This is a genomic window from Salinarimonas sp. (assembly GCF_046292825.1).
Lineage (GTDB): Bacteria > Pseudomonadota > Alphaproteobacteria > Rhizobiales > Beijerinckiaceae > Salinarimonas.
Genome location: NZ_JBKBQG010000025.1, coordinates 1 through 56221 on the forward strand (window position 1 = coordinate 1; position 56221 = coordinate 56221).

Consider the following 56221-nt stretch of genomic DNA (forward strand, 5'->3'; position numbering starts at 1 on the left):
TCGTCCAGATCAACGCCGTCCTCGCCAGGGGCACCCCATGGGTCGAAAATGCCGCGTGAATATTAGTTGCTTCCCCTGCGCACGCTACGCGTGCTCCGGCCGGGGATGACACCGGTGGAGCACTGACCTGCCGGCGCGACTCCCGAGTCCGCTTCGCGGCTCGGGATGACAGCAATCCATCGACTTGTGCATTTCGAGAGCGCCCTGCGCCGCCGCGTGAAACCCGCACCGGGATCGGCGCGCCTTCGACTTCGCGCGCGCGGAAGGCGGTGCTAGAGGATCGACGACCCGCGCGCGGTCGCTCTCGGAGCCGGCCGCGCCATCGCGAAACCTTCAGGAGACGTGTCATGGATCTCGGATTGTCGGGCAAGCGCGCCCTCGTCCTCTCCTCGAGCCGCGGGCTCGGCCTCGCGAGCGCCAAGGCGCTCGCCGCCGAGGGCGCGGAAGTGTTCATGACCGCGCGCAGCGGCGACAAGCTCGACGCCGCCGTCGCCGAGATCGTCGCGGCGGGCGGCCGCGCCCACGCGTTCGCCGCCAATCTGACGAAGGACGCCGACCGGATCTTCGCCGAGGCGGAGCGCACGATGGGCGGCGTCGACATCCTGATCGCCAATACCGGCGGCCCGCCGGCGCGGATGGCGGCGGAGGTGCCGGACGAGGACTGGATGCCCCAGTTCGAGGCGATGGTGCTGCCCGTCTTCCGCCTCGCGCGCCTTTGCCTGCCGGGCATGCGCGCGCGCGGATTCGGGCGGATCGTCACCATCGCCTCCTCCGGCGTGATCCAGCCGATCCCGAACCTCGCGATGTCGAACGCCCTGCGGGCGTCGATCCTCGGCTATTCGAAGACGCTGGCCGCCGAGGTCGCGAAGGACGGCATCACCGTCAATCTCGTGCTGCCCGGCCGCATCCGCACCGACCGCACGGCCGAACTCGACGCCGCCAACGCGAAGCGTCTCGGCAAGAGCGCGGAGGAGATCGAGGCCGCCGCCGTCTCGGCGATCCCGGCCGGACGCTACGGAAAGGTCGAGGAATTCGGCGACGTCGTCGCCTTCCTCGCTTCCGAGCGGGCGAGCTACATCACCGGCTCGAAGATCGCCGTCGACGGCGGCGCGGTGCGCAGCGTCTGACGACATATGCGTGTGGCTCGGGTCGCGGCGCCGCCGAAGCGTGCCGCGGCCATGAGCCATGCACCATCTGCATGGCCCCCTCGACGAAAGGCGGGCAGGAAACCCTTGCTTTTTGTGCGGCGCAATGTAGATTGTGCAGTGCGGCAGGACGTGGCGTCGTCCTCCCGTATGCCCTCCTTGGGCGTTTCCTCCCTAGACTTGGGCCGCCCCTCGGGGCGGCCCTTTTTTTGTCGCAAGCGACCGGAATCCGCCTCGGCCTCGATGCAAATCGATTCAGGTGGAAGCGGACGCAGCTTCGCAGTAGAATTCCCCCGCCGATCGGAGAATTCGGTGCGCGCGACGGCCTGCCGAGCGCGCGAACGCTGCGGAATGCGCGGAGGCGGCTCGACCATGACCAGCGGGAGCGCCGAGGGGACCGGGAAGACGATCGCGCTGACCGCCTACCGGTCGCGGCGCGCCCGTCTGCGTCGCGAGCGCGCGGAGACCCTGCGCGCCGACGCGGATCTCTTCGCCCGCAGCCTCGAGCGCACCTGCGACCTGCCGGGAGAGCTTCGCCGCCAGCGCGCGGCCGACGCGCTGGCGCGCGAGATCGACCGGCTCGCCGACGCCATCGACGAGCCGACCTGAACGCTCCGTCATTGCGGAGCGGGCGCGGCCTCGTCGTTCGGGGCGTCCAGACGCTCGATCTGCGCGCCCTGGCGCAGGGCGAGGATCAGCTCCTGCTGCGCGCGACGCGCGAGAAAGGCCTCGAGCTGCGGGCTCATCTGCTCGAAGCTCGGCACCGGCCGCTCGCGACGCTCCTCGACGCGGATCACGTGCCAGCCGAACTGCGTCTGCACCGGCTCGGAGACCGTCCCCGGCTCGAGCGCGAAGGCGGCCTCGGCGAAGGGCGCGACCATCCGGTCGCGGGCGAAGAAGCCGAGGTCGCCGCCGCGCGGGCCCGAGCCCGGATCCTGCGAGAGCTCGCCTGCGACCGCCGCGAAATCCTCGCCGGCCTCGATCCGGGCGATCGCCGCCTCGGCCTCCTCGCGGGTCTCGACCAGGATGTGGCGGGCGCGGACCTCGTCCTCCGGCTCGATGCCGGCGACCGTCTCGTCGTAGAGCGCGCGCTTGGCCTCTTCCGTTACCGCCTCGGCGACGCGGCGCTCGAGGAGCGCGTCGAGCAGGAGCTTGCGGCGGGAATATTCGAGCTGGCGGGCGAAGTCCGGATCCTCGGCGACCGCCGCCTCCTCCGCGGCGCGGGCGCCGAGCTCGAGATCGATGAGATAGGCGATCAGCACCTCGCGGCGCTGCTCCTCCGGCATCTGGCCGAGCGGCAGCATCGGATCCTGCGCGGCGATCTCGAGCTCGGCCTGCGTGATCTCGACGCCGTTGACGCGCGCGACCACCTCGTCGGCGGCGGCGTTCTGGGCGCGGACCTCGGTCAGGGCGAGGGTCGCGACGGAGGCGCCGAGCGCCAGCGCGAAGGCGAGGCGCGGGAGCGTGGGGATGCGGATCATACGGTCTTCCTCGGGCTTTCTGGGTCTTGGTCGTTTCGGGCGTGTTCACGTGGCGGGCGCGCGCGGCGCCGAAGGCCTGATCCGGACGTCGCTCGGCCGACGGCCGCCGGGCCGGCTCGCGGCTCGCGGGCGTCGAGCCGCCGTTCCGAAACCCTTCGCCCATCGCGCCCGGGATGGCAAGGCCTTCGCGCCGGGGCGGACGGTCGCGCGCGAGCCCGAGCACCGGCTCGAAACGCTCTCTCGCAGGGTGATCCTTTCGGATGCGCGACGCGATGATTAGGTCTATAAGGCGCGCAACACAGCCCGCATCCGACACGACCATCGACGACAGGAATCCATGTTCGGCGCACTCGCGAAGAAGCTCTTCGGCTCGGCCAACGACCGCCGGCTGAAGTCCTACCGGCCCCGCGTGGAGGCCATCAACGCCCTCGAGAAGGAGCTCGAGGGGCTCTCGGACGACGCGCTGCGCGCGCGAACGGCGGCCTTCAAGGCCGAGGTCGCGGCGGGCAAGAGCCTCGACGACGTGCTCGTGCCCGCCTTCGCGACCGTGCGCGAGGCGGCCAAGCGCGTGCTCGGCCAGCGGCACTTCGACGTGCAGCTGATCGGCGGCATGGTGCTGCACGAAGGCGGCATCTCCGAGATGCGCACCGGCGAGGGCAAGACGCTGGTCGCGACGCTGCCGGTCTACCTCAACGCGCTCGCCGACAAGGGCGTCCACGTCGTCACCGTGAACGACTACCTCGCCCGCCGCGATTCCGAGTGGATGGGGCAGATCTACCGCTTCCTCGGCCTCTCGGTCGGCGTGATCGTGCACGGGCTCGACGACGTGCAGCGTCGCGAAGCCTATTATTGCGACATCACCTACGGCACGAACAACGAATACGGCTTCGACTATCTGCGCGACAACATGAAGTACGACTTCGGGCAGATGGTCCAACGCGGTCACAATTTCGCGATCGTCGACGAGGTGGACTCGATCCTGGTCGACGAGGCGCGCACGCCGCTGATCATCTCCGGCCCGCTCGACGATCGCTCCGACCTCTACCAGGCCGTCGACCTGCTGATCCCCAAGCTCACGGACGAGCATTACGAAAAGGACGAGAAGCAGCGCGCCGTCTCCCTCACCGAGGCCGGCACGGAGCGGATGGAGGAACTTCTCGGCGAGGCGGGGCTGATCAAGCAGGGCGACCTCTACGACGCCGCCAACGCCACGCTCGTCCACCACATGAACCAGGCGCTGCGCGCCCACAAGCTGTTCACGCGGGACAAGGACTATATCGTCCGCAACGGCGAGGTGGTGATCATCGACGAGTTCACCGGGCGCATGATGCCCGGGCGGCGCTATTCGGAGGGTCTCCACCAGGCGCTCGAGGCCAAGGAGAAGGTCAAGATCCAGCCCGAGAACCAGACGCTCGCCTCGATCACCTTCCAGAACTATTTCCGCCTCTACAAGAAGCTCGCCGGCATGACCGGTACCGCCGCGACAGAAGCGGACGAGTTCCAGGAGATCTATAAGCTCGAAGTGGTCGAGATCCCGACCAATCGGCCGATCTCCCGCCTCGACGAGGACGACGAGGTCTATCGCACCGTCGACGAGAAGTACCGCGCCATCGTGCGCGAGATCGAGGAGGCCGCCGCCAAGGGCCAGCCGACGCTCGTCGGCACCACCTCGATCGAGAAGTCCGAGCTGATCGGCAGCATCCTGCGCAAGGAAGGTTTCGCGCAGATCGACTTCGCCGATCCGAAGGGTCTCGAGGTCCTCTATCGCAACGCCCGCGAGGGCAAGCCGAACAAGACCTACGCCATCCTCAACGCGCGCTTCCACGAGCAGGAGGCCTTCATCGTCGCGCAGGCCGGCGTGCCGGGCGCGGTCACGATCGCCACCAACATGGCCGGCCGCGGCACCGACATCCAGCTCGGCGGCAATGCCGACATGCGCATCAAGGTCGAGCTCGACGGGATCGAGGACGGCGAGGAGCGCGCCCGCCGCGAGGCGGAGATCCGCGAGGAGACCGCGCGCTTCAAGGAGCGCGCGCTCGGCGCGGGCGGCCTCTACGTGATGGGCACCGAGCGCCACGAGAGCCGGCGCATCGACAACCAGCTGCGCGGCCGCTCGGGCCGCCAGGGCGATCCGGGCCGTTCGAAGTTCTTCCTGTCGCTCCAGGACGACCTGATGCGCATCTTCGGCTCCGACCGCATGGACGGCATGCTGACGAAGCTCGGTCTGCAGGAGGACGAGGCGATCGTCCATCCCTGGATCAACAAGGCGATCGAGAAGGCGCAGTCCAAGGTCGAGGCGCGCAATTTCGACCTGCGCAAGAACATCCTCAAATACGACAACGTCATGAACGACCAGCGCAAGGTCGTCTTCGAGCAGCGCATCGAGTTCATGAGCGAGGCCTCGGTGCGCGAGACCATCGACGAGATGCGCGAATCCGTCGTCGAGGATCTCGTCTCCCGCCACATCCCCGAGAAGGCCTATCCCGAGCAATGGGACGTGGTCGGTCTCGACGAGGCGGTCAAGCGCGTCCTCAATCTCGATCTGCCCGTGATCGACTGGGCGAAGGAGGAGGGCATCGCCGACGAGGAGATGCGCGAGCGCCTCCTCAAGGCCGCCGAGGAGGCCTACGCGGCGCGGGTGGAGAAGAACACGCCCGACGTGATGACCTATGTCGAGAAGCAGGTCCTCCTCCAGAGCCTCGACCAGCTCTGGCGCGAGCACATCGTCACGTTGGAGCACCTGCGTCAGGTGATCGGCTGGCGCGGCATGGCCCAGCGCGATCCGCTCAACGAGTACAAGTCGGAGGCCTTCCAGCTCTTCGAGGCGCTGATCGCGCGCCTGCGCGAGGTGGTGACGACGCAGCTGATGCGCATCGAGGTCGTCTTCCAGCGCCCGCCCGAGCCCGAGCTGCCGCCGATGGAGGCGCGCCACCTCGACCCGGCGACCGGCGAGAACGAGTTCGACCGCGGCGGCTCGTCGGGCGGCGCCGGCCCCGTCGGCGCGGCGGGCTTCGCGATCGGCGCGGTGGCGCCCGAGAACCGCGACCCGAACGACCAATCCACCTGGGGCAAGGTCGGCCGCAACGAGCCCTGCCCCTGCGGCTCGGGCAAGAAGTTCAAGCACTGCCACGGCGTGCTGGCTTGAACGATAGCCGGTGAAGGAAGACGCGTCCCGGGCCGCGCGGCGGCCCGGGGCTCGTCCGCCGCTGCCATTGCGGAGTCGAAAGTTCGCGCGGGCAGAGGACGCTCCCTCTCCTTCCCCTGAAAGCGTGAAAATTCGGCTCCACCGGTGTCATCCCCGACGGTGTCATCCCGGACGCCGAAGGCGATCCGGGACCCATACCCACGACGCATCAGTCGCAGCCTGTAGGCTGCGTTTCTCCACATTCGGCTGCGGTGAGGTGGAGGAGCGAGCGCGGCATGCGCGCTCGGACCTGTCGTCGAGGTTATGGGTCCCGGGTCCGCTTCGCGGCCCGGGATGACGACCTCCGAGAGATACACGAGCTCTCAGGGGAAGGAGAGCGGCGCGCCCTCATTTGCGGCGGATCAGCGTTCCTGCGCCGTGATCCGTGAAGAGCTCGAGCAGGACCGCGTGCGGCACCTTGCCGTCGAGGATGACGACCGCCTCGACGCCCTGCTCGATCGCGTAGATGCAGGTCTCGACCTTGGGGATCATGCCGCCCGTGATCGTCCCGTCCGCGATGAGCCGCCGGCAATCCTCGACCGAGAGTTCGGGGATGAGCCGCTTGTCCTTGTCGAGCACGCCCGGCACGTCGGTGAGGAGGAGCAGGCGCTTGGCGTGCATCGCGCCCGCGATCGCGCCGGCGAAGGTGTCGGCGTTGACGTTGTAGGTCTGGTCGTCGTCGCCGACCGCGACGGGGGCGAGAACCGGGATCAGCTCCGCGCGCAGCACCGCGTCGAGCACCGAGCGGTCGACATGGGCCGGCTCGCCGACGAAGCCGAGATCGACCACCTTCTCGATATGCGAATCCGGATCGACCATGGTGCGCGTGATCTTGCGCGCGCGCACCATGTTGCCGTCCTTGCCGCATAGGCCGATCGCCTTGCCGCCCTCGGCCGCGATCCAGCCGACGATCTGCTTGTTGATGGAGCCCGCGAGCACCATCTCGACGATCTCGACCGTGGCCTTGTCGGTCACGCGCAGGCCGGCCTGGAACTCGGATTCGATGCCGAGGCGGGCGAGCATCGCCCCGATCTGCGGCCCGCCGCCATGGACGACGATCGGCTTGAGGCCGGATTGCTCGAGGAGCACGACGTCCTCGGCGAAATCCTCCGCCGCCGCCTGGTCGCCCATGGCGTGGCCGCCATACTTGATGACGACGACCTCCTCGTCGTAGCGCTGCATGTGCGGCAGGGCCTGGACGAGGATCTCGGCGCGCTCTTGAGCGCTCGGCGTGGACTGGGCGCTGGGGGTGCGATCGGTCATGGTCGTCTCGTCGCGTTGCTCGTCGCTCGGGCCTGTAAGCTCGCGCGCTTCTAGAGCATCGCCACGACGAGGGGAAGACGCTTGGCGCCCTCTCTCCGTCCCTTCAGGGCCTGTGAATCGGTCGGAGGCTGTCATCCCGGGCCGCGAAGCGGACCCGGGACCCATAATCACGACGACATTCCGAGCGCGCATGCCGCGCTCGCTGCACCACACTGCAGCATCGATCGTCGGAGAAACGCAGCCTACAGGCTGCGACTGGCACGTCGTGGATATGGGTCCCGGATCGCCTTCGGCGTCCGGGATGACACCGTAACGATGGGTTTTCGAACCCTCAGGGGAAGGAGAGAGGCGGCGTTGCGCGGTCGCGCGCGTGCCGCAGCGGTGGCGGGCGCTCGGGGAGAGAAGCGCTTCCCCCCGAGCCGCGCCCTCAGCGCGCCTCGGCGAGGCCCGCCAGGCGCAGGTAGCCGCGCTTCATGCGGCCGAGATCGTGGGCGACGCCGAGCATCGCGGGCACGACGAACAGGATGATCAGCGAGGCGATCATCAGGCCGAAGGAGAGCGTGATCGCGATCGGGATCAGGAACTGCGCCTGAAGGCTCCGTTCGGCGATCAGCGGCGCCATGCCGCCGGACGTCGTCAGCGTCGTGAGCAGAACCGCGCGGAAGCGGTCGACCGAGGAGGCCACGGCCGCCGATGCCGGCGCCTCGCCGAGCGCGATCCGCTCGTTGTAGCGGTCGACGAGGACGATCGAGCCGTTGACGAGGATGCCCGAGAGGCCGAGGAGCCCGATCATCGACAGGAAGGCGAATTGGAAGCCGAGCAGCCAATGGCCGAGCACCGCGCCGATGAAGCCGAAGGGGATGACGAGCATCACCAGGATCGGCTGCGACCAGTTCTGGAAGACGAGCGCCAGGATCACGTAGATGAGCGCGAGCGCCACGATCGCCCCGAAACCGAGATCGGCGAAGGCGCGCCCTTGCGTCTCGGCGCGCCCGCGCACGTCGGTCTCGATGCCGTAGGTGGCGCGCAGCTGCGGCAGGATGCGCTCGACGACGTCCGCGCGCACCTCGCCCTCGGGGGTGACGTCCGCATTGACGTTGGCGGTGACCGTGATCGCGACGCGACCGTCGCGGCGCTGGACCAGCGCGAAGGCGGCGCGCTCCTCGATCTCGACGACGTCGCCGAGGCGCACCTGCGCGCCCGACGGCGTGCGCAGCATCATGTCGACGAGCCCGGCCATGCTCTGGTCGGCCCCGGCCGAGCGCGCGCGGATCGTCACCTCCTCGTCGCCCGCGGCGAAGCGCATGACGACCGCGCCCTGATAGGTGGCGCGCACCTGATCGACGATCTGCGCGGTGGTGAGCCCCAGAGCGCGTCCGCGCGGCGTGGGGGAGAGGACGAGGTCCGACTTGCCGAAGGGCGTGTCGTCGCCGATGCCGTAGACGCCGGGATAATCGCGCAGCCGCACCTTCAGATCCTCGGCTGCGGCCTTGAGCGTCTGGAGATCGGCGCCCGAGAGGCGCACGTCGATGTCCGAGCCCGGCGGACCCATGCGGCGACCCGCGATCGTGATCTCCTGAAGACCCGGAATCGCCGGTATCGCGGCCTCGAAGGCGCGGACGATCTCCGGCGTGCGGATGTCGCGCTCCTCGCCCGCGGAGAGCTCGATCTCGAGCGTCGCCATGTTGTCGCCGCGCGTCGTGCCGGCGATGCCGAGCTTCGAATAGGCGTAGCGCACGACGCTCGTGCCGTGCTCGGCCGCGATCCGCGCATCGGCATCGGCGATCGCCGCCTCGATGCGGGTGAGCGCGTCGATCATCGAACGCTCGGACATGCCCGGCGCGAAGGCGATCTCGGCGGAGACGAATTCGGGCTCCGGCGAGGGGAAGAAGGTGAATTGCACCCGCCCACCCGCGATCAGGCCGACCGAGAGGATCAGGGCGGCGACCGCGAGCGCGATCGTGGCGTAGCGGAAATCGTAGGCGAGCTGCGTGAGGCGGCGCATCGGGCCGTTGCGGAAGCCGTCGATGCCGCGCTCCATCCCGGCGCGGATGCGCGCGAGGAGCGAGGGCCGCCGCCCGGCCTTGCGCGCGCGGGCCCGCTCCTGCGCCTCGAGCGCGTGGCGCAGATGGGTCGGCAGGACGAGGAAGCTCTCGACGAGGGCGGCGGCGAGCGCCACCACCACGACGAGCGGGATCGCCATGATGATCTGGCCGACCACGCCCGAGATCATGAAGACCGGGAGGAAGGCGGCCTGCGTCGTCGTCGTCGCGGCGATGACGGGCACGAGCATCCGCATCGCCGCCCCGTGCGCGGCTTGCGTCGGCGAGGCGCCGGCCTCCGAGAGCGTCACCGCGTGCTCGCCCACGATGATCGCGTCGTCGACGAGGATGCCGAGGACGAGGATGAGACCGAGAAGCGAGATCGCGTTGATCGTCTGCCCCGTCGCCCACATCAGGACGAAGGTCGCCATCAGCGAGATCGGGATCCCGGCCGCGACCCAGAAGGCGACGCGCGCGTTCAGGAACAGGAGCAGCACGATCACGATGATCAGCATGCCCGTCGCCGCGTTGAGCGACAGCGTCTCGATGCGCTGGGCGACGACGCTCGCGCGCACGTCGAAGAGCTGCGCCTCGATGGTCGGCGGCAGCCGGGCCTGGAGCGAGGAGATGTAGTCGAGCGCCACCTGCATGGAGCGCAGCGTGTCGGCGGATTCGGCGCGCTGGATGTCGAGGAGGATCGCCGGGCGTCCCTCGCGCAGCATGCGCACGCCGCCCTCGCGCAGGGCCTCGCGGATCGTCGCGACGTCGCGCACGAAGACCCGCTCGCCGTCCGGCGACGAGACGACCTCGATCGCGCCGAGGCCGGAGGGGCGGTCGGTGCGCTCGAGCGTGCGCAGCGTGCTCTCGAGACCGCCCTGAAGCGTGCCGAGCGGCTCGTTGCGATTGGCGGCCTGGATGCGCTGGGCGACGTCCTGGACGGTGATCCCGAGCCGCTGCATCTCGCGCGGGTCGATCTCGATCCACACCTCGCGCGCCCGCGAGCCGGTGAAGGTGACGCGGTCGATGCCCGCATCGAGGAGCCCGTCTCGGGCCTCGCGGGCGATCGCCTTGAGCGCGTGCTCGGACACGTCGCCCGAGAGCGCGAGGAGCGCGACCGTCTCGTAGAACTCGACGCGGGTGACGACCGGGCGCTCGGCGTCGATCGGCAGCGTCGCGAGCGTGGTGACCGCCTGCTCGACGTTCGAGAGGGCCCGGTCCATGTCGGTGCCGTCGGCGAACTCGATCACGATGCGGGCCGAGCCCTCGACCGCGTAGGAGGAGACGTTGTCGACGCCGTCGAGGAAGCGCACCTCGGGCTCGATCACGTCGAGCACGGCCGTCGAGATGTCGTCGGGGCTCGCGCCCTGCCAGGCGACCGTGACGAAGATCGTCGGGATGTTGACGGTGGGGAAGAATTGCGTGTTCAGCCGCACCAGCGTCATCATGCCGAGGAGCAGCACCGTCAGCGCGAGCAGGTTCGCGGCGATCCTGTGGCGCATGAAGGCGTTGATGATGCCGATGACGAACCCGCCCTCGCGGGGGATCTCGTCGCGGTTCGGGCGGGAGGGCGTCGTCTCGCTCACGGCCGGATCTCCACGAGCTGGCCGGCCGCCGGGGCGGAGAGGCGGGAGGCGAGGATCGGCGTGCCGGGCGGCAGATCGGCGGGATCGCGGGCGCGCACCAGCGCGCCGCCCTCGACGAAGGTGAGGATCTCGACCTCGACGCGCCGCAGCCGGCTGTCTCCGTCGATCGCGAACACGCCGCCATCGTAGAGCGCGTCCACCGGCAGCGCGATCGCCTCCTCGAAGACCCGATCGGCGAAGCGCGCCTCGACGAAGGCGCCGGGTCGCAGGATGTCGGCGACGTTCTCGTCCGCGAATGCGGCGACGACCTGGAAGGAGGCGTCCCGCGCCTCCGCCGCCACCCGCACGATGGTGGCCTCGCGCGCGATCTCGACGCCCCCGGCGGCCCACACGACCGTGACGGGGCGGCCGACGAGGTCGCCCTGCGCGGCGATGCGGGCATATTGCGCGTCCGAGAGCGAGAAGCGCGCCTCGAGCCGCTGCGTGGCGACGAGGGTCGCGATGCGGTCGTTGACGTTCACGAGCTTGCCGATCTCCGCGCCGACATTCGACACGATGGCGTCGAAGGGCGCGCGCAGCACGGTCTCGGACAGGGTCCGCTCGGCCTGGGAGACGGCGAAGGCGAGGCGCTCGAGCGCCGCGCTCTGCTGCGCGCCTTGCGCCTCGAAGATCGCGAGCTGATTGCGCCGCGTCTCGAGCGCCGCTTGCGCCTGGGAGACGCGCAGCTGCACGTCGTCGAGCGCGCGCAGGGTCGCCGCGCCGGTGTCGCGCAGCTGGGTGAGCCGGGAGAGCTCGCGCTCGGAGATCACGAGCTGCTCTTCGGCCCGGGCGATGGCGTCGAGCTCCTGGCGGGTGCGCGCCTCGATCTCGGCGATGCGCGCGCGGGCCTCGGCGAGATCGGCGCGGGCGCGCACGAGCGCGCCCTCCGACGCGAAGGGGTCGACCCGCAGGATCTCCTCGCCCGCCGCGATCCGCCCGCCCTCGACGAGCGCGTCGGAGACGGCGATCACCTCGCCGCCGACGAGCGCGCGGATGTCGACGGAGCGCCCGGCGACGATGCGGCCGAAGACGGAGAGGTCGGGCTGGATCGCCGAGGGCTCGGCGGCGACCGCGAGCACGGGACGCGCCCGCTCGCTCTGCCGCTCGACCGGCACCACCGGCCGCGTCGCCCGCAGATACGAGAAGCCCGCCACCGCCCCCACCAGGAAGGCGATCGGCAGGACGACCATCAGGAAGAAGCGGGACGCGCGCCAGATCCGCGCGCCGAGCCCGCGCGCGGGCGGCTTTCCGGTGGGCTCGGCCTCGCCGAGATAGGGGGCATCGGTGCCGACGCGGGCGTCCATGGGCGAGTTCGTCCTGATCGAAGCGGCGAGGTGCGCGCCCCCCTTCGTGTCATAGCCCGGTTTCGCACGTGCGAACAGCGCGTGAAGAAACGTAAAGCCGCAGCGATCGGGACGCGATCGTCCCTCCCTGCAGGGGAGGGTGGCCCTTCGAGCGCAGCGAGAAGGGTCGGGTGGGGCCCGACGCGAGGAGAGCGTTCTCCACCCGGGCCCCACCCGACCTCGGTCGCTCGCGCTCCCGAGGCCACCCTCCCCTCCGGGAGGGATGTCGAAGGCCTTACGTATTCTCGCGTGGCTTCGGATCAATGCCGAGCGCGGCGCGGGCCTGCTCCAGGAGCGCGGCGTCGAGCGGGCGCGGCGCGAGGTCGACGCCGTCGGAGAGCCGCGCGACGATGGTCGCGAGCGCATCGAGCCGCCCGGCCTTCTTCTGCTCGGAGGAAAGCACCGTCCAGGGCGCGCGGGCGGTCGATGTGCGCTGCACCATCTCCTCGATCGCCGCCTCGTATTGCGACCATTTCTCGCGGTTGCGAAAATCCTCGTAGGAGAGCTTCCAGCGCTTGATCGAGTTCTCCAGCCGCTCCACGAAGCGCTTCTTCTGCTCCTTCTGCGAGATGTGGAGGAACAGCTTGACCATGCGCACCCCGTCATCGAGGAGCATGCGCTCGAAGGCGAGGATCTCGTCGTAGGCGCGCCGCCATTCGCGCTCGCGCGCGAAGCCCTCGACGCGCTCGACGAGGACCCGCCCGTACCAGGAGCGGTCGAAGACCACGATCTCGCCGGCCGCCGGCAGGCGGCTCCAGAAGCGGTGCAGGTAATGGTGGCGCTGTTCGGCGGGGCTCGGCGCGCCGATCGGCCAGACCCTGAAGCCGCGCGGATCCATCGTCGTCGCCATGCGGCGGATGGTCCCGCCCTTGCCGGCGGCGTCCCAGCCTTCGAACACGATCACCGCCCGATCGTTGGTGTGGAGATAGGCCTGCTGGATGCGCTTGAGCTCGATCTGCAGCGCGGCCTCCTCGGTCTGGTAGACGTCGCCGTCCACGCTGCGGCGCAGATCCACCGACGCGAGCGAGAAATCCGTGTGGACGAGGCTGTCCTGCGCTCCTGCCATGCTATCCTCCCGATCGGGAGACATGGAAACGCGGTTCCCGGTCGCGCGCAAGCGCGGCGGGCTAGACGACGAGAGGACCGATGCCGCAGGCCGACGAGATGCGCGACGCGCGCCCCGAATACGCGCCCCCCAGATACGCGCCCCCGAAGCCCGTGAAGTGGGACTATACCCGCGCGGAGATCATCGCCGACGGCATCGTCCACGCGCTCGGCGTGAAGCTCGCGATCGTGGGCGTGGCGGCGCTCACGATCGCGGCCGCGAGCCGGGCCGGGCCGCTCGAGCTCGGCTCCCTCGCGATCTACGGTTTCGGGCTCCTGTCCGTGCTGACGATCTCGGCGCTCTACAATCTCTGGCCGGTCTCGCCGACGAAATGGGTGCTGCGCCGCTTCGACCATTCGGCGATCTACGTGCTGATCGCGGGCACCTACACGCCCTTTCTCGCGCAGCTCGAAGCCGCGCAGGCGGCGCCGCTCCTCGTCATCCTGTGGGGGACGGCGCTCGTCGGCGTCACGCTGAAGCTCGCCTTCCCCGGCCGCTTCGACCGCGTCGCGATCCCGCTCTACCTCGCCATGGGTTGGAGCGGGGTGCTCGGCGGCGAGCCCCTGTTCGACGCGCTCTCGCCGACCGCGCTCTGGCTCATCGTGATCGGCGGCCTCATCTATTGCGCTGGCATCGTCTTCCACCTGTGGGAGAGCCTGCGCTACCAGAACGCGATCTGGCACGTCTTCGTGCTGGCGGGCAGCGTGTGCCTCTATTTCGCGGTGTTCGACGCGGTGGTCTGGGCGAAGGGGTGAGGCGGCGCGCGGGCGCGGATTATCCGCGCGCCGAAGCTCACCCGCGCGCTTCCGCCAGGATCATCTCGCAGGCCTTCTCGGCGATCATCAGGGTGGGCGAATTGGTGTTGCCCGACGTGATCAGCGGCATGGCCGAGGCGTCGACGACGCGCAGCCCCGCGACTCCGCGCACGCGCAGGCGCGCGTCGAGCACCGCGGTCGGATCGTCGTCGGTGCCCATCTTCGCCGTCCCGACCGGGTGGAAGATCGTCGTGCCGATGTCGCCGGCGGCGCGGGCGAGGTCCGCGTCGCTCGTGTAATCCGGGCCCGGCCGGTATTCGATCGGCTCGAATCGCGCGAGCGGCTTCTGCGCGACGATGGTGCGCGTGAGGCGGATCGCCTCGGCCGCGACGAGCCGGTCCTCCTCGGTCGAGAGGTAGTTCGGCTCGATCGCCGGCATCTCGAACGGGTCGGGGCTCTGGGCGTGAATCGAGCCGCGGCTCGTCGGGCGCAGGTTGCAGACGCTCGCGGTGAAGGCGGGGAAGGGGTGCAGGCCGCCGCCGAACTTGTCGAGCGAGAGCGGTTGGAAATGGTATTGCAGGTTGGGCGTCTCGTAGCGCGGATGCGAGCGCGCGAAGGCGCCCGCCTGGCTCGGCGCCATGGTCAGCGGGCCCGACCGGAAGAGCGCGTATTCGAGCGCCATGCCCACCCGGTTCCACAGCCGCGCGTAGTCTTCGTTGAGGGTCCGGACGCCCGCCACGCGGTAGATCGGCCGCAGCTGCAGATGGTCCTGCAGGTTCTCGCCGACGCCCGGCGCGTGATGCGCGACCGGGATGCCGAGCCGCTGCAGGCGCGCGCCGTCGCCGATGCCGGAGAGCTCGAGGAGATGCGGCGAGCCGACCGCGCCCGCGCACAGGATCACCTCGCCGGATGCGCGCGCGAGATGCCGCTCGCCGCCCCGCGAGAAGACGATTCCCGTCGCCCGCCCGTTCTCGATCGCGATGCGCTCGACATGCACCTTCGTCTCGAGCCGGAGATTGGCCCGCCCGAGCACCGGCTTCAGGAAGCCCCGCGCGGAAGACCAGCGCCGTCCGTTCTTCTGGTTGACCTGGAAATAGGCGCAGCCCGAATTGTCGCCGCGGTTGAAATCCTCGACGCGCGGAATGCCGATCTCCGCGCAGGATTCGAGCGCCGCGTCGAGGATGTCCCAGCGCACGCGAGGATGATCGACCCGCCACTCGCCGCCCGCCTTGTGGTGCTCGTCGTCGGGGGCGGCGTGGTCCTGGTGGAGGAGGAAGTAGGGCTTCACGTCCTCCCAGCCCCAGCCGTCGAGGCCGAGCTGCCGCCAGCCGTCGTAATCGCGCGCCTGGCCGCGCATGTAGATCATCGCGTTGATGGCGGACGAGCCGCCGATCACCTTGCCGCGCGGATAGGCGAGCGCCCGCCCGTTGAGGCCCGGCACCGGTTTCGTCTGGAACATCCAGTCCGCGCGCGGATTGCCGATCGCGAAGAGGTAGCCGACGGGGATGTGGAACCAGATCCAATCGTCCTTGCCGCCCGCCTCCAGCACGAGGACCCGCGTTCCCGCGCTGCGCGAGAGGCGGTTCGCCACGAGGCAGCCGGCCGAGCCCGCGCCGACGACGATGTAGTCGAACGTTCCGAAATCCGTCACGGCACCGGCCATCTCGATCCCTCCCCCGTGCGCGACACCCTAGACCAGGCCGACGCGCCGCGCGATGCGCAAAGGCGCACCGCCGCGCAAGGCACCCTGCCGCCGCGCCTCTCGGGTCCTGCCCCGAAGGCGAGCCCCGCGCAAGGTCTGCGGACGAATCTCGCGACCATGCTCACGTGCGGAATGATCAAGGCCGGTCGCGATCTCGTCGGGTGGACCCAGGCGGACCTCGCCGCGCGCGCCGGCGTCTCGGTGCCGACGATCCAGCGGCTCGAGGACCCGCTGCGCGGCCCCCTCAGGGCGTCGGGCGCGACCCTCGTCAAGCTCGTCGACGCCTTCGGGACGGCGGGGGTGCGGTTCGACCTCACCCCCGAGCGGCTGACCATCGTCTGGACCCGCGCGATCCGGTGAGGCTCCGGCGCGCGGGCGCTTGCCAAATCGCCGCGTTCGGCGCACATGGAACCCGCGATGAGCACCCATCCGACGAGCGACGCCGGGTTCGGCGTCTACGTGCACTGGCCGTTCTGCGCCTCGAAGTGCCCGTATTGCGACTTCAACAGCCACGTCCGCCGCGAGCCGCCGGACGAGGCGCGATTCGCCGCGGCCTTCGCCCGGGAGATCGCCCATGCGGCTGCGCTCGCGCCGGGGCGGCGGGTGACGAGCGTCTTCCTCGGCGGGGGCACGCCCTCCCTGATGCGCCCGCAGACCGTCGGCGCGATCCTCGATGCGATCGGCGGCGCCTGGAGCGTCGCGCCGGACGCCGAGATCACGCTCGAGGCCAACCCCACGAGCGTCGAGGCCGAGCGATTCGCCGGCTATCGCGCGGCCGGGGTGAACCGCGTCTCGCTCGGCGTGCAGGCGATGAACGACGCCGATCTCAAGGCGCTCGGGCGGATGCACAGCGCGCAGGAGGCGATGGCGGCGGTGGCGATCGCCGCGCGCCATTTCGAGCGCTATTCCTTCGATCTCATCTACGCCCGCCCCGGCCACACGCCGCAGGCCTGGGCGGCCGAGCTCGAGCAAGCGATCGCGCGCGCGGTCGAGCATCTGTCGCTCTACCAGCTCACGATCGAGCCCGGCACCTGGTTCGAGACGCTGCACCGCGCGGGCAAGCTCGTGATCCCCGACGCGGACACCGCCCGCGCGCTCTGGGACGTCACCCAGGAGACCTGCGACAAAGCGGGGATGCCGGCCTACGAGATCTCGAACCACGCCCGGCCCGGCGCGCAATCGCGGCACAATCTCGTCTATTGGCGCTACGGCGAATATGCCGGCATCGGGCCCGGCGCGCACGGGCGGATCGTCACGAACGAGGGCCGGGTCGCGCTCTCGACCGAGCGCCATCCCGAGACCTGGCTCGGCCTCGTCGAGCGCGACGGCAACGGCATCGTCGAGCGCGAGGTGCTCGGGGCGGAAGCGCAGGGCGACGAGTTCCTGCTGATGGGCCTGCGCCTCACGGAAGGCATCGATCCCGCCCGCTTCACCGCCCTGTCCGGCCGCGTCCTCGACCCGCGCCGGATTTCCGCGCTCGTCGCCGACGGCCTGATCCGGCAGCACCCGGACGGGCGCCTCGCCGTGACCGCCGAGGGCTTCCCCGTTCTCGACGCGGTGGTCGCCGACCTCGCGGCGTGAGGGAGAGGGAAGGGTGTCATCCCCGGCCGGAGCACGCAAAGCGTGCGCAGGGGAAGGGGACCCAGCGCGAGAAGATGCTTGCGAAGCAGGCTTCCGCTGGCGGCGACCAGCCGCCTCGTCGGCGGCACGAGAGCGTGCTTCGCACGCGTCGTTGTCTGCTGGGTCCCCTACCCCTCCGGTCGCGAGCGACCTCCGGCCGGGGATGACACGGGGGAGGCCATCTCCCCCTGAGACGACGCGCCGCGGCATCCTTTTGTCGTCCCCCCGCGTAACTCCGCGCACCGAGCGGAGTGAAGCGCGCGTGCAGAACCATCCCGAACCCCATCTCGTCGCCATCGGCACCGCCGTGCCGGAGCACGAGGTCCACGCCGCGTTCCTCGCCTTCGCGGAAGCCCGTCTGAGCGAACGGCGCGATCGGCTCGCGCTTCGGCGCATGGCGGCGCGCTCGGGCATCGGCGGCCGGCGCTCGGTGCTCGCGCCGGCGTCGAGCGAAGTGGCGAGCGTCGATGCGGATGGGCGCCTCTACCGCCACGGCGTCTTCGCCGGTACCCGGGCGCGCATGGACGTCTATGCGGAGGCGGCGCCCGCGCTCGCGGCCCGCGCGGTGGCCGATCTCGCCGCCCGCGCGGATCTCGACGGCATCACCCATCTGGTCACCGCCTCCTGCACGGGCTTCCTCGCGCCGGGCCTCGACCAGCGCCTCGCCGCGCTGATCGGTCTGCCCGGCTCGGTCGAGCGCGTGGCGCTCGGCTTCATGGGCTGCGCGGCGGCCGTGAACGGCCTTTCCGTCGCGCGCCACATCGCACGCTCCGACGAGCGGGCCCGGGTGCTCGTCGTCTGCACCGAATTGTGCACGCTCCATCTCCAGGACGAGGACGACCTCGAGAGCCTGCTCGCCGCGATGCTGTTCGGCGACGGCGCCGCCGCCGCCCTCGTCGCGAACGAGGAGAGGGGCCTCGCGCTCGAAGGATTCCGCGCGCTCACCATTCCCGACACGCCCGATCTCATCACCTGGACCGTTTCCGACACCGGCTTCCTGATGCGCCTGTCCGGCGACGTGCCCGGCGCCATCGCGACGGCGCTCGAGGCCGAGCGCGCCCGAAACGCACCCGACGGCGTGCTCGCCGGGGCGGCTCTGTCCGATTTCGATCTCTTCGCCGTGCATCCGGGCGGGCGCAGCGTGCTCGACGCGGTCGCCCGCGCCCTCGACCTCGGAGAGGACGCGCTCTGCGCGTCGCGGGCGGTGCTCGCGGCGCACGGAAACATGTCCTCGGCGACGATCCTGTTCGTGCTCGCGCGACTCATGGCCGAGCGCAGGGCCGGGGCGGCGCCGCGCCGCGGGCTCGGCATGGCCTTCGGGCCTGGCATGGTCGCCGAGACCTTCCGCTTCCGCGAGGCCGCCTGACATGGGCTTCGACGCCGCGCGCCGCTCGCGCGAGCCCGAATGGATGGATGCGCCCGACGTCGCCCCCGAGACGCTCGCCGCCTGCCTCGCCGATCTCGAGCGCGTGAATGCGCTGACGCTCGGGCGCCGGCCCGTGCTCTCCTTCGTCGCCCGCGCCGCGAAAGCGTCTTCCGCACGCCGCCTCGCGATCCTCGACATCGGCTCGGGGGGCGGGGGCACGCTGCGGGCGCTCGCGGCCTGGGGGAGGCGGGCGGGGGTGAGCCTCGATCTGATCGGCCTCGACCTCTCGCCCCACGCCGTCGCAGCCGCCCGCGCCGCGACCGACCCGGCGGACGCGATCGCCTATCGTGCGGGCGACGCGCTCGCCTTCGCGCCCGACGCGCCGATCGACCTCGTCGTCTCCTCGCTCACCGCCCATCACCTCGCCGACGAGGACGTGGTGCGGCTCCTGCGGCGGATGGAGGCGATCGCGCGGCTCGGATGGTGCGTCGCCGATCTCGAGCGCAGCCGGCTGGCCTATCACGGCTTCGCGCTTCTCGCGCGCGCGATGCGCTGGCACCCCTTCGTGCGCCACGACGGGCCGGTCTCGATCGCGCGCGGCTTCACCAGGGCCGATTGGCACGCGCTCCTCGCGCGCGCCGATCTCGCCGGGCAGGCGCGGGTCGTCCGCCGCCTGCCCGGGCGGCTCGTCGTCGAGCGCCTGAAGGCCGCCTCGTGAGCGGCGACGTTCTCGTGATCGGCGGAGGCCTCGCGGGGGCCGCGGCGGCGATCGGGCTTGCGGAGGCGGGGGCGCGGGTGACGCTTCTCGAGCGCGCGCACGGTCCCCACGACAAGGTCTGCGGCGCCTTCCTCTCGGGCGAGGCCGTCGCGCTCCTCCATCGGCTCGGCGTCGGCGACGCGCTCGCGGCGGCGCCGGCGATCGATCGTCTCGCGCTCGAAGCCGGCGGGCGGCGGGCGCGCGCCGATCTGCCCTTCACCGCCCGCGGCCTCTCGCGGCTCGTGCTCGACGAGGCGCTCCTCGCCCGCGCGGAGGCGCTCGGCGTCGCCCTTCGCCGCGGCGAGCGGGTCGAGGGGATCGAGGCGGAGAGGACGCGCCGGCTCGTGCGGCTCTCGGGCGGGCGGACGATCGCGGCGCCGCACGTGGTGCTCGCGACCGGCAAGCACGACCTGCGCGGCCATGCTCGCCCCCTCGCCGATGCCGATCCGATGGTCGGGATCAAGCAGGCCTTCGCGCCGAGCGCCGCGGGGCGCGAGGCGCTCGCGGGCACGATCGCGCTCGCGCTGTTCGCGGAGGGCTATGCCGGCCTGCAGATGGTGGAGGGCGGGCGGGCCAATCTCTGCCTCGCGGTGCGCGAGAGCCGGCTGCGCGCAGCGGGCGGCCCGGCGGGGATCGTCGCGGCCGCGATCCGCGAGAGCGCGCTCCTCGCCGAGGCGCTCGGCGACGCGGAGCCGGTCGACCGCCGCCCGCTCGCCGTCGCGCGCGTGCCCTACGGCTACGTGCGCCGCGCGGCCCTCGCCGAGGGCGTCTACGCGGTGGGCGATCAAGCCGGGGTGATCCCCTCCTTCTGCGGGGACGGGATGGCGATCGCGCTGCATTCCGGGCTCGGCGCCGCCCGCGCCGTCGCGACGGGGGAGCGCGCGAGCACGCACGCCGCCGGGCTCGCCGCCGAGATCGGCCCCCAGATCGGCCGCGCCCGCCTCATGGAGATCCTGGCGGCGGGTCCGCTCGCCCGCCACGCGCTCGTCGCGATCCTCGGCCGCGCTCCTGCGCTCACCCGCGCCGCCGCCCGTCTCACGCGCGTGCCGGAGCGGGTCTGGCGGGGCTGGCTGTCGCCGGATGCGATGCGCTAGCGGTCACTCGCGCCGGATGACACGGTCGACCAGGATGTCGGAGAGGACTCCCGGCTTGAAGTCGCGCTCGAGCGCGTCGGGATCGTAATGGTTCGCGACCCAATCCTCGAAGGCGATCCCCTTGGCCTCGCCCTCGTCGCGATAGCGCTCGAAGAACAGGTCGAGGATGCCGGTCTTGGCGAAGCGAAAATGCCCGTAGCGCAGGGAGAGCTGCGCGAGAGCCTCGCTCGCGCTGCCGCCCCTGTGCAGGATAACGTAGAGCGCGGCCATGAAGCCGGCGCGGTCGGCGCCGGATTTGCAATGGACGAGGGCGGGATAGGTCAGCCCAGCGAAGAAGTCGCGCGCCCGCAGGAGCATCTCCTTCTCCGGAGCGCCGCGCGAGCGCACGACGAACTCCGCGAGTTCGAGGCCGAGCGCGGCGCAGGCCTCCTTCTGCAATTGCCAGGAGCCGTGCTCGCGCCCGCCCCGCAGATAGACGACGGTGCGCAGGCCCTTCGCCTGCAAGGCGGCGAGCTGGTGGGGCGCCGGCTGGGCGGAGCGCCACAAGCGATCGTCGATCCGGTGCAGGTTGAGATAGGCGAGCCGGAAGACGCCGTGATCGATCAGGGTCATGTTCGCCCAGGCCCGCAGCCGCGCGAGCGGCCCGACGATGGGGCGGTCCCAGCGCTCGATGCGCGCGAGGCGGCGCGCGTTGCGGATCTCGGCGCTGCGAAAGCGGTTGATCAAGTGGCGGTCTCCGTTGCGAGACAGGCGCTTACCAAGCGCGCGCGCCGACCGCAAGCGCGGCCGCCGAATGCCGGCACCACGTCCCCGCGCTCGGGCGGGAGCCCGCGCGATCATCCCTTCGCACGGCTCGACAAGCGCGGGCGCGCTCTCCACTCTCGGGATGGACGTGTTTCGAAGGTGAGCCGATGAAGACCATACGCCCCCGCCGCAGCGCCCTCTACATGCCGGGCTCGAACGCCCGCGCGCTCGAGAAGGCGCGCAGCCTGCCCGCCGACGTCCTCCTCCTCGATCTCGAGGACGCCGTCGCCCCCGACGTGAAGGAGGAGGCGCGGGCGCGCGTGTTCGAGGCGGTGCGCGCCGGCGGCTTCGGCCATCGCGAGGTGGTGATCCGCATCAACGCGCTCGACACGCCCTGGGGCGAGGAGGATCTGAAGGCGGCTGCCGCCGCGCGCCCGGCGGCGATCCTGGTGCCGAAGGTCTCGGCGCCGGAGGATCTCGGTCGCGTCGGCGCCCGGCTCGACGCCCAGAGCGCGCCGCATACGCTCAAGGTCTGGGCGATGATCGAGACGCCGGCCGCGATCCTCGCCGCCGCCGCGATCGCGCAGGCGACCCGCGATCCGCTCACCCGCCTCGCCTGCTTCGTGATGGGCACGAACGACCTCGCCAAGGAGACCCGCGCGCGCCTCACCCCCGGCCGCGCCGGCATGCTGCCCTGGCTGATGACCGCGCTCGCCGCCGCCCGCGCGGAGGGCCTCGACATCCTGGACGGCGTCTACAACACGCTCGACGACGAGGACGGCTTCGCCGCCGAATGCGCGCAGGGCGCCGAGCTCGGCTTCGACGGCAAGACGCTGATCCACCCCAAGCAGGTGGAGACCGCCAATCGCGTCTTCGCCCCCGACGCGGAGGAGGTCGCCCGCGCGCGGGCCGTCATCGCGGCCTTCGATCGGCCCGAGAACGCGACCAAGGGCGCGATCAGCCTCGACGGCCGCATGGTCGAGCGCCTCCACGCCGACATGGCCCGCCGCACCGTCGCCCTCGCGGATGCCATCGCCGCGCAGGGAGCCTGAGGCCGGCGCCTTTCCGTTCCTTCCCCTCGGCATCGCTCTGCCATAATGTCGTGGGGCGAGCCGAGGAGGAGACGGATGCCGCATGCGATCGACGGGATGAGCGCCGATCAGGTGGTCGAGCGGCTCGGGCTGGCGCCCCACCCCGAGGGCGGGTTCTACCGGGAGACCTTCCGCGATTCCCGCCTGCTCGCCGACGGTCGGGCCGCCTCGACCGCGATCTACTACCTGCTCGGCCTCGGCGACGTGTCGGAATGGCACCGGGTCGACGCGGCGGAGGTGTGGCACTTCTATGCCGGCGCGCCCCTCGTCCTGACGGTCTCGCCGAACGGCCACGACGCGGAGGCGCGGCATCTGGGGCCCGATCTGATACGCGGCCAGAGCCCGCAGATCGTGGTGCCCGCCGGCTGGTGGCAGACCGCGACGTCGCTCGGCGCCTGGACGCTGGTGGGCTGCACGGTCGCGCCGGGCTTCGACTTCGCCGGTTTCGAGATGGCCCCGCCCGGCTGGCGCCCGACGCCGCGGACCTGAGGCTATTCCGCCGCGCCCGCCCGCACCGCCTCCTCGGCCACCGCCTCGCTGCAGGGAAAGCGCAGGACGACGCGGGTTCCGGCGTGGCTCGTGTCGAACTCGAGGCCCGAATGCAGCGAGGCCGCCATGGTGCGGATGATGCGCGTGCCGAGCCCGCTGCCGGTCGCCGAGGCGTCCCCGCGCCAGCCGGTGCCGTCGTCCTCGACGACGAGGCGGGCATTGCCGTTCTCGCGCGCGAGCGTGATGCGCACCGGACCGCCGATCCCGGTCGGATAGGCGTATTTCACCGCGTTCGTCACCAGTTCGGCGACGATCACCCCGAGCGAGACCGCCTTGTCCGTCGGCATCGGCAGGGGATCGGCGGTCACCGCGATCTCGTGGGTGGCGCCGGCGGCGCGCATGGCGGCGTCGAGCTCCTCGACGAGGCCGCGCAGATAGGCGTCCATCGCCACCTCGCGGATGTCGGGGGAGGTGTAGAGCCGCCGGTGGACCTGCGCGATCGCGGCGATGCGGGCCTGCGTCTCGACGAGGGCGGCGCGGGCGCCGTTGTCCTCGACGATGCTCTTCTGCATCGAGACGAGGGAGGAGACGAGCTGCAGGGAATTCGCCACGCGGTGGTTCACTTCGCGCAGGAGCATCTCGGCGCGGTCGCGCGCCTCGCGGACCTCGCGCTCGGCCGCTTCCTTGGCGCGCCGAACGCTCTCGGCATCGAGCGCCTGACGGATCGCGGCGACGAGGAGATCGAAGAAGGCGCCGCCGACGTCCTTGACGATGTAGTCCGCCGCCCCCGCCTTGAGCGCGGCCACCGCGATGCGGCCTTCGTCGGCGCCGGTGACGTAGATCACCGGCGGAGGATCGTCGGTGCGGCGGATCTCGTCCAGCACCTGGAGCCCCTCCTTGCCTGGCATGAAATGGTCGAGCGCGACGATGTCGAAGCGCCGCTCGCGCAACCGCGCGACGCCCGCATCGCCGTCGAGCGCGACGGACACATCGAGACCCTTGCGCGCGAGCGTGCGCTCGACGAGGCGTCCGAAGGCGGCGTCGTCGTCGATGTAGAGGAGGCTCACGCCTTGGAGCGGCTCGATCACTTTCGTCAGGCCTCGGGCACCTGCATGACGGAGAGGAACAGGCCGAGCTGTCGAATGGCCTGCGCGAAGGTATCGTATTCGACCGGCTTCGTGATGTACACATTACAGCCGAGATCGTAGCAACGCTGCACCTCGCGCTGGTCGTCCGTCGTCGTCAGGACGATCACCGGCGCGCGCCTGAGCTTGTCGTCGGCCTTCAGCTTGGCGAGGATGTCGATGCCCGACATGTCCGGCAGGTTCAGGTCGAGCAGCACGAGCAGCGGCCCGTTCGAGCGGACGCTCTCGTCGAACAGGTGGCCGAGCGCGGCCGTCCCGTTCTGGAAATGGCGGATCTCGTTCGAGACGCCCGCGCGGCGGACGTTCTTCTCGATCAGACGAGCGTGGCCGTCGTCGTCCTCGACCATGATGATGGTGACGGGCTGGGCGTTCATGCGGCCTCCTCTGTCTCGCCGGCCACGCTCGCGTCGGCGGAGGTCTCGGACGTGAACGTCCGCGGTAGGGTGACGGTGAAGGTGGAGCCCTCGCCGGGGGTCGATGCGACCTCGATCGAGCCGCCGAGGCGGCGCACGAGCGCGCGCACATGGGCGAGCCCGATCCCCTCGCCCGGCGTGTCCTGGCGCCCGGCGCGGCGGAACAGGTCGAAGATGCGCTCGAAATCCTTCGGATCGATGCCGCGGCCGTTGTCGGCGATCGAGACGCGCACCAGCGGCCCGACATCCTCCGCCGCGACGCGGATGCGCCCCGGACGGTCGGGGCTCAGATACTTGACCGCGTTCTCGATCAGGTTGCCGAAAACCTGCTCGAGGGCGAGGCGATCGGACACGATCGTCGGCAGCTCCTCGCTCGAAATCTCGGCGCTCTTCTCGTCGAGCTGATGGGCGAGGCTCTCCGACAAGGCCGAGACGATCGCGGCGAGGTCGACGGGCTCGGGAGCGAGCACGCGGCGCCCCTCGCGGGAGAGCTTGAGGATGGCGTTGATCAGCCGGTCCATCTTCTGGGTCGAGGCGCGGATGAAGCCGAGCGCCTCGGGCAGGTCCGTCTCGATCGCGTCGCGCGCACCGGGATCGACGAGCTGCGGCGCCTCGCGCGAGACACGCTCGAGAAAGCCCTCGATGTCCCCGCGCACCGCGTCGAGCTCGCTCGTGAAGCCCATCACGTTGACGAGGGGCGCGCGCAGATCGTGGCTGACGATGTAGGCGAAGCGCTGGATCTCCTCGTTGGCGGCGGACAATTCGGCGGTGCGCGCCTCCACCGCCCGCTCGAGGTTCATGTTGAGCGCGGACAGGCGGGCGCGGGCGCGCTCGAGCTGCACGGTGCGCCGCTCGACGCGGTGCTCCAGCGTCTGGGCGAGGGTCTCGACCTCGTCGCGCGAGCGCTCGGCGTCCGCGACCGCGCGGGCCTGGCCGACGCTCGCGGCCGTGAGCAGCGCGGTGACGGCGAGGCCGACGATGGCGATGAAGGGCGTGAACACGCGGGGCGAGGCCGCCTCGAAGGCGGGGGTCGTCTCGAGAAGCACGGTCCAGGGCCGCTGGGCGACGGTGATCCGCTCCTCCGCCCGCAACGAGAGGCGCCCCCCGTCCTGCGTCTGCCCGGTCCGGAACAGGAGGGTCTCCTCGTCGATGACGGGGCCTCCGAACACCGCGAAGTCGAGCTCGGCATGGGGCTGGTTGCGCATCAGCGCCTGGAAGAGATCGCGCGCGCGAAAGGGGCTGTAGACGAAGCCGAGGAGGCGGCGTCGGCGCTCCTCGATCGTCGCCGGCACGCCGCCCTCGTAGACGGGGGCGTAGATCAGGATGCCCGGCTGGACGTCGCTGTCGATCTCCTGGACGAGGCGCACGACGCCCGAGGCCGTCGAGAGGCTGGTGTCGCGCGCGCGCATCATCGCCTCGCGCCGGGTCCGCTCGGAGGCCATGTCGAAGCCGATCGCCGCGAGATTGCGCTCGTCCTCCGGCTCCAGATAGACGATCGCGGTGCGCGGCACCGGCTCGACCCCCTCGACGGGGTCGGCCTCGTCGAGAGGCGGCCAGACGGCGAAGCCCGGACGGCCTTGCGCCGCGAGGCGCGCGGCGAACGCCGCCTCGCCCTCCGGCGGGACCACGGCCGCGAAGCCGAGCCCCTGGACGCCGGGATAATGCAGGTCGACGCGCATCCGCTCGAAGAAGGCGCGGAAATCCTCGCGCGTCACGCCTCCGCGCGCGGCCGCGAAGAAGGCGGCGCCGCTGCGCAGGAGGCCGGTATAGAGGTTCATCCGTTCGTCGATGGCGACCACGCGCTGCGCGACGAGAGCCTGGAAGCGCTGCTGGTCGCGCTCCTGGGCGATCCGATCGTATTGGAGCGCGACGATCGCAGTCGATGCGAGGCCGATCGCGAACACGACGAGCGGCATCAGCAGCCTGCGCCCCGAAAAGCGCGAGCGCCATGCCTGCGGCAAAACCTTCGTCTGAGTGTCGCCCGCGGTCTGCGCCGACGAATCCCTGGCCATCAACTCGTTCTCTTCCCCGCCGCCGAGGCGCCGTCTCTTGTGAGGCTTGTCGCTCGCGTGCCCTTGCCGCGCATTTCGGCAGGAGGCAACGCGCGAGACGCCCGCCGGTTCCCGGCAGGTGAGCAAAAACCGCGATCTGTCGCGCCGCCCTTTGCAAGGCTTGCCGGAGTGCGTACCTTCCGCTCGATCCTTCACGCGCCAGCATGCCGTCCCGATGTGGCGGGCGTGCGGCACGCGAAGCGCCCCGGCGACGGGGCGATCGTTTCAGCTCGCGTATTGGTGGGGCGCACGTGCCGACATTGTTTCGTCTTCTCGTCATCGCCCTCGTTCTCGGAGGCCTCGTCTACGGCGCCATGTGGGCGCTCGCAGTTTTCGTCGAGCCCACGCCGCGGGAGATCACGACGACCGTGCCGCCCACGCGGCTCATGCCGCGCTGACGGACGCGGCCCGTGTCCTCCGTCTCGCCCGCGCGGCTCGTCGGCCTCTTCCTCGACATGCTCGCCGCCGAGCGCGGCGCGGCCGCGAACACGCTCGACGCCTATGCGCGCGATCTCGACGACTATCGCGCGCATCTCGCGCAGGCCGGCCTCGGCCCGCTCGAGGCGCGCGCCGAGCACGTCGCGGGCTTCCTCGCGAGCCTCGCCGAGCGCGGCCTGTCGCCGGCGACGAGCGCCCGGCGGCTCTCGGCGGTGCGTCAGTTCCACAAGTTCCTGCTTCTCGAAGGACATGCCGCGGGCGATCCGACCGCCGCGATCGAGGGGCCGCGCGGCCGGCGCCCGCTGCCGAAGACGCTGCGCGTCGCGGATGTCGACCGCCTCCTCTCCGCAATCGCCGAGGCGGCGTCGGTCCCCGACCTTCCCCCGCGCGAGCGGCTGCGGCGCCTGCGCCTCGTCGCCCTCGTCGAGCTCCTCTACGCGACGGGCCTGCGCGTCTCCGAGCTCGTCGCCCTGCCGCGCTCGGCCGCGCGGGCGCAGACGCGGGCGATCGTGGTGCGCGGCAAGGGCGGCAAGGAGCGGCTCGTCCCCATTACCGAGCCGGCCAAGGACGCGTCGGGCGCCTGGCTCGCGGCGCTCGAGGCGTCCGGCTATGCCGGGCCCCACCTCTTCCCCGCCGATTCCGAGAGCGGGCATCTCACCCGCCAGGCCTTCGCCCGCGAGCTGAAGATCGCCGCGGAGGCCGCCGGCATCCCCGCCCGCCTCGTCTCCCCCCACGTCCTGCGCCACGCCTTCGCGAGCCATCTCCTCCAGAACGGCGCCGACCTGCGCGCCATCCAGGAGCTTCTCGGCCATTCCGACATCTCGACGACGCAGATCTACACCCACGTCCTCGACGAGCGCGCCGCCGCGATGGTGCGGGATCTGCACCCGCTCGGGCAGAAGGGGTGAGAGGGGCTCAGCGTTTGCCGTTCTCGCGGATGAGGAGCATGAGGACGTCGACGTCCGTGTAGGGGCAATCGCTCTCGTCGGCCTCGCGGCGCGCCCGCATGGCTCGGGCACGGGCGACCGCGTCGTCGAAGAGAGGGCCGAGCCGTTCGCAATCGAAGCTCTTCGGCTTGCCGCGGTCGTATCCCGGAAAGTGCTCTCGCAGCAGCCCGATGACCTCGTGACGGCCGACCGGCGCATCGTGATCGCGCAAGTGCAGCAAAGCCCACAATTCGAAGCAGGGGTTCGAGAAGGCGACCATCACGCCGACGCGCTCGGCCTCGGCGCGCGCTTCCGCGACGTTCGGATGCTCGTCGCGATCGAACACGACCCAGACCTGATCGTTGCGCGCGAGCGAATCCTTCTTTCTTCGGCGCGGGAGCGCGTCCGCGGCCTTCTCCACGAGCGTCCTCGGCACCCCCGCTGCGGCCACGATCTCGATTTCGACGAGGTTGTTGCCGTGCAGGCGCCGGAAATGGTCGATGTAGTCCGGCTCCGTGCGCATTCCCTCGCAGAAGATCGTCAGCTTGAGCTTGGGCTCGCGCTTCGGCCCGCGTCGCGCGAGCGGGCGCTCGGGTCGACCGCCTCTGCCCTTAGGCATCGCCGCGCCTCGTGCCGCCGAACAGCTCCTCGACCGAGCCGAGGAACGGGATCGCGCCGAACCGCCCCTGGAGGTAGCCCCGCTCGAGATTGTCCTCCGCCCGCGTGCGGATGTCGGTCAGAGGATAGATCGACGTCGCGCCCTCGCGGTTCTTCTCGGCGAACCAGATCTGGTCGCGCCGGATCGCGGGCGAGCAGAGGAGATGCGTGTCGTGCGTCGTCGCGAGCAGCTGCGCGCCCTTCGGATTGAGCTTCGGGTTGCCGAACAGCTCGATGAGACGCGAGGCGAGAAGGGTATGGAGGCTGGCGTCGAGCTCGTCGATGACAAGAGTGCTTCCCCTTCTCAAAGCGCGCAGAACGAAGTGAACTAACTTCATCATCCGAAGCGTACCACGACTTTCGGCCGACAGAGAGAAGAAAACCTCCTTTTGTCCCACGCTAGCGTGTCCAAGTCTTAGTTCTGTCTTAGGATCGTCGAGCGCAAACCTTTTATCAGATCCAAAATGCTTCTGAAGCAACTTCTCAAGATCCTGCGCGAACTCACTACTTTCTGCTTCGATTTGAATCTGATCCTTCTTCAGAGAAACAATGCCTGTATCTGCATACGTGAAAAACTCGAGGATCGAATAGTCAATATTTTCTGCATTCTCCTGCAGCTCGCCGACGTGCACGTTTGCCGAAAGACAGGTCACGACCGATTGAAAAAAACGATAAATTTGCGTAAGACTGCTATGCCCGTGCTGGGCCGCCGCGGACAAGAAAAGACTGCTATCGCGAGTCAAAGCCGCAATTGCTTTATTCTCTCCCTTCAGGGCTCGGCCAAAACGTAGACCGCCCGCAGATCTTTCGAACCACATCTGGCGGTGACCCGTTGGATATGCATAAAGCCACTCACTCAGAAAAGATTGATCCGTGAATGTAAAGCCGTATTCGTAGCGAGTCCCATCGATAAGAAAATCGACGTCGAATTCCGTCGAATTTGAAGGAGACACGTCGTCGAGACGGAATGGATCACGTGGAACGCCGGCCGTTGGGGCGCGCTTGTGGAAAGAGTCGAGAACGTGGTCACGCATCGCGTCGAGCGCACCCAACAGATTCGACTTCCCCGATGCGTTCGCCCCGTAGACCAGAGCCGCCGGCAGCACCTGCTCCTTGAGCCCCGCGACCTCGATCGGTTGCGTCGTCCCGCCCTTGAGCTTCGAGGCGATGAACGAGATTTCCTGGCGCTCGCGGATCGAGCGGTGGTTGGCGACGCCGAAGCGCAGCAGCATGGGCGTGTTCCTCGGAGGCGACGATGCCGTTTGAGGCCAATCTATGCGGAAAATCCGCAAAGAAAAGGCTAAAACGGCATCGCTGCTGCCAATCGGCTCACCGCGGCTCGTCCAGCAACCCCTTCACGATCGCGTAGCAGGCGCCGAGCAGCACCAGCGTGAAGGGCAGGCCCGTCGAGACGGCCATGGCCTGGAGCGCGGCGAGGCCGCCGCCGAGGAGGAGGGCGATGGCGACCGCGCCTTCGAGGCTCGCCCAGAAGATGCGTTGCGGCACCGGGGCGTTGACCTTGCCGCCCGCCGCGATCGTGTCGATGACGAGCGAGCCGGAATCGCTCGAGGTGACGAAGAACACGATCACGAGCACGATGCCGATGACGGAGGTGATCGCCGAGAGCGGCAATTGCGCCAGCATCGCAAAGAGCTGGAGCTCGAGCGCCGCATCGCCGACCTCGCCGATGCCGGCGAGCGCCTGGCTGATGGCGGTGCCGCCGAGCGCCGTCATCCAGATCACCGAGACGAGCGAGGGGATGAGCAGCACGCAGACCATGAACTCGCGCACCGTCCGCCCCCGGCTCACCCGCGCGATGAACGTGCCGACGAAGGGCGACCAGGAAATCCACCAGGCCCAATAGAACGCGGTCCAGCCGCCGACGAAATTGCGGTCCTCGCGGCCGAACGGCATCGAGAGCGCCGGCAGATGGGTGAGGTAGGCCGCGAGGTTGCGCCACACGCCGTCGAGGATCGCGAAAGTCGGCCCGGCGAGGATCACGAAGAAGAGGAGCGCGGCCGCGAGCGCGAGATTGAGCTCCGAGAGCCGCTTCACGCCGCGATCGAGCCCCGCCACGATCGAGACGATCGCGATCCCCGTGATGAACACGATCAGGAGAACGAGGAACGCGTCGGCGGTGCCCAGACCGACGAGCGCGTCGATGCCGGCCGCCGCCTGCTCGGCGCCGATGCCGAGCGAGGTCGCGAGCCCGAACACGGTGGCGAAGACGGCGAGGATGTCGATCACGTGGCCCGGCCAGCCCCAGATCCGCTCGCCGAAGATCGGGTAGAAGGCCGAGCGCAGGGTCAGCGGCAGGCCCTTGTTGTAGGAGAACAGCGCCAGCGCGAGCGCGACCACGGCGTAGATCGCCCACGGGTGGAGCGCCCAGTGGAAGATCGTCGCCGCCATGCCGAGCCGGCGCGCGGCCTCGACGTCTCCCGCGGCGCCCCCGAGCGGCGCCCAATCCGTGCGTGCGCCGTCCTCGCCGATCTCGACGCCCCCGAGCGCCGCCTCGAAATGCCCGAGCGGCTCGGCCACGCCGTAGAACATCAGCCCGATGCCCATGCCGGCGGCGAACAGCATCGCGAACCAGCCGAGATAGCCGTAATCGGGCGTCGCGTCGGGCCCGCCGAGCCGCACGCGGCCGAGCGGGGTGACGATCAGGACGAGGCAGAGGATCACGAAGACGTTGCCGGCGGCGAGGAAGAACCAATCGAGCCGCGCGGTCAGGGCGTCGCGCAGGGCGACGAAGAGCGGCGCCACCTCGTTCTGGAGCGCGAGGGTGAGGAGCGTGAACAAGGCGACCGCGATCGCGGAGACGGTGAACACCACGTGGTGGATGTCGAACTCGATCGTCAGGCTGCGCGCGATGTTGTCCTGGCCGATCTCGTAGGGCGTCTCGATGACCTGCGTCTCGCCCTCGGGCGGCGGTATAGGCTCGCCGACGTCTGTGGCGCCGCCGAATTCCGCGCTGCGGACGTCGATCACGTCCGGCTGGTGCGGACGCTCCCGGTCTTCCGTGTCCATGTCTCCCCCGTGCGAGAAGCCGCAGGCACGCGCCTGCGGCAGAGCTTCGCCTGCGAGGTCAAGAAGCGGGCCCCCTCGACGGTTCCGACCTGGAACCCCTCACCCGCCCTTCTTCGCCAGAGCCGCCTCGCGCATGCCCGTCAGCGTCGCGGTCGGCGTGATCGTCTCGGGGTCGATGATCAGGTGGAGGATGGCGGGCTTGCCGCTCGCGCGGGCGCGCTCGAGCGCCGGAGCGAACTCTTCCGTGCGCGTCACGCGCTCGCCGTGACCGCCGAAGGCGGCGGCGTAGGCTGCGAAATCGGGGTTCTCGAGCGCCGTCGCGACGACGCGGCCGGGATATTCGCGCTCCTGGTGCATGCGGATCGTGCCGTACATGCCGTTGTCGACGACGATCACGATCAGAGGCAGATCGTATTGAACGGCGGTCGCGAAATCCTGACCGTTCATCAGGAAGCAGCCGTCGCCGGCGAAGGCCACGACCTCCCGCTCGGGGAAGACGCGCTTGGCGCCGATCGCCGCCGGCACGCCGTAGCCCATCGAGCCGGAGGTGGGCGCGAGCTGCGTGCCGAAGCGGCGGAACTTCCAGAAGCGGTGGATCCAGGTCGCGTAATTGCCTGCGCCGTTGCACAGGATCGCGTCCTCGGGGAGCGCCTGCGCGAGATGGGCCATCACCTGCCCCATCTGCAGATCGCCCGGATGGCGGATGGCGGTCGGGTCGCTCCAGGTGAGGTAATCCGCATGCGCCGCCTCGGCCGCGCCCTCCCAGGGGATCGCGTTCGGCGGCTGCACGGCCTCGAGCGCCGCGGTGAAGGCGCTCGCCGAGGCGTTGATCGCGAGCTTGGGGCGATAGACGCGCCCCAATTCGGCGGCGTCCGCATGGACGTGGACGAGGGCGGTGCCGGGGGAGGGGATGCCGAAGAGATCGTAGCTCTGGCTCGGGATCTCCGAGAGCCGCCCGCCGATCGCGAGCACGAGATCGGCCTCGCGGATGCGCGCGAGGAGCTTCGGGTTGCAGCCGAGCCCGAGATCGCCCGCGTAGCAGGGGTGCTCGTGCGAGAACAGCATCTGGCGGCGGAAGGAGCAGGCGACGGGCAGACCGAAGCGCTCGGCGAAGCGCGTGAAGCGCGCGACCGCGGCCTCGCTCCAGCGCGACCCGCCGAGGATCGCGATCGGGCGCTTCGCCGCCCACAGCATCTTCTGCAAGTCGGCCATCTGGGCGAGGCCCGGATGCGTCTCGACGATCGCGTAGGGCTCGGCATCGGCCACCTCGGCCGCCTGCGTGAGCATGTCCTCGGGCAGCGCCACGACGACGGGGCCCGGACGGCCGGCCGTCGCGACGTGGAAGGCGCGCGAGACGAGCTCGGGGAGCCGCGCGGGATCGTCGATATCGACCACCCATTTGGCGATCGAGCCGAACACCGCCTTGTAATCGAGCTCCTGGAACGCCTCGCGCTCCTTCATCTCGCGCGCGACCTGGCCGACGAAAAGGATCATCGGCGTCGAATCCTGGCGGGCGATGTGCAGCGCCGGCGCGGCATTGGTGGCGCCAGGCCCGCGCGTGACGAAGCAGATGCCCGGCCGCCCGGTCAACTTGCCGTGGGCCTCCGCCATCATCCCCGCCCCGCCTTCCGCCCGGCAGACGGTGACCGCGATCTGCGCGTCGTGCATCGCGTCGAGCGCGGCGAGGTAGCTCTCGCCGGGCACGCAGAAGACGTGGGAGACGCCGTGGACGAGGAGCTGGTCGACGAGGATGCGACCGCCGGTGCGCGAGGACTTGGTCATGAGCGGTTCTTTCGTTGTGTTGCCGCGAACTCCCTCCCCGTAGGGGAGGGTGGCCTCCGAGCGAAGCGATGGAGGTCGGGTGGGGCCCGGCGTTCGAAGGTAATCTCCACCCGGGCCCCACCCGGCCACGGTCGCTTGCGCTTCCGTGGCCACCCTCCCCTACGGGGAGGGACTTTCCCCTCCCCATGCCGGGTCGGCGAGAACCTCCTGCGTGTGCGCGCCGAGCGCCGGGGCGGCGCGCGTCGCCGCCTGGGGCTCGCCGTCGAGAACGATCGGGGAGCGGACGGAGGGAACGCTGCCGCCGGCAATCTCGGGCGCGGCGAGGTCGAGCCGCAGGCCGCGCGCGATCACCTGCGGATCGGCGAAGACGTCGGCGATCCCGTTGATCGGCCCCGCCGGCACGCCGACCTCCTCGAGCGCCGCGAGGAGCCCCGCGCGCGTCGAGCGGGCGGTGAGCTCGGCGAGGATCGGCACGAGCGTCTCGCGATGGGCGACGCGGTCGCGATTGGTCGCGAAACGCGGATCGGTGCCGAGCTCCGGCGCGCCGAGCACCGCGCAGAGCCGCCGATATTGCCCGTCGTTCCCCACCGCCACGATCACGTGCCCGTCGGACACGGGGAAGACCTGGTAGGGCACGATGTTGGGATGCGCGTTGCCCATGCGGGTCGGCGCGCGGCCGGAGACGAGGTAGTTCAGCGCCTGGTTCGCGAGAACGCTCACCTGCGTGTCGAGGAGCGCCATGTCGACATGCCCGCCCTCCCCCGTGACGGCCCGGCGCTGGAGCGCGGCGAGGATGCCGACGCTCGCATAGATGCCCGTGAAGATGTCGGCGAAGGCGACGCCGATCTTCTGCGGCTCGCCGTCGGGCGCGCCGGTCAGATCCATGATCCCGCCCATGCCCTGGATCATGAAATCGTAGCCCGCGCGCGAGGCGTAGGGCCCGTTTTGGCCGAAGCCGGTGATCGAGCAATAGACGAGGCGCGGGTTCTCGCGGCGCAGGCTCTGCGAATCGAGGCCGTATTTGGCGAGACCCCCGACCTTGAAATTCTCGATCACCACGTCCGCATGGGCCGCGAGCCGGCGCACCTGCGCCTGGCCCTCCGGCGTGGTGAAATCGATCGCGACCGAGCGCTTGCCGCGGTTGCAGGAATGGAAATAGGCCGCCGCATGCACGCCGCCTTCCGCGCTCTCGACGAAAGGCGGCCCCCAGCCGCGGGTGTCGTCCCCCTCGCCGGGCCGCTCCACCTTGACGACGTCCGCGCCGAGATCGGCGAGGAGCTGGCCGACCCAGGGGCCCGCGAGGATGCGCGCGAGCTCGAGGACGCGAATGCCTTCGAGGGGTTTCACGAGAGCCCCTCCATCACCGTATCGAGGCCGCGCCGCAGGCCGACGAAGCCCGAAACCTTGCGGGCGGCGAGCAGCGTCCCCGCCACGTAAGGCCCCGCCGAGGGTCCGGAATCGTGGCGGATGAGGAGGCGCTCGTTGTCGGCGCCGAACAGGGCCTCGCAGGAGAGGACGAAGGAGGGCATGCGCACCGAATGGACCTGGACGGGGTTCGGCGCGCCGATCGTGCCGCCGCGCGTCTCGCGCACGCCGCCGAGGTCCGAGACCGGCATCGCGGTGCTCGGCCGGCGGATCTCGGCGAGGCGCTCGGCGAGCTCGCGGGCGGTGCCCGACGGCGTGTCGGGCTTGGCGCCCTTGGCGTAGTCGATGATCTCGACATCCGCGACGTAGGGCGCCGCCATCAGCGCGAACTTGATCATCAAGGTCGCCGTGATCGAGAAATTGCCGGCGGCGAGCACCCCGAGGGAGGCGGCGCGGGCGGCGGCGTCGATCTCCTCGTAATCGGCGGCGCCGAGGCCCGACGTGCCGACCACGACGTGGCGCCCCGCCGCGAGCGCCGCGAGCGTGTTCGCCTTGACGATGTCGGGCCTGGTGTAGTCGATCACGACGTCGGAGGGGGCGGCGAGGGCCTCTTCCAGGCTCGCCGAGACCGGCACGCCGATCGCGCCGATGCCGGCCGCCTCGCCCGCGTCCCGCCCCGCCGCGCTCCGCGACACGGCACCTGCGAGCACGAGATCCGGCGCCTGCGCGATCGCCACGACGAGCGCCTTGCCCACCCACCCGGTCGCCCCGGAGACGACGATCCGCACGCTCATCCTGCCCTCCTGCATTCGATCGGTCGAGGCTGTCATCCCGGACGCCGAAGGCGATCCGGGACCCATGACCTCGACCGATCAGTCGCAGCCTGTAGGCTGCGCTTCGCCGACCTCGCTCGGTCGCGCAGCGAGCGCGGCATGCGCGCTCGTACGATCGTCGCGGATACGGGCCCCGGGTCCGCTTCGCGGCCCGGGATGACAAACCCCCGGCGGCCTCGAGCGGCCCCCCTCAGAAGAACGCCTGCAGCCCCGTCTGCGCGCGGCCGAGGATGAGCGCGTGGACGTCGTGGGTGCCCTCGTAGGTGTTGACCGTCTCGAGGTTCTGGGAATGGCGCATCACGTGGTACTCGCCCATGATGCCGTTGCCGCCGTGCATGTCGCGGGCGACGCGGGCGATATCGAGCGCCTTGCCGCAATTGTTGCGCTTGACGAGCGAGATCATCTCGGGCGCCGCCTTGCCCTCGTCGAACAGGCGCCCGACGCGAAGCGACCCCTGGAGCCCGAGCGCGATCTCGGTCTGCATGTCGGCGAGCTTCTTCTGGACGAGCTGCGTCTGGGCGAGCGGGCGGCCGAACTGCTTGCGCTCGAGCGTGTATTCGCGCGCGCGGTGCCAGCAATCCTCCGCCGCGCCCATCACGCCCCAGGAAATGCCGTAGCGGGCGCGGTTGAGGCAGCCGAACGGGCCCTTGAGGCCCGAGACGTTCGGCAGGAGCGCGTCCTCGCCGACTTCCACGTCGTCCATGACGATCTCGCCCGTGATCGAGGCGCGCAGCGAGAGCTTGCCGCCGATCTTCGGGGCGGAGAGGCCCTTCATGCCCTTCTCGAGCACGAAACCGCGGATCGCCCCGCCATGCGCCTCGGATTTCGCCCACACCACGAACACGTCGGCGATCGGCGAATTCGAGATCCACATCTTGGCGCCGTTGAGCACGTAGCCGCCGGCGGTCTTCTTCGCGACCGTCTTCATGCCGCCGGGATCGGAGCCGGCATCGGGCTCGGTGAGGCCGAAGCAGCCGACATATTCGCCCGAGGCGAGCTTCGGCAGGTACTTCTTGCGCTGGCTCTCGTCGCCATATGCGTAGATCGGGTACATCACGAGCGACGACTGGACGCTCATCATCGAGCGATAGCCCGAATCGATGCGCTCGATCTCGCGCGCGACGAGGCCGTAGGCGACGTAGGACGCACCCGCGCAGCCGTATTCCTCCGGCAGCGTCACGCCGAGAAGCCCGGTCTGGCCCATCAGATCGAACAATTCGCGATCGGTCTTCTCCTGCGCATAGGCCTCGACCACGCGCGGAAGCAGCTCCGCCTGCGCGAAGGCGCGGGCAGCGTCGCGGATCATGCGCTCCTCGTCGGTCAGCTGCTCCTCGATGAGGAAGGGGTCCTCCCAGGAGAAGGAACCGGGAGCGGGGGCGTCCTTGGCCTTCGGGTTGGCGAGCGCGGTCATCTCGGGTCCTCTCACGCGTCGATGTCGAACTTGACGCCCTGGGCGAGCGGGAGCGTCTTGCCGTAATTCACGGTGTTGGTGGCGCGGCGCATATAGGCCTTCCAGCTGTCCGAGCCCGCCTCGCGGCCGCCGCCGGTCTCCTTCTCGCCGCCGAAGGCGCCGCCGATCTCGGCGCCCGAGGGGCCGATATTGACGTTGGCGATGCCGCAATCCGAACCCGCCGCCGAGACGAAGATCTCGGCCTCGCGCATGTCGGTCGTGAAGAGCGAGGAGGAGAGGCCGGCGCCGACGCCGTTCTGGAGCGCGATCGCCTCCTCGAGCGTCGAATAGCGCACGACGTAGAGGATCGGCGCGAAGGTCTCGTGCAGCATCGGGCCCACTTGGGCCTTCATCTCGACGAGCGCCGGGCGGGCATAGAAGCCGCCGCCTTCGACGTCGGCGCGCCCGCCGCCATGGATCGTCGCGCCCGTCTCGCGAGCCTCGGCGAGCGCGCGCTCCATGCCCGCGAAGGCGTCCGCGTCGATCAGCGGGCCGATGAGCGTGCCCACCTTGCGGGGATCGCCGATCGAGACGGAGGAATAGACCTTGGCGAGCTTCGGCACGAGCGCATCGTAGACGCTCTCGTGGACGACGAGCCGACGCAGCGTCGTGCAGCGCTGGCCCGCCGTGCCCATGGCGGCGAAGGCGATGGCGCGAAGCGCGAGATCGAGATCGGCGGAGGGCGCGACGATCGCCGCGTTGTTGCCGCCGAGCTCGAGGATCGCGCGGGCGAAGCGCTCGGCGAGGCGCGGCCCGACCTCGCGGCCCATCCGCGTCGAGCCCGTTGCCGAGACGATCTTCACGCGCTCGTCGTCGACCAGAACCTCGCCGATCGTGCGATCGCCGATGAGCAGCCCGTGCAGGCCCTCCGGCGCGTCCGAGCCGAAGCGGGCGATGGCGCGCGCCAGGATCGCGTCGACCGCGAGAGCGGTGAGCGGCGTCTTCTCGGAGGGCTTCCAGACGACCGGATCGCCGCAGACGAGCGCGAGCGCCGCGTTCCACGACCAGACCGCGACGGGAAAGTTGAAGGCCGAGATCACGCCGCAGACGCCGAGCGGATGCCAGGTCTCCATCATGCGATGGTCGCGGCGCTCGGTCGCGATGGTGAGCCCGTAGAGCTGGCGGGAGAGGCCGACGGCGAAATCGCAGATGTCGATCATCTCCTGGACCTCGCCGAGGCCCTCCGAGACGATCTTGCCGGCCTCGAGCGTCACCAGCATGCCGAGATCGTCTTTGGCCGCGCGCAATTCCTCGCCGAGGAGCCGCACGAGCTCGCCGCGGCGCGGGGCGGGCACCAGGCGCCAGGCGCGGAACGCCTCGTCGGCGCGCCCGATGATCGCGCGGGCCTCCTCCGCGCTCGTCGCGCGCAAGGTCGCGACGGTCTCGCCGGTGATCGGCGAGCGGGCGGGCAGGCCGCCTTGCGCGAAGGCGTCGCGGGACACCCCGAGGCGATCGAGGATGGCGAGGGCTTCCGGGCGGACGTCTTGCAGCGGCATTCATGACCTCTGAGGCAGAAAACGCGCCGAAGGATCGGCCTTTTGCGCCACGCGCGCAACCCATATGTTCTCACTCGGTCATGAGGATACGGAATGATGCCGACGCTCCCGCCCCGCGCGCCGCTGCCCTCTCTCGGCGCGCTCGCCGCCTTCGAGGCCGCCGCCCGGCACGGCTCCTTCACGCGCGCGGCGGAGGAGCTCGCGCTCACGCAGGGCGCCGTCAGCCGGCAGGTGGCGGCGCTCGAGGGGCTGATCGGCGTGCGTCTGTTCGACCGCGTCCGCCAGCGCGTGGCGCTCACGCCGGCGGGGGCGGCCTATGCGGTGGAGGTGCGCGCCGCGCTCGCGGCGCTCTCGTCGGCGACCCTGAACCTGATGGCGTTTCGCGGCGCGGGCGGCGTCCTCAACCTCGCGATCCTGCCGACCTTCGGCACGCGCTGGCTGATCCCGCGCCTGCCGCGCTTCACCGAAGCCTATCCGAACATCACCATCAATTTCGCGACGCGCCTCCTGCCCTTCGATTTCGACCGCGAGGGGCACGACGCGGCGATCCATTTCGGCGCGCCGATCTGGCCCGGCGCCCGGCTGCATCGGCTGATGGGGGAGGAGATCGTGCCGGTCGCGAGCCCCGCGCTCGTCGCCCGCCACCGCCTGGCGCGGCCGGGCGACGTGCTCGGCGTCCCGCTCCTGCAGCAGGCGACGCGCCCGCGCGCCTGGGAGCAATGGCTCGTCGAGCAGGGGCTCGACCCCGCCCGCGCGACCCCCGGCCCGCGCTTCGAGCAATTCGCGATGGTCGCCCAGGCGGCCGTGGCGGGGCTGGGGCTTGCCATCGTCCCCCGCTTCCTCGTCGAGGAGGAGATCCGCTCCGGCGCCCTCGTCATGCCCTTCGACGCGCCATCGCGATCCGAGGAGGCCTATTGGCTGGTCTATCCGGAGGCGAAGGCGGCGCTGCCGACGGTGGCGGCGTTCCGGGCGTGGTTGCTGGGGGAGGTGGGGGGCGAGAATCCCTCCCCGTAGGGGAGGGTGGCCTCCGAGGCGGAGCCGAAGGAGGTCGGGTGGGGCCCGGGTGGAGACTATCCTCCGCGCCACGGGCCCCACCCGGCCACGGTCGCTTCGCTCCCGTGTCCATCCTCCCCTACGGGGAGGGATTGGCGGAGAGGAATTTTTACGCCCGCATGCCGCGTCGCACGATCACCCGCGCGCCGACGGGGACGCGCTCGTAGAGGTCGACGATGTCCTCGTTGAGGAGGCGCACGCAGCCCGAGGAGACGGCCTCGCCGATCGACCAGGGCTCGTTGGTGCCGTGGATGCGAAACAGCGTGTCGCGGTCTCCCTGGTAGAGATAGAGCGCGCGGGCGCCGAGCGGGTTCTCGAGCCCGCCGGGCATGAAGGTCGGCAGGTCCGGGTTGATGCGCAGCATGTTGTCGGTCGGGCCCCAGCCGGGCCAGACGCCCTTGCGGCCGATGCGCGCGTCGCCGCGCCAGGCGAAGCCGTTGCGGCCCACCCCGATGCCGTAGCGCATCGCGCGGCCATTGCCCTGGACGAGGTAGAGGAAGCGGTTGTCGATGTCGACGACGATGGTGCCCGGCGCCTCCCCGCCCGTATAGGCCACCTCCTGGCGCATCAGTTCCGGCCGCATGAGCGCGCGGTTGACGAGCGGCACGTCGAAGGGCTCGTCCGGCTTGAAGCCTGTATACCAGGCGGAATAATCGTCGGACGCGGCCACCGCGAGGACCGCGGGATTGAGCCATGCGTCGCCGCGCGGATAGGGGATCTCCGCGGTCGTCGTGGTGTTGCAGGCGGCGAGACCGAGAGCGGCGCCGAGAGCGGCGCAGAGGGTGACGATACGAGCGAGCATGCGAGCAATCCGGAGGCGGCCGACCGAGTCGCGGCGGCCCTATGGTTAACGAATGTGCTTAACCGAGCCTTACCGGACAGCCAAGCCGCGTTTCTCGCCCCGGGCGACGCGCGGTAGGAATGTTGCCTTATTGTCGCATGTAGAGGAGGCGCGCCCGGATCGTGCCCTCGATCGCCCGCAGATCGGCGAGGATCGCGCGGGCATCGTCCGGCACCCCGTCCGCCTCGACGACGACGTATCCGACCGCCGCGTCCGTCTGCAGATATTGCGAGGCGATGTTGATGCCGCGCCGGGAGAAGACCTCGACGATGTGGCCGAGGATGCCGGGCACGTTGCGGTGGACGTGCATGAAGCGCGTGCCGCGGCTGCGCGCGGGCAGCGTCGCCTGCGGGAAGTTGACGGCGCCGACGGTGGCGCCCGCGTCCGAATAATCGATCATCTTGCGCGCGACCTCGACGCCGATGCGCTCCTGCGCCTCCACCGTCGAGCCGCCGATATGCGGCGTGAGGATCACGTTCTCGAGGCCTTGCAGCGGGCTCTCGAAGCGCTCCGCGTTCGAGCCCGGCTCGACGGGGAAGACGTCGACCGCCGCCCCGCGCAGATGGCCGTCGGCGAGCGCGCGGGCGAGCGCCGAGAGATCGACGACGGTGCCGCGGCTGTTGTTGACGAGGAAGGCGCCCTTCTTCATCGCCCGGATCTCGGCCTCGCCGATCATGCCCTCGGTCTCCGGGGTCTCGGGGACGTGCAGCGAGACGACGTCGCTCGTCGCGAGGAGCTCGTGGAGCGTGTCGACGGGCTCGGTATTGCCGTGGCGCAGCTTGTCCGTGCGGTCGTAATAGCGCACCCGCATGCCGAAGCTCTCGGCGAGGTTCGAGAGCTGCGAGCCGATATTGCCGTAGCCGACGATGCCGAGGCACTTGCCGCGCACCTCGTGGCTGTCGGTCGCCGACTTGTCCCAGCCCCCCGCATGCGCCGCGTTCGAGCGCGGCACGATCCGGCGCATCAGGAACACGATCTCGGCGAGCGTCAGCTCGGCCACCGAGCGCGTGTTCGAGAAGGGCGCGTTGAAGACCGGCACGCCCACGAGCCGGGCCGCGTCGAGATCGACCTGGTTCGTGCCCACCGAGAAGCAGCCCACCGCGATCAGCCGATCCGCGGCCTCGAGGACTTCCCGAGTGAGCTGCGTGCGCGAGCGGATGCCGAGGATGTGCACGCCGCGAAGCGCATCGAGCAGCGCCTGCCCGTCGAGCGCCGTCTTGAGCCGCGTCAGATTCGTGTAGCCCGCCGCCTTCATCAGATCGACGGCGCTGTCGTTGATGCCCTCGAGGAAGAGGACCTTGATCCGCTCCTTCGGCAGGGAGAGGGAGACGGGGAGGGAAGCGTCGGCGTCGGTCATCGGCGGCTCTCGGTCGTCTCGCGGGAACGGGTGCGGGCGCGAGGGGGCCTGTGTCGCAGGAGGCGGGGGGCGAATCAAGCGCGCGTTCAGCGATTCGCAAGCAAGCTCGTGTCATGAGGACGGCTCGCAAGATCCGCTTCGTCGCCGTCCGCCCGCCGGGCGCCGACGCAAACCCGAGGTACTGCACTCATGGACGCCTTCCTCGTCTTCGCGGCGGTCGTCGTCGTCATCGTCGTCGCCACCGTCTTCGCCGGCATCAAGACGGTGCCGCAGGGCGAGCAATGGACCGTGGAGCGCTTCGGGCGCTACACGCGCACGCTCGATTCGGGCCTCAACATCATCCTGCCCTTCATCGACACCGTCGGCCGCAAGCTCTCGATCATGGAGCAGGTGCTCGACGTGCCCGCCCAGACCGTGATCTCGCGCGACAACGCCTCGGTGATCGCGGACGGCGTGGTCTTCTACCGCGTCCAGGACGCCGCGCGCGCCGCCTATCAGGTCAAGGATCTCGAGGAGGCGATCGTCAACCTCACCACGACGAATCTGCGCTCGGTGATCGGCTCGCTCGACCTCGACGACGTGCTCTCCAAGCGCGCCGAGATCAACGAGACGCTGATGGCGATCATCGACGAGGCGACGAACCCCTGGGGCGTCAAGATCATGCGCATCGAGATCCGCGACCTGCGCATGTCCGACGATCTCCAGGCCGCGATGAACCTCCAGATGACCGCCGAGCGCCGCCGCCGCGCCTCGGTCACCGAGGCGAACGGCCTGCGCGAGGCGGAGGTGCTCAAGGCGCAGGGCATGCGCGAAGCCGAGATCCTGAAGGCGCAGGGCCTGCGCGAGGCGGCCTTTCTCGAGGCGGAAGCGCGTGAGCGCGCGGCGGAGGCCGACGCCAAGGCGACCCAGATGGTCTCGCGCGCGATCGCGGAAGGCGACATCCAGGCGGTGCAGTTCTTCCTCGGCCAGAAATACGTCGAGGCCTTGCAGGCGATCGGCTCGTCGGGCAATTCGAAGCTCGTGCTGATGCCGCTCGAGGCCGCGGGGGTCACGGGCGCCATCGCCGGGGTGGGCGAGCTCGTGCGCACGATGAACGCGCAGGCCAAGCCCTGACGAGCGAGGACGACCGACGATGATCTCGTTTCTGGAAAACGTGTTCGACGCGACCTGGGCCTGGATCATCGTCGGCGCCGTCATCGCCGGGCTCGAGATCGTCGTGCCCGGCGTGTTCCTGCTCTGGATCGGGCTCGGCGCGCTCGCGACCGGGCTCATCCTGACGCTCTCCCCCGACATGCCGCTCGCCTGGCAGCTGATCGTCTTCGCCGCCTGCATGATCGCGGCGATGAGCCTCGGATTGTCGTTGCAGAAGAAGGGCGAGGAGGATCCGAAGGCCGCGACCCTCAACCGCGAGATGCAGGGCCTCGTCGGCCAGCGCACGGTCGCGACGAGCGCCTTCGTCGCCGGGCGCGGGCGCATCCGCGTCCAGGACACGACGTTCGCCGCCATCGGCGAGGACCCGATCGCAGAGGGCGATCTCGTCGACATCGTCGCGATCGAGGACGGCCTCCCGCGCGTCCGCAAGGCGTGAGGGCGCGCGCGGGCCGGCGCCTGAAGCGGGCGCGCTCACGGGTTTCGAAAAAGTCGGCCTGCGTTCGCCACGGGTGTCGACCCCACGCCGCCGCTGGCGCGAAAAGATCAGCAAAATCAACAACTAGGCAAAATCTGCAGCCCCAAAAAAAGACGCGTTTTCTTCATCTCGGCAACGCGATCTTTACCCTAACGGCCCCATCCTGCCTCCCGTCAGTCGAGTAAACGGTGCATGGCCATGGGTACCTCGCGTACCGGGGCCGCCGGCGCCACCGCCCGGAAACTGGTTTCGCGTACCGGGCGGTCCGCGTCGGCGCCTCGGATGGGGATTGCGGTTCCCTCTCCGTCCTTTCAGTCCAGACCGGCGCGGCCCTCCGCTCCGCCGCTCGACGAGGTGATCGTCGGGGATTGCCTCGAGGCGCTCGCCCGGCTTCCCGACGAGAGCGTGGACCTCGTCTTCGCCGATCCGCCATACAATCTCCAGCTGGAAGGCGCGCTCACGCGACCGGACCAGAGCCTCGTCGACGCCGTCGACGACGACTGGGACAAATTCGCGAGCTTCGCCGAGTACGACGCCTTCACCCGCGCCTGGCTCGCACAGGCGCGCCGGGTGATGAAGCCGTCGGCGACCTTGTGGGTGATCGGCTCCTACCACAACATCTTCCGCGTCGGCTCGGCCTTGCAGGACCAGGGCTTCTGGATCCTCAACGACGTCGTCTGGCGCAAGGCGAACCCGATGCCGAACTTCCGCGGCAAGCGGTTCACCAATGCCCACGAGACGCTGATCTGGGCCGCGCGCGGCCAGGACGCAAAGGGCTACACCTTCCGCTACGAGGCGCTGAAGGCGGGCAACGAAGACGTCCAGATGCGCTCGGACTGGCATTTCCCGCTCTGCACGGGCGACGAGCGCCTCAAGGACGGGGAGGGGCGCAAGCTCCACCCGACGCAGAAGCCCGAGGCGCTCCTCGCACGCGTGCTGCTCGCTTCGAGCAAGCCCGGCGACGTGGTGCTCGATCCCTTCTTCGGCACCGGGACGACGGGCGCCGTCGCCAAGCGTCTCGACCGGCGCTTCATCGGCATCGAGCGCGACCCCGCCTATGCGGCGGCCGCGCGGGCGCGAATCGCAGCGGTCGAGACCCTGGACGAGGCGGCGCTCGCGCCCGCGCCCGAGAAGCGCTCGGAGCCGCGCGTGCCGTTCCTGAGCCTCGTCGAGGGCGGGCTCGTGCGCCCGGGCGAGCGGCTCGTCGACCAGCGCCGCCGCTACGAGGCGGTGGTGCGGCCGGACGGCACGATCGCGCTCACCGGGATCGTCGGGTCGATCCACAAGATCGGCGCCCTCGCCCAGGGCCTGCCCGCCTGCAACGGCTGGACCTTCTGGCATGTCGAGCGCGAGGGCGCGCTCCTCTCGATCGACACCCTGCGCGACAAGGTGCGGGCCGCGATGGCGGGGTGACGGGAGCGGACGCGCCGCGCGGACGAAACGAAAAAAAGCCCGGCTCGCGAGAGCCGGGCTTTTCGATTGGTCTCGAAGAGCGCCCGTCAGGCGACGAGGCGTCCGCGAATCTCGCCGAGGCCGTCCTTGAGGAGGCGCTCGCCGAGGGGGCCCTGCACCTCGGCGCGCAGCACGCGCTCGGAGGCGGCGATCGCCGAGGCGATCGCGGCGTCGCGGACCTCTGCCATCGCCTGGGCCTCGGCCTGGGCGATCTTGGCCTCGGCCGTGGCGGTGCGGCGGGCGACGAAATCGGTCATGCGCGCCTCGGCCTCGCGGGTGATCCGCTCGGCCTCCTCGCGGGCCGCGGCCACGATGGCGGCCGCTTCCTTCTCGGCATTGGCGCGCTTGACCTCGTATTCGCGCAGCAGCAATTCGGCGTCGCCGCGCAGGCGGCGGGCCTCGTCGAGCTCGGACGCGATGCGCGCGCCGCGCTTGTCGAGGGCCGCCCCGATCCGGGCGAAGACCTTGTAATGGTACAGGACCCAGATCAGCGCGATCGTGGCGATCGCCTGCCAGAAATAGGTGTTGGCGAGGATGCCGCTCATCGGGTCGCCTCCTGCGCACGGGCGTCGAGCGCGGCGGCGACGGCGCCCGGGGCGGGAGCCTTGCCGATCAGCCGCTCGACGATCGCCGTCGCGGTCTCCTCCGCGATGTCGCGGACATTGGCCATCGCCTCGCGCTTGCGCGTGGCGATGGTCTCCTCGGCCAGAGCGAGGCGCTCGGCGAGCTCGGCCTCGAGCTGCTTGCGCTTCGCGTCCGCCTCGGCCGCCATGGCGTCGCGGGCCTCGTTGGCGAGCGCCTGGGCGTTCGCCGTCGCGTTCGCCAGCGCCTCGTCGTAGGCGGCGCTCGCCGCCTCCGCCTGGCGCCGGGCATTGCTCGCGGCATCGAGATCGCGCGCGACGGTGACCTCGCGCGCCTCCACGATCCCGAAGAATCGCGGCGCGATCACGCGGTGGATCGCGTAGTAGAGGAGCCCGAACGAGATCGCGAGCCACAGGAGCTGCGAGGGAAACGTCGTGACGTCGAAGGGGGGGAAGACCGCTTCGGCGCCGGCCGGGGTCGGTGATGCCATGGCGTCATAGTCCTCGCTGTGCTGGAGCCGGGCGACGAGCCCGGCACCGTCTCCGCCGTCGCAGACGTGCCGCCTGCGACGGCGCCGTGACGCGGGACCGCGTCAGACGACGAAGAGCAGAACCAGCGCGACGACGAGGCAGAAGATGCCCAGACCTTCCGCGAGCGCCGCGCCGATGAACGCGCGGGCGAACTGACCGTCGGACGCCGAGGGGTTGCGCAGCGCGCCGGAGAGGAAGTTCGCGAAGATGTTGCCGACGCCCAGAGCGGCGAGACCCATGCCGATGCAGGCGAGGCCGGCACCGAGGAACCTGTACGCGGCGCCGGTAGCGGCCAAGATTTCCGGATCCATCTGTGTTGCTCCTTGAGGAAGGTTGGGTTGTGGTGTCGTTGTGGGTTCACACGAGTGCGCCGCGCCTCAATGGCCGGGGTGCAGCGCGTCGTTCAGGTAGATGCAGGTGAGCACCGCGAAGACGTAGGCCTGGAGGCCCGCGACGAGGATCTCGAAGGCGACCATCGCGAAGGTCATCAGGAGCGGCAGCGGCGCGAGGATCGCCACCACGCCGCCGGTGGCGAGCAGCGACACGATGAAGCTCGCGAACACCTTCAGCGCGATGTGGCCGGCGAGCATGTTGGCGAACAGACGCAGCGAGAGGCTGATCGGCCGCGACATGAACGAGATCACCTCGATGACGGTGATGAACGGCGCGAGCCAGCCGGGCACGCCCGACGGCACGAACAGGCCGAAGAAATGCGTCCCGTGCTTGATCACGCCGTAGACGACGACCGTGCCGATGACGAGGAGCGCGAGCGCCGCCGTGACGATGATCTGGCTCGTCACCGTGAAGGCGCCCGGCACCATGCCGAGCAGGTTCGAGCACAGGATGAAGAGGAACAGCGAGAACACGAAGGGAAAGAACTTCATGCCCTCCTTGCCCGTCGCGTCCCGCAGCATGCGGGCGGTGAACTCGTAGATGCTCTCCACGAAGGCCTGCCAGCGATCGGGGATCAGCGAGGAGTTGCGGGTCGCGAAGCTCAACAGGCCGACGATGAAGCCCACGATGAGCAGCATGTGCAGCCCGGAATTCGTGAGCGCGATCGGGGCGTCGCCGATCGTCCCGAATCGGACGATCTCCTTGATCTCGAACTGCTCGACGGGGCTCGCCATGATTCTCTCGGTCCTCGCAAACGCGCCGTGTCTTCAGGCCCTGGGCTCGTCGTCCGATCCGCGGGTCTCGTCCGCCTCGCCTTGCCCGCGCGGGGGAGTACCCGACCCGGGCTTCCGATTCAACTCCCCCGCGGCACGCAGGATGTTCAGCATGCCCGCGCAGAAGCCGAGGATCAGCCCGACCAGCATCGCCCAGGGTGTCGTTCCCGCCACCTGGTCGATCGCCCAGCCGAGCGCCGTCCCCGCGATCACGCCCGCGATGAACTCCGCGGAAAAGCGAAACGCCTTTCCGACGCCGGACATATCGGACGCCGCTCGGGAAGAGCCCCCACCGCCGCCGTCGCGCCTGGCTTCTGCCTCGCCGAGGCGCGCGCGGAGACGGTCGAGCCTCGCGGACAGATCGGCTTCGTCGTCGGAACCGGACTGATTTTTCTTCTCGCCCCCGTCTCGCCGATCAGTCGGATCGCCCATTGCGGATCGCCCGTTCGCCGTCCGGCGGGTTGCGTGAGGAGAAGCAGCAGTCAAGCCCCGAAAGCCGGGCGCACCATATTTGCGGGGGTGCCCCCTGTCAAGGACGCTCGCGCTTGCGATAAATCTCTGATTTCGTTGAGGAAACGCCGAATTTGACCCGTCGACGCGTCGCGCCTTCCGACGAAATCACGAGGCCTCGCGCAGCCGCTCGGCGCGCTCGAGGTCGACGGAGACGAGCTGGGAGACGCCGCGCTCGACCATGGTCACCCCGTAGAGGCGGTCCATGCGGGCCATCGTGATGGGATTGTGGGTGATCACGAGGAAGCGCGTCGCGGTGCGCGCGGCCATGTCGTCGAGGAGCGCGCAATAGCGCTCGACATTCGCGTCGTCGAGCGGCGCGTCGACCTCGTCGAGCACGCAGATCGGCGAGGGGTTCGTGAGGAAGACCGCGAAGATCAGGGCGGTCGCGGTCAAGGCCTGCTCGCCGCCCGAGAGCAGCGTCATCGTCTGCGGCTTCTTGCCCGGGGGGCGCGCGAGGATCTCGAGGCCGGCCTCGAGCGGGTCGTCCGAATCGACGAGGGTCAATTCCGCCGTGCCGCCGCCGAAGAGCGTGGTGAACAGCCCCCGGAAATGCCCGTTCACCACCTCGAAGGCGGCCAGCAGCCGCTCGCGCCCCTCGCGATTGAGGTTGTGGATCGCCCCGCGCAGGCGCTTGATCGCCTCGACGAGGTCGTCGCGCTCGGACACGAGGCCGGAGCGTTTGGCGTCGATCTCGGCGAGCTCCTCCTCCGCGCGCAGGTTGACGGCGCCGAGCCGCTCGCGATCGGCCTTGAGGCCGAGGAGCCGCTCTTCGGACGGCGCGCCCTCCGGCAACGCGTCGCCGGGCGCGAGCCCCGCGAGCGCGTAGAGGCCGACGACGTCCGTCTCGAAGGTCTCGCGCACCGCCCGCGCATGGGCGGCGAGCCGCTCGGCCTGCGCCTGGGCGCGCGCGTCCGCGCCCGCCGCCGCCTCGCGCGCGGCGGAGAGCGCGTCGAGCGCCGCGCGGGCGGCCTTGTCGGTCGCCGCCGCCAGGCTCTCGCCCTCCGCGAGCCGGTCCGCCGCCTCGCGCTGCGCCGCCTCCGCCGCCGCGATGTCGCGGGCGAGGGCGCGCTTGCGCATCTCGAAATCGTCGGGCGCCGCCTCGATCGCGAGCCGCTCCTCCTCGATCTCGGCGAGACGCTCGGCGATGTCTTCGAGGGCGGCGGCGGCGCGCCCGCGCCGGCTCTCCCAGCTCTCGATCTCGGCGGCGATCGCCGCGCGCCGACGCTGCGCGATCTCGGTCTCGCGGGCGAGGCCGTCGAGCGCGGCGCGGGCCTCCGCCGCCTCGGCGCGGGCCTCCCCGAGGCTCGCGCGGGTCTCCGCGAGCGTGCGCTCCAGACTGTCGGCGGGCTCGAGCTCGGCGAGCGCCTCGGCCGCCTCCTCCGCCCGCTCGCGCGCGTCGGCGAGCTCCTCCTCGGCGCGCGCCAGCGCCTCCGCGAGGCTCGCGCGGCGCGTCGCGATCTCGGCCGCGCGGCGCTCGGCGGAGGTCGACGCCTCGCGGGCCCGATCGAGGGCGGTGCGGGCGAGGCGGACCTCCTCGAGGGTGCGCGTCTCGAGGCCCGCGGCGTTGCGCGCGGCGGTCTGGACGCGGTCGAGATCGGCGCGGGCGCGATCGGCGGCCTCCCGCGCGGCCTCGGCCTGCGCCTCGAGCGTGCCGAGCCGGTTGCGCTCGGCGAGCCGCCGCGCCGCCGCCGACGGCGCCTCCGCCGCCGCGACGTATCCGTCCCAGCGCCACAGGTCGCCGGCCTGGCTGACGAGCCTCTGGCCCGGACGCAGGCGCCCGCGCAGGCGCTCGCCGTCGGCGGGATCGACGAGGCCGATCTGGGCGAGGCGCCGCGCGAGGGCGGCGGGCCCGCCGACCCGGTCGGCGAGGCTGGGCACGCCGTCCGGCAGCGGCGGATCGGGCTGCGGCGGGTCGATCGCGATCCAGCGCGTCGGCGCGGCCGGGTCGGCGGAGGCGTCGAGATCCTCGCCGAGCGCGGCGGCGAGCGCCGTCTCGAACCCGCTCTCGACGCTCACCGCGTCGATCAGGGCGGGAAAGCCGCCCGCGCCCGCGGGCGCGAACAGGGTCGCGAGCGTGCGCGCCTCGGTCTCGAGCCTTTGCGCCGCCCGCTCGGCCTCGGCCAGCGGCGTGCGGGCGCGCGCCTCGGCCTCGCGGGCGCGGGCGAGGAGCGCGCGCGCCTCCGAGGCCCGGGTCTCGGCGTCGGCGAGCGCCTCCTCGGCGGCCTCGCGGGCGGCGAGGAGGGGCTCGAGATCGGCCGGCACGGAGGCGTCCAGCGCCGCGCGCTCGCGGGCGATCCGCTCGACCTCTCCGGAGAAGCGGGCGAGGCGGGCGCGCTCGGCCTCCGCCGTGCGGGCGAGGGCGGCGGCGCGGGCGGAGGCGTCGGCGGCGGCACGCTGCGCCTCGGCAAAGGCGGCTTCGGCGGTCGCGAGCGCCGCGCTCGCGGCGGCGAGACGCTCCTGCGCCGCCGGGCGCGCGCCGTCGTCGTCGGCGGCGTCGACGAGCTCGGCCCGCTCGGCCTCGAGCCGGGCGAGGCTCTCGGCGGCGTCGCGGGCGAGCGCCTCCTGGCGCACGCGCTCGCCGGCGAGATCGCGGGCGCGGCGCTCGAGGCCGGCCGCACGCTCGCGAATGCGGGTCTCCTCGCCCTCCAGCGCGGTGCGGGCGACGACCAATCGTTGCAGCGCCTGCGCGGCGCTCGCCTGGCTCTCGCGCAGGCTCGGCAGCGCGTGGGCCGCGATCGCCTGCTCGCGCGCCGCCTTCGCTTGCTCGGCGGCACGATCGGCGACAGCGCTCGTGCGGGCGCGGGCCTCGGCCGCCGCTTCCTCCGCCTCGCGCGCCGCCGCCGCGTGGCCCACGAGCTGGACGAGCGCCTCGAGCCGGCGGATCTCCGCCTGCACCGCCCGGTAGCGCGCGGCCTGCCGGCTCTGCCGGCGCAGCCCCTCGACCTGTCCGTCGAGGGAGGAGAGCACGTCCTCGACGCGCAGGAGGTTGTCCTCCGCCGCCTTGAGCCGCAATTCCGCCTCGTGGCGGCGGGCATGCAGGCCCGCGATGCCGGCGGCGTCCTCCAGGATGCGCCGGCGCGCCTGGGGTTTGGCCGCGATGATCTCGGAGATCTGCCCCTGCCGCACGAGCGCCGCCGAGCGCGCGCCCGTCGCGGCGTCGGCGAACAGGAGCTGCACGTCGCGCGCGCGCACCTCGCGCCCGTTGATGCGATAGGTCGAGCCCGCCTCGCGCTCGATACGGCGGGAGATCTCGAGGTGGTCGGCGTCGTTGAAGGCGGCGGGCGCGGTGCGGGCGGCATTGTCGAGCCGCACCAGGACCTCGGCATGGTTGCGCGAGGGGCGCGAGCCGGAGCCCGCGAAGATGACGTCGTCCATGCCGGACGCGCGCATCGCCTTGTACGAATTCTCGCCCATGACCCAGCGCAGGGCCTCGACGAGGTTCGACTTGCCGCAGCCGTTCGGCCCCACGATGCCGGTCAGGCCCGGCTCGATCGCGATCTCGGTCGGCTCGAGAAAGGTCTTGAAGCCGACGATCCGCAGCCCGGTCAGATGCACGCGCCGCCTCCTCGATCACCCCTCTCCTTCCCCTCAGGGGAAGGTGGCCCGGCGGCGAAGCCGACGGGTCGGATGGGGTCCTTCGCAGCGAAGCTGCGAAGGGGCGTCGTCCTAGAGCGCCTTACGTACGGAGAAGCCCAACGCCCCTTCGCTCCTTCGGGTCGAAAGACCCCATCCGTCTCCGACCCCTGTTCGGGGTCGGAGCCACCTTCCCCTGAGGGGAAGGAGAAGGGGCGTGCCGTCACGCGGACGCCGAACTCGACGCGACGGGCCCTCGGTCGATCACCCGGCGAGGCGGCGCGCGGCGTCGGCTCAGCTCGGCAGCAGCGGCTGGACGATCGCGTCGAACTCGGCGATGGTGAGCGCACCGGAGCGCCTCTCCCCGTTGAAGAAGAAGGTCGGCGTCGAGTTGACGCCCAGCGCGGCACCGCGCTCGCGCACGTCGTTCACCGCATCGAAAAGCGTCTGGTCACGCAAGCAGGATTCGAATCTTTCCTGTGAGAAACCCGCCTGGCGCATCAGATTCGAGAGCGCGTCGAGGGGGCGCTCGGCGAAAGCCCATTGCCGCTGGGTCTCGAACAGGAGGTCCGAGATCGGATAGAACCGGTCCTCCTCGCAGCGCGCGAGCATGAAGCCCGCGGTGGCGAGCGGATCGAGCGGGAATTCGCGCAGCGCGTAGCGGATCTTGCCCGTGTCGATATAGGTCGCCTTCACGTGCGGGAAGGTCTCGGCGTGATAGCGCGCGCAGAAGCTGCAGGTGAGGGAGGCGTATTCGATCACCGTCACCGGCGCGTCCTCGGCGCCCATCCAGACGTCCCCGAGCGGACCCTCCTCCTCCAGCGACTGGGCGCGGGCGAGGCGCGGCGACACGAGCGGTGCGAGGCCGGCTCCTGCGAGAAGGGAGAGGGCGGTGCGACGCGTGAACATGGCAGTCTCGAGCTCCTGGGGCGAGCGGGTCTTCGGGCGATCGCTCCTGCAAGCGATCGGTCGGTGCGGCGAGCGGCCCGCCGGGCGGCGGACGACGCTCATGTGGGGTGTCGCCGGCGCGACGGCTAGCCCGCGTTCTCGTGGCGAGACGAGGGCGATCCGATCGCGCGGCGAACGCGGTCGCGCCCGACCGGCTTCATCGGGCCGCATCGCTGCGGGCGGCGCCGAGGATGCGGCCGGGCTTGCCGTCGACGCTCTCCTGGACGAGGACGACGTGGAAATCGCCGCGCCCGGAGAGAGGCACGGTCAGCCGGCTCTCGGCGCCGTCCCAGGCGCCGACCTCGGCCATCGCGCGCACGACGTTGACGTATCGGGCGTGGCGGCCGGCATTCTCGCCGCGGCCGATCTCGACATCGGCCTGCGCCATCACCGCCATCAGCCAGATCTGCGCGGGCGCCCGCGAGGGGGCCTGCGCGGCGGCGCCGTCGCCGATGCGGATCTGGGCCTGCCCGCCGCTCACCGACACGGAGACGGGCACCGGCAGCGCCCCGCCGCGCGGCTCGGCCGCCGCGATCGTCCGGGCCACCTCGTTGCGCTTCGAGCCGATGCAGGCGAGCGTGCCGTTCACCACCATCTGCGGCGTGAACACCTTGCGGTCGCCGCGCGCGTCGGCATAGGCGCGCTGGCGGGCGGTGTGGTCGGGATGGGCGAGGGTGTCGGCCCAGCCGAGATAATCCCAGTAATCGACCGGCAGCGTCAGCGCGAGGATGCCGGGATCCTGGGCGAGCTCGAGCAGCTTCTCGTCGGCGGGCGGGCAGGAGGCGCAGGCCTGGCTGGTATAGAGCTCGACGACCGCGCGCGGCGGCGCCTCGATCCCGATGGCGCGGGCGGCGCTCGGGACGGCGAATACGAGGATTGCGGCGGTCGCCAGGGCGAGGATCGGGTTCATACAAACGGTTTAAGCATGCCGCGGGCGCTCGCGGAACTCACGTTGCCGCGAGAGGCGCTCACGCAGTCGCGATCGGATCGCCGCCGGCATCGGTCTCGGACCTGCGCCCGAAGGCGCCGGCGGTCGCGAGCCGCGCGATCGCCTCGCCATCGAGACCGAGCGCGCGCGCGAGGATCGCGTCGCGATCGGCGTCGAGGCGCGGCGGGGCGCGCTCGTAGGAGACGGGCGTCGCCGAAAGCTTCAACGGATTGCCGAGGAGGCGCAGGTCCGGCCCGCCGACGGGGGAGGGCATCGCGATGACCATCTCGCGCGCGATCGTGTGCGGATCCTCGAGCGCCTGCGCCACGCTCGCGACGGGTCCGGACGGCACCGCGACCGCGTTGAGCCGCTCGACCCATTCGCCGACGCGCGCCCTCGCGATCACCGGCGCGACGCGCGCGTTCATCGCGTCGAGATTGGCGAGCCGCCCGGAATTGTCGCGACACAGCGGGTCGTCGGCGAGTTCGGGCAGGCCGAGCGTCTCGCAGAAACGCCGGAATTGGCCATTGTTGCCGACCGCCACCACGAGATGCCCGTCCGCCGCCTCGTAGGTCTGGTAGGGCGCGATGTTCGGGTGGCGGTTGCCGAGCCGGCGCGGCGCGCGGCCCGAGACGAGGTAGTTCGTCGCCGCGTTGACGAGCCAGGAGATCTGCGTGTCGTAGAGCGACACTTCGAGGAACTGCCCCTCGCCCGTCGCGTCGCGATGCCGCAGGGCGGCGAGGATGCCGACGACGGCGTACATCCCGCACATCAGATCGGAGATGCCGACCCCGACCTTCATCGGCGCGCCGTCGGGCTCGCCCGTGAGATCCATGATCCCGCCCATCGCCTGGACGAGGAAATCGTAGCCGATCCGGTCGGAATACGGCCCCTCGTGGCCGAAGCCGGTGATCGAGCACCAGACGAGATCGGGCTTGACCGCGCGCAGCGCTTCGTAGTCGAGCCCGCGCCGGGCGAGGTCGCCGGGCTTGTAGTTCTCCACCACCACGTCCGACACCCGCGCGAGGTCGCGCACGAGGGCGGCGCCCGCCTCGCTGGCGAGGTCGATCGCGATCGAGCCCTTGTTGCGGTTGGCCGCGAGATAATAGGCGGAGAGCTCGGTCGGCGCGCCGGCCTCGTCGGCGACGAAGGGCGGCCCCCAGGCGCGGGTGTCGTCGCCGGTGCCCGGCCGCTCGACCTTGATCACCTCCGCGCCGAGATCGCCGAGGAGCTGCGTCGCGCTCGGGCCCGCGAGCACGCGGGTGAGGTCGAGGACGCGCAGGCCCGCGAGGCTGCGGGTTTTCGGATCGGGGCTCGTCTCGGCAGTCTCGCGCATGAGGGCTCGCTCGCTCGCGGGAGGGGGCGCCGATCCTCTAGCGCGGTGGGGGACGTTGGGGAAGGCGTGCGGATCGCGCAGCCGGCTTGCGTGGCGGGGCGGTTGCAGGACGCGCTCGGCCTCTCTACGTAAAGGCCTGCGGAAACAGACAAGCGGCACGACACGCCATGGACCTCCTCAAGCTCGTCGCCTTCGACGAGGAAGACCTCGCCGTCATCTCCGCCCATCTGCAGGATGCGGCCCTGCGGGTCGAGGACCTCGCCTTTCTCCCGAAGGAGCGGCGCTTCGCGCTGTGCGCGCGGCGGTTCGACTGGACCTGCGACCTCGGCGAGCCGCCCCGGCGGCGCCTCACGGGCCTGCATTTCGACAACGTCACCGCCGTTCGCTGCAAGAACATGGACCAGAGCCGCAAGGACCAGGTCCTCAATCTCCTCGCGGTCACCTTCGAGCCGGCGAGCGCGCCCTCGGGCGCGGTGACGCTGATCTTCTCGGAGGATCGCGCGCTGCGGCTCGAGGTCGAGTGCATCGAGGCGCAGATGAAGGACATGGGGCCGGTCTGGGAGGTCGAGAGCCGTCCCTGCCACGAGATCGAGGCGGAGATCGAGGCCGACGCCGCGCCCGCCCGCACGGCGGAGCGTCGCTGATGGCGCTGCGGCTCGATGCGCGCGATGCCGGGTTCGAGCGCGCCTTTTCCGATCTCCTCGCCTCGAAGCGGGAGGTCTCCGAGGAGGTCGACGACGTCGCCCGCGCGATCATCGCCGACGTCATCGCCCGCGGCGACGACGCCCTGATCGAGTACACGTCGCGCTTCGATCGGCTGGACCTCACGGCCGATGGCCTGCGCATCACGCGATCCGAACTCGACGCGGCCGAGGCCGCCTGCGATCGCGAGACGATCGCGGCTCTGCGCCTCGCCAAGGAGCGCATCGAGACCTACCACGCCGCCCAGCGGCCCGGCGACCATCGCACCACCGACGCGCTCGGCGTCACCATGGGCTGGCGCTGGACGCCGATCGAGGCGGCCGGCCTCTACGTGCCGGGCGGGCTCGCGAGCTATCCGTCCTCCGTCCTGATGAATGCGGTGCCCGCGCGCGTCGCGGGCGTCGATCGCGTGGTCATGGTGGTGCCGACCCCACGCGGCGAGGTGAGCCCGCTCGTCCTCGCCGCGGCCAAGATCGCGGGCGTGGACGAGGTGTATCGCATCGGCGGCGCCCAGGCGGTGGCCGCGCTCGCCTACGGCACGCGCACCATCGCGCCGGTGGCGAAGATCGTCGGCCCCGGCAACGCCTATGTCGCGGCGGCCAAGCGCCGGGTCTTCGGCAAGGTCGGCATCGATATGATCGCCGGCCCCTCCGAAGTGCTGATCCTCGCCGACGCGCACGCCAATCCCGACTGGGTCGCCGCCGACCTCCTCGCCCAGGCCGAGCACGACACGGCCGCGCAAGCGATCCTGATCACCGATTCGCCCGCCCTCGCCGACGCGATCGAGCCCGCCATCGCCCGGGCGCTCGCGCAGATGAGCCGCGCCGAGATCGCCTCCGCGAGCTGGCGCGACAACGGCGCGATCATCCTCGTCGAGCGGCTCGACGACGCGGTGCCGCTCGTCGACCGGATCGCGCCGGAACATCTCGAGATCGAGACCGCCGAGCCGATGGCGCTCGCCGCCAAGGTGCGCAATGCGGGCTCCATCTTCCTCGGCGCCCATACGCCCGAGGCGATCGGCGATTACGTCGGCGGCCCCAACCACGTCCTCCCCACCGCCCGCTCGGCGCGCTTCTCCTCGGGGCTCGGCGTCCTCGACTTCATGAAGCGCACCTCGCTCCTCTCGCTGACGCCCGACGCGCTCGCCGCGCTCGGCCCCGCCGCGATGGCGCTCGGCCACGCGGAAGGCTTCGACGGCCACGCGCGGTCGGTCGCCGTGCGGCTGAA

General features: G+C 70.8%; 48 protein-coding genes (1 of these 48 cut by a window edge). 19 read left to right on the forward strand and 29 right to left on the reverse strand.

Going from position 1 to position 56221, the window contains the following annotated elements:
- Nucleotides 1-347 precede the first annotated feature (347 nt).
- Together ACK4UM_RS13010 and ACK4UM_RS13015 are read left to right on the forward strand one after the other, a co-directional pair.
- Nucleotides 348-1127: an SDR family oxidoreductase gene (locus ACK4UM_RS13010; protein WP_409799637.1), complete on the forward strand. Its 780-nt coding sequence runs from the start codon at nt 348-350 to the stop codon at nt 1125-1127.
- 390 nt (nt 1128-1517) lie between these two features.
- The gene (locus ACK4UM_RS13015; RefSeq protein WP_409799638.1) at nt 1518-1754 is read left to right on the forward strand and encodes a hypothetical protein; all 237 of its coding nucleotides are present in this window, start codon (nt 1518-1520) and stop codon (nt 1752-1754) included.
- A gap of 8 nt (nt 1755-1762) precedes the next feature.
- Here ACK4UM_RS13015 and ACK4UM_RS13020 read toward each other — a convergent pair whose 3' ends face one another.
- The gene (locus ACK4UM_RS13020) at nt 1763-2626 is read right to left on the reverse strand and encodes a peptidylprolyl isomerase (protein ID WP_409799641.1); all 864 of its coding nucleotides are present in this window, start codon (nt 2624-2626) and stop codon (nt 1763-1765) included.
- 337 nt (nt 2627-2963) lie between these two features.
- On the opposite strand from ACK4UM_RS13020, the gene secA reads away from it, so the two are divergent.
- Nucleotides 2964-5771 carry a preprotein translocase subunit SecA gene (gene secA / locus ACK4UM_RS13025; protein WP_409799644.1) on the forward strand — a complete coding sequence of 936 codons (2808 nt, stop codon included), beginning with the start codon at nt 2964-2966 and terminating at the stop codon, nt 5769-5771.
- Between the two features lie 387 nt (nt 5772-6158).
- Here secA and argB read toward each other — a convergent pair whose 3' ends face one another.
- The 4 genes from argB to ACK4UM_RS13045 all read right to left on the reverse strand — a co-directional run bounded on the left by argB (nt 6159) and on the right by ACK4UM_RS13045 (nt 13146).
- Nucleotides 6159-7073, reverse strand: coding sequence for an acetylglutamate kinase (gene argB / locus ACK4UM_RS13030; RefSeq protein ID WP_409799647.1), 915 nt, complete (start codon nt 7071-7073; stop codon nt 6159-6161).
- A 427-nt stretch (nt 7074-7500) separates the two neighbouring features.
- Nucleotides 7501-10698: an efflux RND transporter permease subunit gene (locus ACK4UM_RS13035; RefSeq protein ID WP_409799650.1), complete on the reverse strand. Its 3198-nt coding sequence runs from the start codon at nt 10696-10698 to the stop codon at nt 7501-7503.
- Entirely contained in the window at nt 10695-12041 is a 1347-nt protein-coding gene (locus ACK4UM_RS13040) for an efflux RND transporter periplasmic adaptor subunit (RefSeq protein ID WP_409799653.1), read from the reverse strand. The genes ACK4UM_RS13035 and ACK4UM_RS13040 overlap by 4 nt, the downstream gene beginning before the upstream one ends.
- Nucleotides 12042-12315: 274 nt before the next feature.
- The gene (locus ACK4UM_RS13045; RefSeq protein WP_409799656.1) at nt 12316-13146 is read right to left on the reverse strand and encodes a polyphosphate kinase 2 family protein; all 831 of its coding nucleotides are present in this window, start codon (nt 13144-13146) and stop codon (nt 12316-12318) included.
- 98 nt (nt 13147-13244) lie between these two features.
- Between ACK4UM_RS13045 and trhA the strand changes: the two genes are divergently transcribed.
- Nucleotides 13245-13940 (forward strand): PAQR family membrane homeostasis protein TrhA, encoded by a 696-nt coding sequence (gene trhA, locus ACK4UM_RS13050; protein ID WP_409799799.1) that lies wholly within the window; start codon nt 13245-13247, stop codon nt 13938-13940.
- Nucleotides 13941-13977: 37 nt separating this feature from the next.
- Here trhA and ACK4UM_RS13055 read toward each other — a convergent pair whose 3' ends face one another.
- Nucleotides 13978-15603 (reverse strand): GMC family oxidoreductase, encoded by a 1626-nt coding sequence (locus tag ACK4UM_RS13055; RefSeq protein WP_409799660.1) that lies wholly within the window; start codon nt 15601-15603, stop codon nt 13978-13980.
- 156 nt (nt 15604-15759) lie between these two features.
- On the opposite strand from ACK4UM_RS13055, the gene ACK4UM_RS13060 reads away from it, so the two are divergent.
- The 5 genes from ACK4UM_RS13060 to ACK4UM_RS13080 all read left to right on the forward strand — a co-directional run bounded on the left by ACK4UM_RS13060 (nt 15760) and on the right by ACK4UM_RS13080 (nt 20479).
- Nucleotides 15760-16002 carry a helix-turn-helix domain-containing protein gene (locus ACK4UM_RS13060; protein ID WP_409799663.1) on the forward strand — a complete coding sequence of 81 codons (243 nt, stop codon included), beginning with the start codon at nt 15760-15762 and terminating at the stop codon, nt 16000-16002.
- 57 nt (nt 16003-16059) lie between these two features.
- The gene (gene hemW, locus ACK4UM_RS13065; protein ID WP_409799666.1) at nt 16060-17223 is read left to right on the forward strand and encodes a radical SAM family heme chaperone HemW; all 1164 of its coding nucleotides are present in this window, start codon (nt 16060-16062) and stop codon (nt 17221-17223) included.
- A 301-nt stretch (nt 17224-17524) separates the two neighbouring features.
- Nucleotides 17525-18628, forward strand: a complete 1104-nt coding sequence (locus ACK4UM_RS13070; RefSeq protein WP_409799669.1) for a type III polyketide synthase — start codon at nt 17525-17527, stop codon at nt 18626-18628.
- A 1-nt stretch (nt 18629) separates the two neighbouring features.
- Nucleotides 18630-19346 carry a methyltransferase domain-containing protein gene (locus ACK4UM_RS13075; RefSeq protein WP_409799672.1) on the forward strand — a complete coding sequence of 239 codons (717 nt, stop codon included), beginning with the start codon at nt 18630-18632 and terminating at the stop codon, nt 19344-19346.
- Nucleotides 19343-20479, forward strand: a complete 1137-nt coding sequence (locus tag ACK4UM_RS13080; RefSeq protein ID WP_409799675.1) for an NAD(P)/FAD-dependent oxidoreductase — start codon at nt 19343-19345, stop codon at nt 20477-20479. Before ACK4UM_RS13075 ends, ACK4UM_RS13080 begins: the two co-directional genes overlap by 4 nt.
- Before the next feature lie 3 nt (nt 20480-20482).
- On the opposite strand, the gene ACK4UM_RS13085 is transcribed toward ACK4UM_RS13080, so the two are convergent.
- A complete protein-coding gene (locus ACK4UM_RS13085; protein ID WP_409799678.1) occupies nt 20483-21205 on the reverse strand; it encodes a fused DSP-PTPase phosphatase/NAD kinase-like protein in 723 nt (240 codons plus the stop codon).
- A gap of 185 nt (nt 21206-21390) precedes the next feature.
- Between ACK4UM_RS13085 and ACK4UM_RS13090 the strand changes: the two genes are divergently transcribed.
- Nucleotides 21391-22275, forward strand: a complete 885-nt coding sequence (locus ACK4UM_RS13090; RefSeq protein WP_409799681.1) for an HpcH/HpaI aldolase/citrate lyase family protein — start codon at nt 21391-21393, stop codon at nt 22273-22275.
- A 75-nt stretch (nt 22276-22350) separates the two neighbouring features.
- Nucleotides 22351-22803, forward strand: coding sequence for a cupin domain-containing protein (locus tag ACK4UM_RS13095; RefSeq protein ID WP_409799684.1), 453 nt, complete (start codon nt 22351-22353; stop codon nt 22801-22803).
- 2 nt (nt 22804-22805) lie between these two features.
- Here ACK4UM_RS13095 and ACK4UM_RS13100 read toward each other — a convergent pair whose 3' ends face one another.
- The 3 genes from ACK4UM_RS13100 to ACK4UM_RS13110 are packed head-to-tail and all read right to left on the reverse strand — an operon-like array spanning nt 22806 to nt 26373.
- Nucleotides 22806-23891, reverse strand: a complete 1086-nt coding sequence (locus ACK4UM_RS13100) for a sensor histidine kinase (RefSeq protein ID WP_409799687.1) — start codon at nt 23889-23891, stop codon at nt 22806-22808.
- Between the two features lie 5 nt (nt 23892-23896).
- A complete protein-coding gene (locus ACK4UM_RS13105; RefSeq protein WP_409799690.1) occupies nt 23897-24322 on the reverse strand; it encodes a response regulator in 426 nt (141 codons plus the stop codon).
- Nucleotides 24319-26373, reverse strand: coding sequence for a sensor histidine kinase (locus ACK4UM_RS13110; protein ID WP_409799692.1), 2055 nt, complete (start codon nt 26371-26373; stop codon nt 24319-24321). Before ACK4UM_RS13110 ends, ACK4UM_RS13105 begins: the two co-directional genes overlap by 4 nt.
- A 290-nt stretch (nt 26374-26663) precedes the next feature.
- Here ACK4UM_RS13110 and ACK4UM_RS13115 point away from each other — a divergent pair, with 290 nt between their 5' ends.
- Both ACK4UM_RS13115 and ACK4UM_RS13120 read left to right on the forward strand, forming a co-directional pair.
- Nucleotides 26664-26810 carry a histidine kinase gene (locus ACK4UM_RS13115; protein ID WP_409799695.1) on the forward strand — a complete coding sequence of 49 codons (147 nt, stop codon included), beginning with the start codon at nt 26664-26666 and terminating at the stop codon, nt 26808-26810.
- 12 nt (nt 26811-26822) lie between these two features.
- The gene (locus ACK4UM_RS13120; RefSeq protein WP_409799698.1) at nt 26823-27758 is read left to right on the forward strand and encodes a tyrosine recombinase; all 936 of its coding nucleotides are present in this window, start codon (nt 26823-26825) and stop codon (nt 27756-27758) included.
- A gap of 7 nt (nt 27759-27765) precedes the next feature.
- Here the strand turns inward: ACK4UM_RS13120 and ACK4UM_RS13125 are convergent, their stop codons facing one another.
- From ACK4UM_RS13125 to ACK4UM_RS13160, 8 genes are all read right to left on the reverse strand, one after another.
- Nucleotides 27766-28395, reverse strand: a complete 630-nt coding sequence (locus tag ACK4UM_RS13125; RefSeq protein ID WP_409799701.1) for an RloB family protein — start codon at nt 28393-28395, stop codon at nt 27766-27768.
- Nucleotides 28388-29665, reverse strand: coding sequence for an AAA family ATPase (locus tag ACK4UM_RS13130; RefSeq protein ID WP_409799704.1), 1278 nt, complete (start codon nt 29663-29665; stop codon nt 28388-28390). Before ACK4UM_RS13130 ends, ACK4UM_RS13125 begins: the two co-directional genes overlap by 8 nt.
- Before the next feature lie 97 nt (nt 29666-29762).
- Nucleotides 29763-31460 carry a BCCT family transporter gene (locus ACK4UM_RS13135; RefSeq protein ID WP_409799706.1) on the reverse strand — a complete coding sequence of 566 codons (1698 nt, stop codon included), beginning with the start codon at nt 31458-31460 and terminating at the stop codon, nt 29763-29765.
- 99 nt (nt 31461-31559) lie between these two features.
- A complete protein-coding gene (locus ACK4UM_RS13140; protein WP_409799707.1) occupies nt 31560-33242 on the reverse strand; it encodes a thiamine pyrophosphate-binding protein in 1683 nt (560 codons plus the stop codon).
- A 159-nt stretch (nt 33243-33401) separates the two neighbouring features.
- Nucleotides 33402-34589: a CaiB/BaiF CoA transferase family protein gene (locus tag ACK4UM_RS13145; RefSeq protein ID WP_409799710.1), complete on the reverse strand. Its 1188-nt coding sequence runs from the start codon at nt 34587-34589 to the stop codon at nt 33402-33404.
- Nucleotides 34586-35401: a 4-hydroxy-tetrahydrodipicolinate reductase gene (dapB, locus tag ACK4UM_RS13150; RefSeq protein WP_409799713.1), complete on the reverse strand. Its 816-nt coding sequence runs from the start codon at nt 35399-35401 to the stop codon at nt 34586-34588. The genes ACK4UM_RS13145 and dapB overlap by 4 nt, the downstream gene beginning before the upstream one ends.
- A gap of 229 nt (nt 35402-35630) precedes the next feature.
- Entirely contained in the window at nt 35631-36851 is a 1221-nt protein-coding gene (locus tag ACK4UM_RS13155) for an acyl-CoA dehydrogenase (RefSeq protein WP_409799716.1), read from the reverse strand.
- A gap of 11 nt (nt 36852-36862) precedes the next feature.
- Nucleotides 36863-38386 carry an aldehyde dehydrogenase family protein gene (locus ACK4UM_RS13160; protein ID WP_409799719.1) on the reverse strand — a complete coding sequence of 508 codons (1524 nt, stop codon included), beginning with the start codon at nt 38384-38386 and terminating at the stop codon, nt 36863-36865.
- 93 nt (nt 38387-38479) lie between these two features.
- Between ACK4UM_RS13160 and ACK4UM_RS13165 the strand changes: the two genes are divergently transcribed.
- Nucleotides 38480-39400, forward strand: coding sequence for a LysR family transcriptional regulator (locus ACK4UM_RS13165; protein ID WP_409799721.1), 921 nt, complete (start codon nt 38480-38482; stop codon nt 39398-39400).
- Between the two features lie 148 nt (nt 39401-39548).
- Here the strand turns inward: ACK4UM_RS13165 and ACK4UM_RS13170 are convergent, their stop codons facing one another.
- Both ACK4UM_RS13170 and serA read right to left on the reverse strand, forming a co-directional pair.
- Nucleotides 39549-40241 (reverse strand): L,D-transpeptidase, encoded by a 693-nt coding sequence (locus tag ACK4UM_RS13170; protein WP_409799724.1) that lies wholly within the window; start codon nt 40239-40241, stop codon nt 39549-39551.
- A 127-nt stretch (nt 40242-40368) separates the two neighbouring features.
- On the reverse strand, nt 40369-41637 hold the full coding sequence (gene serA / locus ACK4UM_RS13175; RefSeq protein WP_409799726.1) for a phosphoglycerate dehydrogenase: 1269 nt from the start codon (nt 41635-41637) through the stop codon (nt 40369-40371).
- A gap of 189 nt (nt 41638-41826) precedes the next feature.
- Between serA and ACK4UM_RS13180 the strand changes: the two genes are divergently transcribed.
- The 3 genes from ACK4UM_RS13180 to ACK4UM_RS13190 all read left to right on the forward strand — a co-directional run bounded on the left by ACK4UM_RS13180 (nt 41827) and on the right by ACK4UM_RS13190 (nt 44677).
- A complete protein-coding gene (locus ACK4UM_RS13180; protein ID WP_409799728.1) occupies nt 41827-42750 on the forward strand; it encodes an SPFH domain-containing protein in 924 nt (307 codons plus the stop codon).
- 19 nt (nt 42751-42769) lie between these two features.
- Nucleotides 42770-43225 carry an NfeD family protein gene (locus tag ACK4UM_RS13185; RefSeq protein ID WP_409799731.1) on the forward strand — a complete coding sequence of 152 codons (456 nt, stop codon included), beginning with the start codon at nt 42770-42772 and terminating at the stop codon, nt 43223-43225.
- Nucleotides 43226-43462: 237 nt separating this feature from the next.
- On the forward strand, nt 43463-44677 hold the full coding sequence (locus tag ACK4UM_RS13190) for a site-specific DNA-methyltransferase (RefSeq protein WP_409799802.1): 1215 nt from the start codon (nt 43463-43465) through the stop codon (nt 44675-44677).
- A gap of 86 nt (nt 44678-44763) precedes the next feature.
- Here ACK4UM_RS13190 and ACK4UM_RS13195 read toward each other — a convergent pair whose 3' ends face one another.
- The 9 genes from ACK4UM_RS13195 to ACK4UM_RS13235 form a co-directional block, all read right to left on the reverse strand.
- The gene (locus ACK4UM_RS13195) at nt 44764-45261 is read right to left on the reverse strand and encodes an ATP F0F1 synthase subunit B (RefSeq protein ID WP_409799733.1); all 498 of its coding nucleotides are present in this window, start codon (nt 45259-45261) and stop codon (nt 44764-44766) included.
- Nucleotides 45258-45788 (reverse strand): F0F1 ATP synthase subunit B', encoded by a 531-nt coding sequence (locus ACK4UM_RS13200; RefSeq protein WP_409799735.1) that lies wholly within the window; start codon nt 45786-45788, stop codon nt 45258-45260. Before ACK4UM_RS13200 ends, ACK4UM_RS13195 begins: the two co-directional genes overlap by 4 nt.
- 102 nt (nt 45789-45890) lie before the next feature.
- Nucleotides 45891-46139 carry a F0F1 ATP synthase subunit C gene (locus ACK4UM_RS13205; RefSeq protein WP_409799738.1) on the reverse strand — a complete coding sequence of 83 codons (249 nt, stop codon included), beginning with the start codon at nt 46137-46139 and terminating at the stop codon, nt 45891-45893.
- 66 nt (nt 46140-46205) lie between these two features.
- Nucleotides 46206-46955 carry a F0F1 ATP synthase subunit A gene (locus ACK4UM_RS13210; protein ID WP_409799741.1) on the reverse strand — a complete coding sequence of 250 codons (750 nt, stop codon included), beginning with the start codon at nt 46953-46955 and terminating at the stop codon, nt 46206-46208.
- A 33-nt stretch (nt 46956-46988) separates the two neighbouring features.
- A complete protein-coding gene (locus tag ACK4UM_RS13215) occupies nt 46989-47426 on the reverse strand; it encodes an AtpZ/AtpI family protein (protein WP_409799744.1) in 438 nt (145 codons plus the stop codon).
- A 186-nt stretch (nt 47427-47612) separates the two neighbouring features.
- Nucleotides 47613-51062, reverse strand: a complete 3450-nt coding sequence (locus ACK4UM_RS13220) for a chromosome segregation SMC family protein (RefSeq protein ID WP_409799747.1) — start codon at nt 51060-51062, stop codon at nt 47613-47615.
- A gap of 312 nt (nt 51063-51374) precedes the next feature.
- Nucleotides 51375-51989, reverse strand: coding sequence for a DsbA family protein (locus ACK4UM_RS13225; RefSeq protein ID WP_409799750.1), 615 nt, complete (start codon nt 51987-51989; stop codon nt 51375-51377).
- Nucleotides 51990-52185: 196 nt separating this feature from the next.
- Nucleotides 52186-52938, reverse strand: coding sequence for a DUF1223 domain-containing protein (locus tag ACK4UM_RS13230; RefSeq protein ID WP_409799752.1), 753 nt, complete (start codon nt 52936-52938; stop codon nt 52186-52188).
- A 58-nt stretch (nt 52939-52996) separates the two neighbouring features.
- A complete protein-coding gene (locus tag ACK4UM_RS13235; RefSeq protein ID WP_409799755.1) occupies nt 52997-54292 on the reverse strand; it encodes a CaiB/BaiF CoA transferase family protein in 1296 nt (431 codons plus the stop codon).
- Between the two features lie 167 nt (nt 54293-54459).
- Between ACK4UM_RS13235 and ACK4UM_RS13240 the strand changes: the two genes are divergently transcribed.
- Entirely contained in the window at nt 54460-54936 is a 477-nt protein-coding gene (locus ACK4UM_RS13240; RefSeq protein WP_409799759.1) for a DUF2948 family protein, read from the forward strand.
- Nucleotides 54936-56221, forward strand: partial view of a histidinol dehydrogenase gene (hisD, locus tag ACK4UM_RS13245; RefSeq protein WP_409799762.1) — the 5' portion only. Its footprint extends 7 nt past the window's final position; 1286 of the gene's 1293 nt are visible here — the first part of the coding sequence; its start codon is at nt 54936-54938; the stop codon falls past the right edge of the window. Before ACK4UM_RS13240 ends, hisD begins: the two co-directional genes overlap by 1 nt.

What these genes read in the sequence shown, in the direction of transcription:
- secA (WP_409799644.1), top strand. Translation starts at nt 2,964, where the DNA reads ATGTTCGGCGCACTCGCGAAGAAGCTCTTCGGCTCGGCCAACGACCGC.
- ACK4UM_RS13210 (WP_409799741.1), bottom strand. Translation starts at nt 46,955, where the DNA reads ATGGCGAGCCCCGTCGAGCAGTTCGAGATCAAGGAGATCGTCCGATTC.
- ACK4UM_RS13200 (WP_409799735.1), bottom strand. Translation starts at nt 45,788, where the DNA reads ATGGCATCACCGACCCCGGCCGGCGCCGAAGCGGTCTTCCCCCCCTTC.
- argB (WP_409799647.1), bottom strand. Translation starts at nt 7,073, where the DNA reads ATGACCGATCGCACCCCCAGCGCCCAGTCCACGCCGAGCGCTCAAGAG.
- ACK4UM_RS13195 (WP_409799733.1), bottom strand. Translation starts at nt 45,261, where the DNA reads ATGAGCGGCATCCTCGCCAACACCTATTTCTGGCAGGCGATCGCCACG.
- ACK4UM_RS13240 (WP_409799759.1), top strand. Translation starts at nt 54,460, where the DNA reads ATGGACCTCCTCAAGCTCGTCGCCTTCGACGAGGAAGACCTCGCCGTC.
- ACK4UM_RS13125 (WP_409799701.1), bottom strand. Translation starts at nt 28,395, where the DNA reads ATGCCTAAGGGCAGAGGCGGTCGACCCGAGCGCCCGCTCGCGCGACGC.
- hemW (WP_409799666.1), top strand. Translation starts at nt 16,060, where the DNA reads ATGAGCACCCATCCGACGAGCGACGCCGGGTTCGGCGTCTACGTGCAC.
- ACK4UM_RS13010 (WP_409799637.1), top strand. Translation starts at nt 348, where the DNA reads ATGGATCTCGGATTGTCGGGCAAGCGCGCCCTCGTCCTCTCCTCGAGC.
- ACK4UM_RS13040 (WP_409799653.1), bottom strand. Translation starts at nt 12,041, where the DNA reads ATGGACGCCCGCGTCGGCACCGATGCCCCCTATCTCGGCGAGGCCGAG.
- ACK4UM_RS13215 (WP_409799744.1), bottom strand. Translation starts at nt 47,426, where the DNA reads ATGGGCGATCCGACTGATCGGCGAGACGGGGGCGAGAAGAAAAATCAG.
- serA (WP_409799726.1), bottom strand. Translation starts at nt 41,637, where the DNA reads ATGACCGACGCCGACGCTTCCCTCCCCGTCTCCCTCTCCCTGCCGAAG.
- ACK4UM_RS13160 (WP_409799719.1), bottom strand. Translation starts at nt 38,386, where the DNA reads ATGCCGCTGCAAGACGTCCGCCCGGAAGCCCTCGCCATCCTCGATCGC.
- ACK4UM_RS13075 (WP_409799672.1), top strand. Translation starts at nt 18,630, where the DNA reads ATGGGCTTCGACGCCGCGCGCCGCTCGCGCGAGCCCGAATGGATGGAT.
- ACK4UM_RS13165 (WP_409799721.1), top strand. Translation starts at nt 38,480, where the DNA reads ATGATGCCGACGCTCCCGCCCCGCGCGCCGCTGCCCTCTCTCGGCGCG.
- dapB (WP_409799713.1), bottom strand. Translation starts at nt 35,401, where the DNA reads ATGAGCGTGCGGATCGTCGTCTCCGGGGCGACCGGGTGGGTGGGCAAG.
- ACK4UM_RS13180 (WP_409799728.1), top strand. Translation starts at nt 41,827, where the DNA reads ATGGACGCCTTCCTCGTCTTCGCGGCGGTCGTCGTCGTCATCGTCGTC.
- ACK4UM_RS13140 (WP_409799707.1), bottom strand. Translation starts at nt 33,242, where the DNA reads ATGACCAAGTCCTCGCGCACCGGCGGTCGCATCCTCGTCGACCAGCTC.
- ACK4UM_RS13130 (WP_409799704.1), bottom strand. Translation starts at nt 29,665, where the DNA reads ATGCTGCTGCGCTTCGGCGTCGCCAACCACCGCTCGATCCGCGAGCGC.
- ACK4UM_RS13235 (WP_409799755.1), bottom strand. Translation starts at nt 54,292, where the DNA reads ATGCGCGAGACTGCCGAGACGAGCCCCGATCCGAAAACCCGCAGCCTC.
- ACK4UM_RS13055 (WP_409799660.1), bottom strand. Translation starts at nt 15,603, where the DNA reads ATGGCCGGTGCCGTGACGGATTTCGGAACGTTCGACTACATCGTCGTC.
- ACK4UM_RS13190 (WP_409799802.1), top strand. Translation starts at nt 43,463, where the DNA reads ATGGGTACCTCGCGTACCGGGGCCGCCGGCGCCACCGCCCGGAAACTG.
- ACK4UM_RS13095 (WP_409799684.1), top strand. Translation starts at nt 22,351, where the DNA reads ATGCCGCATGCGATCGACGGGATGAGCGCCGATCAGGTGGTCGAGCGG.
- ACK4UM_RS13110 (WP_409799692.1), bottom strand. Translation starts at nt 26,373, where the DNA reads ATGGCCAGGGATTCGTCGGCGCAGACCGCGGGCGACACTCAGACGAAG.
- ACK4UM_RS13060 (WP_409799663.1), top strand. Translation starts at nt 15,760, where the DNA reads ATGCTCACGTGCGGAATGATCAAGGCCGGTCGCGATCTCGTCGGGTGG.
- ACK4UM_RS13020 (WP_409799641.1), bottom strand. Translation starts at nt 2,626, where the DNA reads ATGATCCGCATCCCCACGCTCCCGCGCCTCGCCTTCGCGCTGGCGCTC.
- ACK4UM_RS13105 (WP_409799690.1), bottom strand. Translation starts at nt 24,322, where the DNA reads ATGAACGCCCAGCCCGTCACCATCATCATGGTCGAGGACGACGACGGC.
- ACK4UM_RS13015 (WP_409799638.1), top strand. Translation starts at nt 1,518, where the DNA reads ATGACCAGCGGGAGCGCCGAGGGGACCGGGAAGACGATCGCGCTGACC.
- ACK4UM_RS13185 (WP_409799731.1), top strand. Translation starts at nt 42,770, where the DNA reads ATGATCTCGTTTCTGGAAAACGTGTTCGACGCGACCTGGGCCTGGATC.
- ACK4UM_RS13155 (WP_409799716.1), bottom strand. Translation starts at nt 36,851, where the DNA reads ATGACCGCGCTCGCCAACCCGAAGGCCAAGGACGCCCCCGCTCCCGGT.
- trhA (WP_409799799.1), top strand. Translation starts at nt 13,245, where the DNA reads ATGCGCGACGCGCGCCCCGAATACGCGCCCCCCAGATACGCGCCCCCG.
- ACK4UM_RS13230 (WP_409799752.1), bottom strand. Translation starts at nt 52,938, where the DNA reads ATGAACCCGATCCTCGCCCTGGCGACCGCCGCAATCCTCGTATTCGCC.
- ACK4UM_RS13225 (WP_409799750.1), bottom strand. Translation starts at nt 51,989, where the DNA reads ATGTTCACGCGTCGCACCGCCCTCTCCCTTCTCGCAGGAGCCGGCCTC.
- ACK4UM_RS13205 (WP_409799738.1), bottom strand. Translation starts at nt 46,139, where the DNA reads ATGGATCCGGAAATCTTGGCCGCTACCGGCGCCGCGTACAGGTTCCTC.
- ACK4UM_RS13170 (WP_409799724.1), bottom strand. Translation starts at nt 40,241, where the DNA reads ATGCTCGCTCGTATCGTCACCCTCTGCGCCGCTCTCGGCGCCGCTCTC.
- ACK4UM_RS13135 (WP_409799706.1), bottom strand. Translation starts at nt 31,460, where the DNA reads ATGGACACGGAAGACCGGGAGCGTCCGCACCAGCCGGACGTGATCGAC.
- ACK4UM_RS13045 (WP_409799656.1), bottom strand. Translation starts at nt 13,146, where the DNA reads ATGGCAGGAGCGCAGGACAGCCTCGTCCACACGGATTTCTCGCTCGCG.
- ACK4UM_RS13090 (WP_409799681.1), top strand. Translation starts at nt 21,391, where the DNA reads ATGAAGACCATACGCCCCCGCCGCAGCGCCCTCTACATGCCGGGCTCG.